Origin of the sequence: Streptomyces sp. NPDC093221, assembly GCF_044753885.1 — a bacterium.
Lineage (GTDB): Bacteria > Actinomycetota > Actinomycetes > Streptomycetales > Streptomycetaceae > Actinacidiphila.
Genome location: NZ_JBIVOA010000006.1, coordinates 56,301 through 113,971, shown reverse-complemented (window position 1 = coordinate 113,971; position 57,671 = coordinate 56,301). Strand labels below are relative to the sequence as shown.

Here is a 57,671-nt window from a genome sequence, read left to right as displayed (position 1 = left end):
TCGTCCCTCCGGTGGACCGGATCGGGCAGCGGACGGTGGGCGGAGGGCGCGCGGCGCCCGGAGACGAAGAGCCGGGTCGGCTCCACCCCATGGTTCCGTTTCAGCCGCAGGGCCACTTCGTAGGCGACGACCGCGCCCATACTGTGGCCGAAGAACGCGGTCCTCCGGTCGACCATGGGGGCCAGCGCCTCGGCGGCCAGGTCGGCCAGGTCGTGCAGGTCCTGGACCGGTTGCTCGGTCCTGCGTTCCTGCCGTCCCGGATACTGCACCCCGATGACTTCGACATCCGGTTGCAGCGCGCCGGAAACGGGGAGGTAAAAACTTGCCGAGCCTCCGGCGTGCGGAAAACAGACGAGTCTGCGGGGTTCACTTCCGGGCGGAGCTGGGTGATAGCGGCTGAACCATGCCTCGCGGTTCACACACATCTCCAATTCGTACAAATCCGCCCAACGTGCCCAAGGAGTGCCATGCATGCGGTTTCGAAACTAGTTCGGCTCCGCACTCGCCAGTAACCCCTAATCCGGCGAGCGCCACCCCTATGAACGGAAAATGGCGAGGCAGGGGTGGCCGAAACCGGCAATCCGCGAGGACCGCTCGACCGGCTGCCCGCCCGGCGGCGGTGGCGCGTCGGGCCCCGGCCGAATTTGCCGCGAGGGCGGAGGGCGGGACGGGGTAGGCGAGGGCCAGGCCGTGTCGGCAGGACACGCATGAGGTCTCGCGGAGGATCGATGGAAGCGAACACCGTTGACGGCGGCGCGAGTTGCCAGGTTCTGGTGGTCGGTGCGGGGCCCACCGGGCTGTTGGTCGCCGAGGAGCTGGTCCGGCGCGGTGTGCGGGTCCGGCTGATCGAGCGGTCCACCGAGGAGAACACGCAGAGCAGGGCGTTGGTGGTGGGAGCCCGCACCCTGGAGGTGCTCGACGACCTCGGGATCGCCGAGGAGGCGGTCGACCGCGGCCGGATCCTGCGCCGTATCGACGTCCATCCCGGCCCGGACGACGTCATCCCGCTCGAACTGGACGGCATCCGCTCGCCGTTCCCCTTCGCGCTCTCCCTCCCGCAGCCGGAGGTGGCGGATTTACTGGAGACGGCCGCGCGGCGGCAGGGCGCAGTCGCCGAGCGCGGCACCGAACTGACCACCTGCCGTCAGGACGCGGACGGCGTCACCGCGACCCTGCGGATGCCCGACGGCGCGGAGCGTACGGTTCGCGCCGACTGGCTGATCGCCTGCGACGGGGCGCACAGCACCGTACGGCGGACGGCCGGGATCGCCGGCGACCACCGTGATCTGCACCGCGCCTTCCTGCTCGCCGATGTCGCGGCCGACTGGGACCTTCCCCAGGACCGGCTGCATCCCTGGCTGGGCGGCCACGGCATCCTCGTCCTGCTTCCGCTCCCCAAGCCCGGCCACTGGCGTGTCATCGCCGATGTCCCGTCCGGCTCCGACGCGCCGGAACCGGACGAGGACATGCTCAACCGGCTGCTCGCCGAGCGCACCCCGCTCTGCGGTGCCGACGGCGGCAGCGCGATCTCCCGTGTGGACTGGCTGAGCGGTTTCGAGGTGCGCGAGTCGCTGGCCGAGCACTACCGGCAGGGGCGCATCCTGCTGGCGGGGGACGCGGCGCACACCCACAGCCCGGTCGGCGGACAGGGCATGAACGTCGGCCTCCAGGACGCGCACAATCTGGCCTGGAAGCTCGCGCTGGTCGTGCAGGGGCGGGCGGGCGCGGGGCTGCTGGACTCCTATGAGCAGGAGCGCCGTCCGGTGGCGGACCGGGTGCTGCACGCCACGACCCGCGCCACGAAGGTGGCCACGACGCACGCCCCGGTCGCCCGTACGCTGCGAGCGCAGGCACTGCGGCTGATCAGCAGGACCCCTCCCGTACGGCACCGGCTGGCCCTCGGCGTCACCGAGCTCTTCGTCGACTACGAGCACAGCCCGCAGGTCGACCGCGCCCGCAGGTCCGGCGCGGGCGGCCCCGGCCCCGGCGACCTCTCCCCCGACGCGTTCGTCCACGACGGCACGGGCTTCACCACGCTGCGGCACCGGCTGCGCGGCAGCGAACACGCCCTGCTGGTGTTCCTCGGGTACGAGGACGACGAGCGGCGGATCGCGGAGGTGACGCGGGCGGGCCGCGAGGCGCTCGGGGACTTCGGCACCGTCGTCGCGGTGAGCCGGACCCGCGGGAAGGGCGACCCCGACCGGTCGCTGCTCGGCGACCGGCACGGCGCCTGCCACCAGGCGTTCGCGGCCACCGGCCCCGGCCTGTGCCTGCTCCGGCCCGACCGCTTCATCTCCCACCGCTCCCAGGGCTGGGACATGTCCGGAGTACGGGACCGGCTGGCCGCGCTCGCGCGCTGACCGGGAGCGACGGCGCATCCGCCGTCCGGGGCCGCGCGGCCCCGGACGGCGGGCGGGCGAGGTCCCGCGCACGCCGAGGAGACGCCCTTGTGACGATCCCCACTCGAACACCCGTTTCCCCGGTCCTCCTCCGGGCACGCGCATACGTGACCCAAGAGGTGACTTCGTTGGACATATTCGATGACGAGACCGGCTCGCCGCCCACCGGCGCACTGCCGATCGCGGACTACAAACATCTGCCCAAGCTCACGATCGAGGGGATCGTCCCCTCACTCCAGCGCGAAGAACTGGAAACGGTGCTGCGCTACGAGAACAGCCACCGCAACCGCACGCCGCTGATCCGCCTGCTGATGTCCCAGCTCCGCGTCCTGCGGCACCGCGCGCGGTAGGACGTCGTCCACCCCGCGGTGGCGTCACGACGGTGCCGCGTAGCAGCGGACGGCGAAGAGCGCGGCGGGGGCGGCGCCGTGCGTGGACACCACCTCGACGGACAGCTCGTCCGTTTCGAGGGGGGTGTCGAAGGTGAGGACGTTGTGGGTCTGGTGGTTGTCGGCGCGTTCTGCGACCACGCGGTCCCCGGCGCGGACGACGTAATCGCGTACGCAGAACGGCACCGCGCGCTCCTGGTGGTCCCACAGGACGGACTCCATGGCGTGGTCGGCGTCGGTGTCGAAGGTCAGGTGGAGCCGGCCGATGCGTCGGGGTTCCGGCCAGCGCAGGCGGACAGTGGGACGGCGGTCCTCGTACGCGGCGGCCCACGCGTTGGGCCGCGCCGTGGGCCGGTGGTGGCCGTTGCGGACGCCCTCCACGCTCCACGCCCTGAGCGGAGGGTCGATCGTCAGGGCGAAGTTGTGTCCGCCGGGGCGCCGTTCGGGGGTCCAGAACTCCACGCGCGGCTTGCCGACGGCGTCGTCCGCCTCCTGGGTGCCCGTGTGCCGGACCGAGAGCAGGCCGGTGACGCGCCGGGTGGTGGTCCGCACCGACACGTCGTCGTTGCGGATCAGCGTCAGGAAGACGTACCGCGGCCGGTCGACCGCCGCCTCGACGTCGACCTCGATCCGCTGCCCGGCGCCGGCGTCGAGACTGAACTCCCGCGCGGCCAGCACCACATCGGGGGTGTAGTCCTCCGGCCGGTTGCCGGTACGGAGCTCCACCCGCAAGGTGGTGGGCGCGGCCACGTCGACGGTCAGCGTCATCCTAGGCAGCTCCCCCGCGTCCACCGGCAGCAGTTGGGCGCGCGAGTGGTCGAGCGGCACCGCGGGACCGTCGCCGGGGAGCGACCCCACGGTCAGCTCGCTCGACGCGGTGAGCGCGGCCTGCCCGGCGAGGTCGTCCGGATCGTCGAGCCGCAGGTCGGGGATGTGCTGCCCGGCACGCAGGAGTTCACGCTGAAGGGCGGCCATCCGGTCGGGTTTCGTCAGCTCCGCCGGGAGTACGCCGTCACGCGCGCACACGGCGGCGGCCATCCCGGCGGCCTGTCCGATCTGGGCGCAGGTGGCCATCACCCTGGTCGAGGCGAACGCGACGTGCGAGACGCTGATGATCCGGCCCGCCAGCAGCAGATTGCTCACGTCACGGCTGACCAGGCAGCGGTAGGGCACCTGGTAGACCCCGCGCGCGTGCAGGTGGTTGCTCCCGGCGTGCTCGCTGAACACGCCGTCGGCCGGGTGCAGGTCGAGGGACCATCCGCCGGAGGCGACGGCGTCGGCGTGGGGGCGCTGGTCGACGATGTCCTGCTGGCGGAGCATGTACAGGCCCTCGAACCGGCGGCTCTCCCGCTTGCCGGGAATCAGCCCGGCCCACTCCAGCGTCAGGTTCTTCGCCTCGGGGAAGTCACCGGAGTTCTTCAGGTGGTTCCAGACGCCGTAGACCACCTTCCAGAGCTCCCACTTGATCTCCTCCGTGTCGTGCACGGTGTCGAGACGGCCGCCGTACTCGATCCACCACAGCCGACAGCCCTGGACCGTGGTGTCGAAGCTGCGCCAGCGGGGGATCTCGGTGATGTCGTCGAGCGCGTAGCCGGGCGGCACGAAGGTCACCGGCCGTCCGACGTCCTTGCTGTAGAAGTATATCGACTGGCCGAGCAGGCCGCCGTACGACTCCTCGGGCGCGAACAGTTCGCCGAACTCCTCGGTGGACTCCGCGCCCATCCGGTAGGCGGCGCCGGCCAGGTAGCCGAGGACGCCGTCACCCGACGCGTCGCAGAACACCGGGGCCGTCAGCTCGTAGCGCGTGGAGTTCTGGGCGCAGAAGGCGCTCACCGAGGCGATCCGGTCGCCGTCCTTGGACACCGCCGTCGCCGCCGTGTTCAGCAGGAGAGTGATGCCCGGCTCGGCGACCGCCTTCTCCAGGAGCACGGTGTCGAACAGCACGGCGTTGCCCTCGGGGTTGCGGAACATGTTCTCCACGAGGATCTCGTCGAGCACGCCGCCCTCGCGCGACCAGCGGTTGTTGTTGAACATGTGCGCGGTGGCGCCCAGCACCCAGAGCCGTATCTCGCTGGAGGCGTTGCCGCCCAGCACGGGCCGGTCCTGGACCAGGACGACCCGCGCCCCGGCCCGCGCGGCGGTCACGGCCGCACACGTACCGGCCATTCCGCCGCCGACGATCACCAGGTCGGCGCTGAGCCGCTCGGTGCGGAAGTCCCGGCTGTCGCGGGCGGGTTCGGTGGTGAGGAGAGTGCGCGGTGCGGTCATGCCGTTTCAGCGCTCCTTAGGAATCTGCTGGTTGAGGTGGCGTCAGTTCGGGCCGTGCGATGGTCACTTCGCCGCGCCGGGGCGGCCCGCCGCTCATCGCGTGCGACGGGCCGCCCCGGCAGGTGGGGGCAGAGCGCTAACCGGCGTCGGCGCCGATGTTGGGGGTGCCGGGGATCGCGTTCTGGTAGTAGTCCACGCCCCCGTTGCCGGAGACGGCGACTCCCGAACCCGCGGCCGGGGAACCGGAGGCGAGCGTGTACGCCTGCGGGCACGGCTGCGGTCCCGCGCCGGAGGACGGCGTCCAGGCGCAGGTGCCGCCGGTGCCGGGCGAGGTGAACAGCGGGTCGCCGAAGACCGGTCCGGTCTCCACTCCCGCGGCCTGCCACGCGGCGAAGGTGCTGTAGGTGGTGCCGCCCCAGCGCCAGGCCGGGGAGCTGGCCGCGTAGTACAGGTTGTGCGACAGCGTCATGCCGGTCTGGCCGTAGACGTTGTAGTAGAACTGGCCGGGGTGACCGTACTGGTCCCTGTTGCCCATGTCGCAGATGTTGTCCGCGATCAGTGAGCCGCCGGCCCAGGTGCCCGCGCTGTAGCCGAAGTTGAAGCAGGCGCTGGCCGTGGACTTGGTGCTCTGGGCGACGTTGGTGAAGAAGGTGTTCCCGTAGACCGACAGTGCGTTCTTCGGCGCGTTGGGCACGACGGTCATCAGGCCGCCCTGGATCTTGGCCCAGTCGTCGTTCTCGGAGATGTTGTAGCGGTAGGTGTTGGGACCCCACACCTTGGAGTCGACGGTCGAGGTGTAGGCGAGCAGGCCGCTGCCGGCGTTGTGGTGGGTGTAGTTGTACTCGACCACCGAGTTCGTCGTGCCGCCGTCGAGGTCGATGCCGTCCCAGTCGCACCCGGCCGTGAACGCCGGGTACGGCTGCACGTTGTAGACCTCGTTGTACCTGATGGTGACGTTGTTCGAGGTGTACGTCTCGATGCCGCTCGCGCCGCCGCAGGAGGTCACGTTCGCGCCCACGTCGTGGATCACGTTGTGCTGGATCACCGCGCCGTCCCAGCCGTTGCCGGTGATGCCCGCACCCGTATCCTTCGCGGGCATGCCGAGGTTGTAGACCGTGTTGCCCTCGACCGTGACCTCGGTGATGTTCTCCCCGGAGCCCCAGCCGTAGATGCCGGGGCCGTCCGGTGAGGTCACGCTCGCGCCGTGCAGCTTGTTGTGACGGATCTGGACGTCGTTCAGAGGCCCGCTGTGCCCGTTGACCGCATAGCCGAGGATCATGATCTCCCCGCCGAACGAGCTGCTGCTTCCGGCGGGTGTGGAGAATCCGGAGATGTCGGAGCCGGACACCGCCAGCCCCTGGGTGGCGGCCGTGCCGTTCTGGTTCTCCAGCAGGACGCCGGCCGCGGTCGTGGAGCCGTTGACCACTTTCAGTCCGGTCAACTGGAAGCCGCTGACGTTGTCGGCCGTCACGGCCGCCGAGTAGTCGCCGGTGCAGTTCGAGGAGAGGGTGGCCTGCCCGGTGCCGTAGGAGTTCACCACGAACGGCGTGGACGCGGACGACGAGGGCACGTTGACGGAGTTGAAGACCAGGCAGCCGGTGAAGGTCTGCCCGCCTTCGAAGGAGACGGAGCTTCCCTGGGGGAAGGTGGAGCCGTTGACCTTCGCGACGGTCTTCCACGCCTGGGCGGGTGACAGTCCGGTGTTGCTGTCGCTGCCGCTCGGCGAGACGTAGTACGTCGCCGTCGCGGCGTGTGCCGCGACCGTTGTGGCGGGCAGACAGCCGAGGACGACAGGTACGATCGCGAGTGTGAGCGCCTTTGCTCTCATGGTTCTCCCTCACTGCGTGCGTATGTCGACGCACAGGCACGCAGTCGATGAATCGTGGTGGGGGCATGCCTCGGCCAACCGCGTCCGGCGTGTACCGGCGCGGTGCCGGGCAGTCCGTGTGCGCTTCCGGGCCGCGACGTTCACGGCGTCGCGGACCCCGGATCCGGCTCCACGGGACCTCGTGCGCGCTCCTTTCCGTGGGTCGAGGTGATGTGCCCGCGCGGGCGGTACGCCTCTGCGCGGAGGCTCTGGTCAGGTATCCCGATGGTCAGGCGGGCCGGAAGGCCAGGTATCGGGATGGTCGGGTATCGCTTTGGTCAGGTGATGCGGAAGGTCCGGCGCGCTTGGGTGCGCGAGCTGTTGCCGGTGTGGACGTGGATCTCGCCCGGCTCCACGGTGAAGACCCCGGCCGGGTCGTTCGTCCAGAAGCCGACGTCGTCGGCGCCGAGTGTGAAGCGGACCGTCCGCTCCTCCCCTGCGGCCAGCCGGACCCGGTCGAAACCCCGCAGGCGGCGGACCGGCTGGGCGATGGCGGCCACGGGGTCCTGGACGTAGAGCTGGACGACCTCCTCCCCTTCGCGCTCGCCGGTGTTGCGGACGCGGACGGTGACCTCGACCGTCTCGCCCGCCAGGAGTTCGCGCACCGTGATCCGCTCGCGGCTGAGCGTCGGCTCGTCGAGGGCGAAGTCGGTGTAGCTCAGGCCGTGGCCGAAGGGGAATCGCGGGCCGTCCTGGACGTCGAGGTACTTCGAGACGTACTTCTCCTCCGGCACGGCCGGGTCGTACGGGCGGCCGGTGCGCTCGTGGTTGTAGTACAGCGGGACCTGGCCCACCGTCCGCGGAAAGGTCACGGGGAGCTTGCCGCCCGGGACGACAGCCCCGGTGAGCACGTCGGCGATGGCCGGGCCCGCCTCGATACCGGGGTGCCAGGCCATGACGACCGCCTGCACCTGGTCCGCCCAGTCCCCGATCGTCAACGGCCGCCCGCCCACGAGCACCACCACGCACGGCGTGCCCGTCGCGGCGACCGCCCTGATCAACTCCTCCTGGCGGCCGGGAAGTCCCAGGTCGCTGCGGACCGCCGCCTCCCCGCTGATCTCGGAGGGCTCACCCACCACCAGGACGACGGCGTCGGCGGCCGCGGCCGTCGCGACGGCCTCCGGAAGGCCGGAGACGTCGGAGCCGTCCGCGGGAACGCCCGGGGCGTGGGTGACAACCGCGTCCGGCAGGGCTTCGCGCAGGCTCCGCAGGACCGGGACGGCCTCGGGCGCTCCGGGCAGCGCCCACGTCCCCAGCAGATCGCCGCTGTCCGCGAACGGGCCGAGGACGGCGAGCCTCCCGATGGCGGTCCCGTCCAGCGGCAGCGCTCCGCCGTCGTTCTTCAGCAGCACCACGCAGCGGCCCGCCACCTCGCGGGCGGCGGCCCGGGCGGCGGCGCTCGGGGCGGTGATCTCGGCGGACTCCTCGACGTACGGCCGCTCGAACAGACCGAGCCGCAGCTTCAGCCGCAGGACGCGGGCCACGGCGTCGTCCAGCCGCTCCTGGCTCAACGCGCCGCGCTCCAGCAGGGCCGGGCCGTGGTCGACGAAGGTGGTGGACACCATCTCCAGGTCCACACCCGCCGACAGCGCCAGCCGCCCGGCGTCGGCCTCGTCGGCCGCGCTCCCGTGCGCGATCAGCTCCTGGACCCCCGTCCAGTCGCTGACCACGACCCCGTCGAACCCCCAGCCGTCCTTCAGAACGCCGGTCAGCGTACGGGGGTCGGCGTGCGCGGGAACACCGCTGACGGTGTTGAAGGCGGCCATGACGGTGGCCGCTCCCGCCGCGACGGCGGCCTCGAACGGCGGCAGGTAGAGGTTGCGCAGCCGCTGCTCGGAGACGTCCACTGTGTTGTAGTCGCGCCCGCCCTCGGCGCCGCCGTACGCCACGAAGTGCTTGGCGCAGGCGGCCACCCGGTCCGGCGCGGACAGGTCGTCCCCCTGGTACCCGCGCACCTTGGCCACCGCGTAGCGCGCGGCCAGATACGGGTCCTCGCCGGGGCTCTCGGCGATCCTGCCCCACCGGGGCTCGTGGGTGACGTCCACCATCGGCGAGAACGTCCAGTGGACGCCGTTGGACCGGGCCTCGGCCGCCGAGACCTCGCCGTCGGTCCGCGTCACGGCCGGGTCGAAGGCCGCCGCCTGGGCCAGCGGAATGGGGAACGTGGTGTGGAATCCGTGGATCACGTCCAGGCCGAAGACCAGCGGAATGCCGAGCCGGGACTCCTCCACCGCGATGCGCTGAACGGCGTTGCTGTTCGCGGCGCCGACCACGTTGAGCACCGAGCCGAGCAGGCCCTTGCGCGCCGCGGCCTCGACCGCGCCGGTACCGCCCCCGCCGGGACCGGTGTTCCAGGCCCAGGCGAGCTGCTGCAACTGTCCGAACTTCTCCTCGACGGTCATCCGGCCGAGCAGGTCGGCGATACGGGTCTCGTGGTCGTCGGCGCGCGCCGGGTTCGGCATCGTGGGCTCTCCCTGGTTCATCGGTCCTCCGTCCGGGTCCTGACCGCCTCGGGCCAGGCCAGCGAAATGCCGAGGGTACGGCTCAGCAGCCTTTGGTAGTCGGCCAGTTGCGCCTGGTCGGACCGGACCTTGCGCGGCGGCAGCGCCCGGTCCAGGCAGAATCCGGCCAGAGCGCCGACGGCCTCGCCGATGGCCCACTCCACGGGGTGCAGGCGGTAGCAGCCGTTGGTGATGTGGGTAGTGCCGATGTTCTTGTTGGCGGGCAGCAGATTGTCGACCCGGACCGGGATCAGCGCGCCCAGCGGGATCTGGAACGGGTAGGAGTCGATGTCGATGTAGGTCCGGCCGGTGGTGGAGGGGTGCAGGTCGATGCGGTAGCTGCCGAGGCCGACGCTGTCGTGGAAGACCTCGCTGCCCGCGCCCTCGGGCCGCGCCTGGACTCCGACGTGCTGTTCGAGGACGGTGAACTCCGCCTTGATACGGCGGGATTCGCGGATGTACGGCGTCTTGGCCAGGCCGTCCGCGGTGCCGGTGACATCGGGGCGCGGGCGCAGGCCGGGGTAGCCGGTGCCGCCGTCGGGGCGCGGGGCCTCGGTCTGGAGCCAGTGCAGGAAGGACAGCGACAGGTCGCGGCTGGCGGCGAGGGCCGCCTGCCGGGCCTCGGCGCTCACACCGAGCAGCGGCGCCTCCCAGTAGTCGATCTGGGGCCAGTTGACGACGGTGAGGTCCGAGGCGAAGGCTCCGGGCGCGAACTGCTCGCGGGCCAGGACGCGCCGGAACTGCCACAGGTCGAAGTGCTCCCCCGCGCTCTGGTCGGCGCCCATCAGCGTCCAGGTGCGCTCTTCGAGAGTGATCGGAACGACGTCGGTGAGGGAGAGCTGCGGTCCCGGCCAGAAGGGCGCGGTGGTGGTGAGCCAGTGGTCGTAGGTATCCGGCCGGTCGATGACGTGGTCCTCGCCCGGCCGGTGTTCCAGGGCGAAGCACCAGGACACGGCCTGCTGGTCGAGGGGGTCGGCGGTGTCGGGCGCGTGGGGCTCGCCGGTCTCGTCGCGGCCCTCGGCGCCGATGACGTGTTCCACACCGGCCAGTTCCAGCAGGTCGCCGAGTTCGGTGGCGTCCGCGACGTAGGAGGCGTGGACGGTGATCCGGCGGTCGTCGTGCCGTCCGGCCAGTGTGACCGCCTCGACGCGGTCGCCCTCGGTGTGCGCGGCGACGGGCTCGTACCCGGTCAGCACGGTGATCGCGCCGGAGGCCCGCCAGGGGGCCAGCATCTCCTCGATGACGGCCGCGGCCACCCGCGGTTCGTGACACATCCGGCTGACGATGCCGAGACCCGGATCGAGTCGGGGGTCCCGCGCCGCCCCGGGCGTGAGCGGGTAGTTGCGGCGGTAGTAGTCGCGCACGCGTCTGCGCAGGTCGGCGTAGCCGGGTGGGCAGGCGGGGCCTTCGATCCAGGGGTGCTCGTCGGGTGGCACGGCCTGGGCGGTGAGCTGCCCGCCGAGCCAGTCGGTGGGCTCGGTGAGCACCACCGTACGGCCGAGCCGCGCCGCCGTGAGCGCGGCCGCGACGCCGCCCAGCCCACCGCCGACCACGAGGATCTCTGTTCGTATCTCTGCCATGTGCCCAAGAACTCCTTGTCACCGGTCTCTGCCGGTCGGAACGGTCGGTTCCGGCTCGGTGGTCGTGCCGGGTGTCTTCAGGGCAGCCGTGATCGACGGACGCCGCCCGCTGTCGTGAGATGCGTGCTGTGCGGCCGCTCCTGTCAGCTCACCGCCGCGATGGTGGCGCCGGGGACCAGCGGGCACGGCACGAGGACGCTCTCGGCCCGCTTGCCGGGGTCGTCGAGCATCGCGTGCAGCTGGTCCACGGCGATCCGGCCGATCTCCTTGCGGGGGATCTCCAGCGAGGCCCACTGACCTGCGAGGTCCGCGGAAGCCCCTTCCAGTACGGCGACCGAGACGTCCTCGGGGATCTTGCGGCCCCGGCTCGCGAGGCCGTCACGCAGCGCCTCCGCGAGCCGTACGCTCTCCACCACGACGGCGGTCGCGCCGCCGTCCGCCACCTCGTCCAGCCACGCCTGGTCGAGGTCGGCCGCGCCGAGGTGGCCCGGGGAGGTGTCCGTCAGCCCGAGCCGCGCGATGGCCTCGGCGTAGCCGGTGCGGCGGTCGGCGTACGGTTCCAGTTCCAGCCAGTCGCGCACGTAGCCGAACCGCCGGTGGCCGTGGTCCGCGAGGCGCTCGACGATCTGTCCGCTGGCCGACCGGTAGTCGGGGATGATCTGCGGGATCTCCGCGCCGGGCACCTCGCGGCGGCCGATGTGCACGAAGGTGTACCCCTCGTACCAGAGCCGGGCCAGCTCGCCGCGGTCGGTCGCCACACCGAGCAGGATGCTGCCGTCGGCCAGATTCAGCCGGTTCGTGCCGCCCCGGTAGATCTTGCGCTCGCCGTCGCCGCCGGCCCCGGTGGAGGTGAACAGCACCAGGTCGAAGCCGGTCTCCTCCGCGCGTTCCTCGATGCCGAGCAGGAACTCGAAGTAGAAGTCCTCGCGCGCGTGCGGGAAGACCCGCTCGAAGGTGTGCACGCCCAGCAGGTTGTTGCGCTGATTGCGCATCGCCCGGGCGGCGGGGTTGGCGACGTAACCCAACTCCTTCACGGCGTCGAAGACCCGCCGCCGGGTCTCCTCCGAGATCCGCGCGGTCGCCGCGTCACCGCTGATCACCCGGGACACCGCCGACTGGGACACTCCGGCGAGCCGTGCCACGTCCGCCTGGTTGGGCGCCCTGCCGCGTCGTTGTCCTGTCATCACTCCCCCTGGAGTGCTTCCCGCCGGGCGGTGGTCGCCGCGGCGTGTGTCGTGTCGGCCATCACCCCGGCCCGGCCCTTGGCGTGCAGCCAGCACTTCGCCCAGTGGCCGTCGCCGAGGTCGGTGACCGGTGGGGCCTGCTCGGCGCACTCCTTCATCGCGAACGGGCAGCGGGGGTGGAAGCGGCAGCCCGCGGGCGGGTCGATCAGGCTGGGCGGCTCGCCCAGTTCGTCGGCGCCCGCGAAGAACGCCTCGCGGTCGCCGACACCGCGCTCGGGGTCGGGCGAGGACTCGATGAGCAGCTTGGTGTACGGGTGCTGGGGGGACGCGATGACGTCCTCCTTCGGCCCCGACTCCACCATCTGCCCTGCGTACATCACGGCGATCTCGTCGCACAGGTAGCGGGCGCTGGCGATGTCGTGCGTGATGTACAGCAGCGCCAGGCCGTCCTCGGCGCGCAGCCGCTGGAGCAGATTGAGCATCTCCAGCCGGATGGACACGTCGAGCATGGAGATCGGCTCGTCCCCGAGCAGGACTTTGGGTTCCACGGCGAGCGCGCGGGCGATGACGACGCGCTGGCGCTGGCCCCCGGACAGCTCGTGCGGGAACTTCGCGGCGAATTCGGCGGCCGGGGTGAGGCTGACCTTCTCCAGCAGCAGCGTCATCCGCTGCTCGCGTTCGGCCGCGGACAGGTGCGGGTGGTGCAGCCGCAGCGCCCGGTCGAGGTTGTAGCGGACCCGGTGCATCGGGTTCAGGGAGCCGAAGGGGTCCTGGAAGATCATCTGGACCTCGGAGTGGTAGGCGCGCCGCCCTCGCCTGCTGCGGCTCACCGGCTCGCCGCGCAGCAGGATCTCGCCCCGCGTCGGTTCGTGGAAGCGGGCCAGCATCCGTGCGAGCGTGGTCTTCCCGCTGCCGCTCTCCCCCACCAGCGCCAGGATCTGACCGGGCTTCAGCCGGACCGTGGCGTCCTCGACCGCGCGGACGACGGAGGTACGGCCGAGCGCGCCGCGGGCGGTGAAGTGCTTGGAGACGTCGAGGGCCTCCAGTACATACGGCGGCGCTTCGTGCGCCGCGTCGGGCGTGCGGGCCTCTTCGTCCGGAGCGGACACGGCCTCGGTCATGTGCTTGCTCATCGGGTCTCGCCTCCGTTGTCGCCGTCGGTCTCGTTGAGCAGGCACGCCGCTTCGTGTCCCGGCCCGGGGCCCACCGGCAGCAGCAGCGGCAGCCGCTCGTCGCACCCGTCCGTCCGCCGCGCGCAGCGCGGGTGGAACGGGCAGCCCGACGGCAGTCGGCGCAGGTCGGAGGGTGTGCCGGGGATGCCGTGCAGATCGCGCAGCGGGGCGTGCAGCGGCGGGAAGGAGTCGCGCAGCCCCTGGGTGTAGGGGTGCTTGGGCGCCCCGTAGATGGCCGCGGCCTCGCCCACCTCGACGATGCGGCCCGCGTACATCACGGCGATACGGTCGGCCAGCTCCAGCAGCAGCGACAGGTCGTGGGTGACGAAGACGACGGCGAAGCCCAATTCCTTGCGCAGGCGCAGCACTTGGGCGAGGATCTGCCGCTGCATGACCACGTCGACGGCGGTCGTGGGCTCGTCCATCACCACCAACTCCGGCCCGCAGGCCAGGGCCAGGGCGATGGCGGCCCGCTGACGCATTCCGCCGGACAACTGGTGCGGGTAGTCGCGGATCCGGTCCGCGGAGATGCCGACCAGGCCGAGCAGTTCGGCCGCCCGCGCCCAGGCGGCCCGCTTGTTCAGCGCGCGGTCGTGAGCGCGCAGGACGTCGGCGAACTGGGCGCCGATGCGCATCACCGGGTTCAGCGCGTCCATCGCGGACTGGAGCACGATGGACAGGGCCGTCCACCGGTAGCGGCGCATCCGCTTGCCGTCGAGCGCGGCGAGGTCGACCGGCGGCGCGCCGTCCCTGCCGTGGAAGAGGATCTCGCCCGCGGTGGTGACGGCCGGCGGGCGCTGGAGCCGGGTCAGGGCGGTGATCAGCGTGGATTTCCCCGAGCCGGACTCTCCGGCGACGCCGAGGATCTCCCCTCGGCGCAGGGTGAAGGAGATGTCGGAGCAGGCGCGCACCGGATCGGCTCCGGTGGCGTATTCGACGGTCAGGCCGCGGACTTCGAGGACGGTCTGTCCCGCGGGGATCAGCGGCCGGTGCTTCGGCTCTGTGTGGACGGTCATCAGGCCGTGCCTCCCGTCCGCGCCAGTTGCCTGGTGCGCCGGGCGGACACCGGTCGGGCGACGCGCAGTTTGGGGTTGGCCAGTTCGTCGATGCCGAAGTTGACCAGCGCCGCCGCGGTGCCGATCAGGGCGATGCACAGGCCGGGCGGCACGAACCACCACCACAGGCCGCGCAGGACCGCGCTCTGCTGCTGCGCTCCTTGGATCATCGTCCCCCAACTGATCGACGAGGAGTCGGAGATGCCGAGGAAGGCCAGTCCCGCCTCGGCCATGACGGCGCCGATCATCGCGTGCAGGAACATCGACGCGATGAGGCCGGTCAGGTGCGGCAGCACTTCGGCGAAGACCAGTCGGCGACCGCGCTCGCCGAGCATCCGCATGGCGCGTACGAAGTCGCGGTTGGCGATGCTCATGGCCTGGGCGCGCAGCGTGCGCGCGCCGCCCGACCAGCCGAAGAAGCCGATGATCAGGGCGATCGTGGTGAGCCCTGTGCCCTGGAGGTAACCGGCCACGATCATGATGAGCGGCAGCGTCGGCATGACGAGGAAGAGATTCGTCAGGAAGTTCAGGGCGCCGTCGATCTTGCCGCCGTAGAACCCGGCCGGTACGCCGACCAGGATCGCGATCGCCGTGCCGACCACCGCGCCGAGCACGCCGACGTACATCGAGCCGCGGGCACCGGCCACGACCTGGGCGAGCATGTCCTGCCCGTACTGGTTGGTGCCCAGCGGATGTCCGCCGCCGGGCGACCGGGAGATGGCGGTGGTGTCGTTGGCGCGCGGGTCCAGGCCGAGCAGGCTGTGCGTCAGCCAGGGGCCGAACACGGCGAGCAGGAGGAAGAGGACGAGGATGCCCAGGCCGATGCGGACTTTCCAGCCGCGGAGGAAGAGGGTACGCACGGCCGGTCACCCCCCTTCTCTGATGCGCGGGTCGAGCAGCACGTACACGGAGTCCGCCAGGAGGTTGGCCAGCAGCACGGTGAGGGTGATGAGGAAGAACACGCCCTGCATCACCGGGTAGTCGCGCTGTTGGAGAGAGGTGTAGAGCAGATAGCCGATGCCCGGGTAGTTGAAGACGACCTCGGTGAGCAGGGCGCCGCCGACGACGTGGCCGAGTGCGAGGGTGAAGCCGGTGAAGTTCGGCAGGACCGCGTTGCGGGCGGCGTAGCGGAGCATCACCCGGCGGCCGGACAGGCCCTTGGCCTGGGCGAGCAGGACGTAGTCCTCACGGACCGTGGTGACCGTCATGTTGCGCATGCCCAGCAGCCAGCCGCCGAAGGCCGAGAAGACGATGGTCGCCGCCGGGAGCACTCCGTAGTGCAGCACGCTCAGGACGAACGACGGCGAGAAGCCGATCGTCAGGTCGGCGTCGTATCCGCCGGCCAGCGGGAACCAGTCCAGTTGGAAGGCGAAGAGCCACAGGCCGATCAGCGCCATCCAGAAGTAAGGGACCGCCGAGACGAAGGTGGTCAGCGGGCTGACGATCGTGTCGAACCGGCTGCCCGCCTTCCAGCCCGCCATCGCGCCGATGCCGGTGCCCAGGACGAACGCGATCACGGTGGTGACGCCGACCAGCAGCATCGTCCAGGGCAGGCCCTGCCGGAGCAGGCTGGTGACCGGGGTGGGGTAGTTGCTGATCGAGACGCCCAGATCGAGGTGCGCCAACTGGCTGAGGTAGTCCAGGTATTGGCGGCCGATACCGGCGTTCGGATTGCCGAACACCTTCTGGATGGACTCCATGGCGCTCGGCGACATCTGCTGACCGCTGACGGTCTGGAGCTTCTCGACGATCGCGGCCGACGGATCGCCGGGCATCATCCGGGGCAGGAAGAAGTTCAGGGTGATCGCCGACCAGGTGGCGGCCAGGTAGAAGCCCAGTCGGCGCAGCAGGAATCCCCAGCGGCGCGGAATCCGGAACCGGCCGGCCGCCGGTACGGCGGAGGCGGCGATCGCGGTCACGCGGTGGCCTGCTTCAAGTTGAGCAGGGTGAGGGTGGCGTCCGGACCGTTGCCGGGGAAGGGCACGTAGGAGAAGTGCTCGGGGGTGGGCCAGCCGCTCCAGCGCTTGGCGTTGATCAGGACGAACCAGTAGCTGTTGTAGATCGGGCTGTACGGCACCTGCTCGGCGACGATCCGTTGCAGCTTCTCGCCCGCGCTCTTGGTGACGGCCGGGTCGGCCGACGACAGCAGGTCGGTGATCGCGGCGTCGGTCGGCGCGTCCTTCCACCGGCCGAAGTTGGTGGCGGCCGTCTGCCCGAGCGGCCGCGACGCCCGGCTGCTCAGTGCGCTGTAGACACCGGCGACGCCCGCTCCGCCCGAGGTACTGATGGTGAGGTCGAACTCGCCGGTCTGCTGCTGCTCGTAGAGGTTGGCGCCGGGCGCGCCGACCGACTTGACCTTGATCCCCAGGTGCTCCTGCCAACCGCGGACCATCATGTTCGCGTAGGGGTCCCACCCGAAGTCCTGGTTGAACGAGAGCTTCGGAGCGTAGGACTTGCCGTCCTTGACGAGCTTGCCGCCCTTGACCTCGTAGCCGCTGAGGGCGAGTTCCCTCTTGGCCGCCTCGGCGTCGACCTGCTGCGCCTTGCCCCGGTACTCGGGCAGGATGACGTCCCCGTAGATCTGGTCCACCAGCCCCGTCGGGCCCGCCTCGGTGCCGGGGCGCTCAAGGGTGGTGACGATGTCCTTGCGGGGAATCGTCATCGCCAGCGCCCGCCGTACGTGGACGTTGTCGAAGGGCGCCTTCGCGGTGTTGTAGAAGAGGGAGTAGGCGCCGCCGGTCGCGTACTTCTGGTAGAGGTTGTGCCGGGGATCCTTGGCGGTGTACTCCTGCTCGCCGTTGCCCCAGGCCGCCAGCGCCCAGTCCACGTCGCCGCGCACCAACTGCGCGCGCAGGGCGTCTCCGTTGGTCGGAATGATCTTGATCTGCTTCACGGCGAACCGGCCGCCCCAGTAGTCGGTCCGCGCGCGCAGGGTGATCTGCTGGGGCGCGAACCTGTCCAGGGTGAAGGGGCCGGTGCCGACCGGGTCCGGGTTGGACCAGCTCTTGATGTTCTTGCCCTGCCAGATGTGCGCGGGCACCACCGGGACCTGGATGGAGGCGAGTTGGCTCAGCTCGCTGAAGGCGGCGTGCGGCCAGTGCACCGTGACGGTCGAGGAGTCCACCTTGGCGACGCGGTCGTACGTGGTGCCGCCGAGGTTGAAGCTGGGGTCCTTCAGCGGGAGGTTCAGCGAGAAGAGCACGTCGTCGGCGGTCATGGGCTTGCCGTCGGAGAAGGTCACGTCCTCGCGCAGCTTCACGGTGAGCGTGGTGCCCGTCGGGTCGAACTCCAGGCTCTTGGCCAGCCAGGGCTTGACCTTCGCGCCGTCGCTGTAGTCGACCCGCGCCAACGGCTCATAGATCATCTCGGCGTTGGGCGACTTCTGGATGGCGGGGCCGAAGACGTTGTAGTTGCGGATGAAGGTCGTCCCGCCGTCGGTCTTCCCGAAGACCAGCGCGCCCGAGCCCTTGCCCGCACCGCCCGTGGCGGCCGTACCGCTCTTGCAAGCGCTCGCCCCCAGCGGTATGGCGAGGGCCGCCCCGGCGGCGCGAGCAATAAAGGCTCTTCTGGTGGGCATGGCTGACTCCTGCTCCTCGTGAGTGGCGATACAGCGCACAAAAGGGGGTGCACATACGTATGAGCACGAGTGGCTGAGCTGTCATGGCCTCTGCTTCTACGTATGATCCGGAAACGTACGCACGTTGCCGGGAGGGGTCAAGACGGTGACGGGAAGATTTTCCAGCCACCTCAACGGCGCCTGGGACACGGCGGAACGGCTCCCCGGGACGTCACCCGGGGCTCTCCCGGCCACCGTCCCGTACGGCCGGCGGGCGCGCCGGGGATGACCGCCGACGGGCGTTGACACCCCTGGGTGATCGCTCTAAGTTGGCGCACCGGCCGACGCACTTCACCGGCGCCTGACGTCATGGCCAGGCAGCGCCGGCCGCGCGTTCACTCGCGTTCGGCGCCCGGACACGACGTGCGCCGCGCGTTTTCACGACGCTTTCCCCGGCGCCTTTCGCATTCCCTTCCAAGTGCCTCGTCCGCTCGCCGCCGAACGCATTCGCCGCTCAATGGTGAGGGACGGGACACCCGGTACGCCCCTGACCCGAGCGGGGCCGGACCGGTGCCTCCACCGGCCCCGCTCGCCCACCGAGCCCGCGCGCGCCGTCACGCGTCCTCGCTCTCGTCCCCGTTCTCGTCGTTTCTCTCGTCCTCACTCGCCTCGCATTCCCCACCCCTTTTCGTATTCCAGGATTCAGGAGCCCGCGCATGTCGCGACCCGACCGGCAGCATTCCGTCTGGGGCCGTGTTCCGCGCCCCGCGTACGGCGCCGACTACAACCCCGAGCAGTGGGACGCGGCGACGTGGAAGGACGACGTCCGCCTGATGCGCGAGGCGGGGGTCAATCTGGTCTCGCTCGGCGTCTTCGCCTGGTCCTGGATCGAGCCCCGGCGGGACGCCTTCGACTTCTCCGGCCTCGACGAGGCCGTCGAGCTGCTGCACGCGTCGGGCATCGCCGTCGACCTGGCCACGCCGACGGCCGCTCCGCCCCTGTGGTTCTCGCACGCCCACCCGGAGTCGCTGCCCGTGACCGCCGACGGACGGCGGCTGGCGCCCGGCTCGCGGCAGGCGTACTGCCCGTCGTCACCGCTCTACCGGGAGCGCGCCGCGATCGTCACCCGCCGCCTCGCCGAGCGCTACGGCGACCATCCCGCGGTGGTGATGTGGCACGTCAACAACGAGTACGCCAACGGCAACGCGCACTGCTGGTGCGAGACCTCCGCGACGGCGTTCCGCACCTGGCTGCGCACCACGTACGGCGACGACCTGGACGCCCTCAACGACCGCTGGGGCACCGGCGTCTGGGGCATGACCTACAGCGACTGGAGCCAGGTGACCCCGCCGCGTACCAGCACCAGCCGCCTCCCGCCCGCCCTGTGGCTGGACTTCTACCGGTTCAGCGACGCCGAACACCTGGCCTGCTTCCGGGCCGAGCGCGACATCGTGCGCGCCCACTCCCCCGGCCGTCCGGTCACCACAAACTTCATGGCGAGCGCGCTGCGTTGGAGCGACTACTGGCGCTGGGCGCGGGAGGTCGACATCGTCTCCAACGACCACTACCTCGGGTCCGAGGATCCGCACCGCGCCGCCGAGCTCGCGTTCGCCGCCGACCTCACCCGCGGGCTGGCCGGCGGGCGGCCCTGGCTGCTCATGGAGCACTCCACCTCCGGGGTGCAGTGGCAGCCCCGCAACATCGCCAAAGTCCCGGGCGAGATGGCCCGCAACACCCTGACGCACCTCGCCCGCGGCGCCGACGGAACGCTGTTCTTCCAGTGGCGGCAGTCCGCGTACGGCCCGGAGAAATGGCACTCGGCGATGCTCCCGCACGGCGGCGAGGACACCCGGGTCCGGCGGGAGGCCAGCGCCCTCGGCAACGCCGTGTCGCGTCTGGCCGACGTCGCCGAGAGCACCTGCCCGCAGGCCCCGGTCGCGCTGCTCCTGGACTACGAGGCGATGTGGGCCCTGGAGCTGCCCGACCGGCCGAGCTCGGACCTGACCTGCGGAGACGCGCTCCGCACCTGGCACCGCGCGCTGTGGACCGCCGGTCTGGGCTGCGACATCGTCCCCGCCCCCGGTGCGCACCGGCTTCTGCTCGTGCCCTCGCTGTACGCGCTGTCCGCTTCGACGGCGCGCGCCCTGGAGGCGTACGTCGAAGGCGGCGGCCACCTGGTCGTCGGTCCCTTCAGCGGCGTGGTGGACCCCGACGACCGTGTCCATCCCGGGCCGTACCCCGGAGCGCTCCGCGATCTGCTCGGCCTGACCGTGGACGAGTACCTGCCGCTCACGGCCGGAGCCACCGTCGCCCTGGACGACGGCTCGACCGGGAACGTATGGGCCGAGCGGGTCGTCCCTGACGCCGGGACCGAGGTGGAGTGCCGCTTCGCCGACGGGCCCGCGGCCGGTGGCCCGGCGGTCCTGCGCCGCGGAAACGTCCGCTATCTCGCCACCCGCCCCGACGTCCCGTCCCTCCTGCGCCTGCTTCCCCGGTGGGCCGCGCAGGCCGGTTGCGCGCCCGCGCCCCGGGGGTCCGGCGACGGCGTGGAGGTCATCCGCAGAAGCGGGCCTTCCGGGGAGCGGTCCTGGCTCTTCGTCGTCAACCACACCGAGGCGACCGCGCATGTGGCCGCCACGGGGACCGACCTCCTGTCCGGCGCTCGCGTGCCGGGAGTCGTCGCCGTTCCGGCGGGCGAGGCGGCGGTGGTGGAGGAAGGCGGTACGGGTCCTCGCTGACGTGTCCCCTTGCCACGAGGTGCCGCGAGGTGCGGCGAGTCGCCGCGAGGTGCCGCGGGGCAGGTCCGAGCAGTCCGCGGCGGTCGAGGCCCCGGCCTGCCGTGTCACCCTCTCGCGGCGGGCATGGGCTGAGGTCAGCGGACAGGGCTGAGGTCAGCGGACGGCGGGTGGCCCCACCTCACCGAGGTGTTCGTGCGCCAGGCGGACGGCCATGGCGCCCTCGCCGACGGCGGAGGCGACCCGTTTGACCGAGCCGCTGCGGACGTCACCGACGGCGAAGACGCCCGGCAGACCCGTCTCCAGGGCGAGCGGGGCGCGGGCCAGGGGATTCCAGAGGTCCGCTGTCAGGTGGACCACGTCCTGCCCGGTGGGAATGAAGCCGCGCCGGTCCAGGGTGACGGCGTCGGCGAGCCAGGACGTGGCGGGGCGCGCACCGATGAACACGAACAGGGCGCGGACCGCCAGCGTCTGCTGCTCGCGGGTGCGGTTGTTTTCGACGACGAGGGATTCGACCCGGTCCTCGCCGGTCACCTCCCGGACTTCGGTATGCGGCCGGACATGGATCCGCGAGTGCCGCTCGATCCGGTCGATCAGGTAGCGGGACATGCTGTGTTCCAGGTCGTCGCCGCGGACCAGAAGGTGGACGGCGGGCGACTCGCGTGCCATGAACAGGGCCGCCTGACCGGCGGAGTTGCCGCCGCCGACGACGGCCACCGGATCGAGACGACAGGTCCGTGCCTCCCAGACGGTGGCGGCGTAGTGCACCCCGAGTCCTCTGAACCGCTCGACGCCGGGGGCGGTCAGCCGCCGGTAGCGCGCGCCGGTGGCCACCACGATGTTGGCGGCGGTGACCGTGCCGCCGTCGGCGAGCCGCACCACGCTGTTCCCGTCGCGCTGTTCGAGGCCGGTGGCCTCGGCGGGGACGTCGATCCGGGCGCCGAACCGGTTGGCCTGTACGACGGCGCGTTCGGCGAGCTCCATGCCGGAGATCCCGGCGGGGAAACCGAGGTAGTTCTCGATCCGGGAGGAGGTGCCGGCCTGGCCGCCGGTCGCCACGGCGTCCAGCACGACGGTGGAGAGTCCCTCGGAGGCGCCGTACACCGCGGCGGCCAGGCCACCGGGTCCCGCACCGACCACCACCAGGTCGCAGACGGCCTTCGCGGCGGTCCCGGCGCGCAGCCCGATGACCCGGGCGAGCGCGGCGTTGGAGGGATTGCGCAGCACCCGGTGGTCGTTCCAGACGACGATCGGGGTCTCCTGCGGAGCGATCCCCAGGCGCGTGAGCAGCGCCTCGGCCTCGGTGTCCTTCTCCAGATCGAACCAGCGGTGCGGGAGGCGGTTGCGGGCGGCGAACTCCAGCAGCCGCCGGGTGTCGGAGGAGAAGGCGGAGCCGATGATGCGGAAGCCCGTGCCCGCGCCGGCCAGCATCGTACGGCGCAGCAGGTAGGCGCGGAGGATCACGTCGCCGAGCGCGGGTTCGCGGCTGAGCAGATCGCGCAGGGCCGCCGAGCCCACCGCCAGGACCTCGCCCGGTGTTCTCACCACCGCGCTGAGGAAGGCGGTCTGGCCCTCCAGCACGCCGAGTTCGCCGAGGAAGCTGTGCGGACCGTGCACCTGGACGACCTGCTCCTGGTCGCCTTGGCCTTCGACCACGGCCACCGTGCCGCTGAGGACGACGAAGAACTGTTCAGTGCGTTCGCCCGCCCGGAAGAGGTGTTCCCCCTCCCTGACCTGCCGCACCTGTCCGGCGGGGTCCAGGAGCGCGATCTGGTCGTCCGTCAGCCGCGGGTAGGCGTCGTGAACGTCGGCGGTCGGGGTCAGGGGCGGCATCACGACGGTTCGCTTCCTTCGTCAGGAACAGCGGTGGACGCGTACGGCAGAGGAGGGGAACAGCGGCGGACGCGGTGTCGGAGGCGCCGTGCGAGCCCGCCCGGCTCAGACCATCGACTCGTGGACGAAACACCACCGCCAGTCCTCGCCGGGCTGGAACGACCGCACGATCGGGTGCCCGTCGGCTGCCGCGTGGGCACGGGCGTGCCGCATCGGCGAGGAGTCGCAGCATCCGACGTGGCCGCAGGTCAGGCACAGCCGCAGGTGCACCCACGCAGTCCCCATGCGCAGGCAGTCCTCGCAGCCCTGCGGTGTCCTGGGCGTCACGGGCCGGACCATGGACAGGTGCGGGTCGGGAAGAGTGGTCATCACGGCCTCCTGGTCGCGGGATCGGCCGGTCCGGGGGACGTCGACAGCGACTCGTTCACCCACTGGCGGAGCGCGTTCGCGGGCGCGGCGCCGGTCTGGCGGGCGACGGGCCTGCCGTGGTCGAGGATCAGCAGGGTGGGGACGGCCTGGACCTCGAACCGTCTGGCCAGGGCCGGTGACGTGTCGATGTCGACCTTCACGAGCTTGATCCGGCCGGCGAGGTCCTCGGCGACCTGTTCCAGGGCTGGGCTCACCATCCGGCAGGGGCCGCACCAGGTGGCCCACAGGTCGACCAGCACGGGCAGGCTCGCCTGCTCGGCGACCTCACCGAAGTCGGCGTCGCCCGCTTCGGCGATCCACGGCAGCGGCGCCCGGCAGTTTCCGCAGCGCGGACTGCCGCCCGCCGCGGCGGGTACGCGGTTGGTCCGGCCGCAGTTGGCGCAGACGACGGTCCGTACCCGGGCCTGCGCGCCAGTGGTGCCGTCACGGGCCGGGCGGTCGTCGCGGCCTTCCTGAGAGGTGCTCATCACGGCTCCTGCGGCTGGTCCTGGAGAGAGACGGTCAGTTCGCCGCCTGCGGCGTCGACCACGATGGTCACGCCTTCGCGTGCCTCGCCGCTGAGCAACGCCCGGCCGATCCTGGTCTCGACCTCGTGCGAGATGAAGCGGCGCAGCGGCCTGGCTCCGTAGACCGGGTCGTAGCCCTCGGCCGCGATCAGGTGGCGGGCCGGCTCGGTGAGGACGAGCGTGACGCGCTGCTCGGAGAGGCGGTCGCGCAGTTCGTCGAGGAGCAGGTCGACGATGCGCTCGATCTGCGCGATGCCGAGCGGGTGGAAGAGGACGATGTCATCGACGCGGTTGAGGAACTCGGGGCGGAAATGACCGTTGAGTTCGGTCATCACCAGCGCCCGCGCCTCGGGCTTGATCTCGCCGGCCTGGGTGGCGTCCTGGAGCAGGTACTGCGACCCGAGGTTGGAGGTCATGATGATCACGGTGTTGCGGAAGTCGACGGTGCGTCCCTGCGCGTCGGTGATCCGGCCGTCGTCCAGCACCTGGAGCAGGGTGTTGAAGACGTCGGCGTGCGCCTTCTCGATCTCGTCGAACAGGACGACGGAGTACGGCTTGCGGCGCACCGCCTCGGTGAGCTGGCCGCCCTCCTCGTAACCCACGTATCCGGGGGGCGCGCCGACCAGGCGGCTGACGGTGTGGCGTTCCTGGTACTCGCTCATGTCGAGGCGGATCATGTTGCTCTCGCTGTCGAACAGCGCCGCGGCCAGCGTCTTGGCCAGCTCGGTCTTCCCGACACCGGTCGGGCCGAGGAAGATGAACGAGCCGATCGGCCGCCGCGGGTCGCGTACCCCGGAGCGGGCCCGTATCACCGCGTCGGCGACGAGCTGGACGGCCTCGTCCTGGCCCACGACCCGCTCGCGCAGGATCTCGTCCAGCTTGAGCAGCTTCTGCCGTTCGCCCTCCTGAAGGCGGGTGACGGGGATACCGGTCCACGCCGAGACGATCTCGGCGATCTCCTCGGCGGTCACCACCTCGCGCAGCAGTCGGCTCTCGCCCTGCTTGTTGGCGAGCTGTTCCTCCTCGGCGGTCAGCCGGCGCTCCAGTTCGCTGACGGTTCCGTAGCGCAGCTGGGCGGCCCGGTTGAGGTCGTAGGCGCGTTCGGCCTGCTCGGCCTCCTGCCGGGCGCGTTCCAATTCCTGGCGCAGTTCCTGGACCTTGCGGATGGCCTGGCGCTCGGCCTCCCACTGGGCGTGCTTGGCGTCCACCTCACCGCGCAGGTCGGCCAGTTCGCGCCGCAGGTCCTCCAGGCGGGCGCGGCTGGCCGGGTCGGTCTCCTGGTCCAGCGCGGCCTCCTCGATCTCCAGTCGGGTCGCCCGCCGGGTGAGTTCGTCGAGTTCGGCGGGCATGGAGTCGATCTCGGTCCGCAGCCGGGCGCATGCCTCGTCGACCAGGTCGATGGCCTTGTCCGGGAGGAAGCGGTCGCTGATGTAGCGGTGGCTGAGGGTGGCCGCGGCGACCAGGGCGTTGTCCTGGATCTTGACGCCGTGGAAGATCTCCAGGCGCTCGCGGATGCCGCGCAGGATGGAGATGGCGTCCTCGACGGTCGGCTCGTCCACCTGGACGGTCTGGAAGCGGCGCTCCAGGGCGGCGTCGGACTCGATGTGCTTGCGGTACTCGTCCAGCGTGGTGGCCCCGATCATGTGCAGCTCGCCGCGGGCCAGCATCGGCTTGAGCATGTTGCCCGCGTCCATCGCGCCCTCGGCGGCGCCGGCCCCGACGACGGTGTGCAGCTCGTCCACGAACAGCAGGATCCGGCCCTCGGCGCCTTTGACCTCCGACAGAACGGCCTTGAGGCGCTCCTCGAACTCGCCGCGGTATTTCGCCCCGGCCACCAGCGACCCCATGTCGAGCGAGAACACCGTCTTGTCCCGCAGCCCTTCCGGCACGTCGCCGCGCACGATGCGCTGGGCCAGACCCTCGACGATGGCGGTCTTGCCGACGCCCGGTTCGCCGATCAGGACGGGGTTGTTCTTGCTCTTGCGGCTGAGGATCTGGATCACCCGGCGGATCTCGGCGTCCCGGCCGATCACCGGGTCGAGGCGGCCGGTGCGGGCCTCCACGACGAGGTCGCGCCCGTACTTCTCCAGGGCCTCGTAGGCGTCTTCAGGAGTGGCGGAGGTGACCCGTTGGTTCCCGCGCACCGTGGTGAGGGCGGTGAGGAAGGAGTCCTTGGTGACGCCCTGTTCGCCGAGCCGCCGGCCGGCCGCGGTGGTCGCCCCCTCGTCCACCAGTGCCAGCACCATGTGCTCGGTGGAGACGTACTCGTCCTTGAGCCGCTTGGCCTCCTGCTCGGCGCTGTCGAGCAGCCGGGCCAGCCGCTGGGTCACCATCACCTGGCCGGGGGCGGCGCCCGGACCCGTCGTGCGGGGGCGTTTGACGAGATCGGCCTCGACCGCGGCCCGCAGAGCGGCCGGGTCGGCGCCGGCGTCGGCCAGCAGACGGGTGGTCAGGCCGTCGCGCTGATCGAGCAGGGCCAGCAGCAGGTGCTCCCCGTCGACCTCGGTGTGGCCCATACGGACCGCGGCGCTCTGTGCTTCCTGGAGCGCTTCCTGGGATTTCTGGGTGAGGCGATTCATGTCCATGGTGTGGGCTCCTTGGCGGCTCGTTCGCTGCGCCGCAGTGCGTTTTCCAGGCGTTCGATGCGGTCGAGCATGTCCAGGACGACGCCGATGGCCGCGTAGTTGAGACACAGTCCGTCCCGCAGCCGCTGCACTCGGGCGAGGGCCGAGGGCGCGCTCGCCAGGAACCACAGCCGGCCCCGGGCGTCACGCTCGGCGTCGACAAGACCGAGAGCCACGAAACGCCTGACGAGTTCGGGCGGCAGTCCACTGCGGCCGGCCACCACGGCCATGGAGAGCTGATAGGGGCTGGTACTGGTCCGGTAGACGCGCACCAGCGGATAGGCGGCCCTGGAGCCGGGCTGTCCGGCGCCTTCGGCGGGAGAACGGTGTTCGGCTCTCATGTCTGCTTCCTCGGGTCGAAGGAGGAGACCGCGGCCAGTTCCTCGAACAACTCACGTTCACGCGGGCTGGGCGAGGGCGGCACCATCACCTGGATTTCGGCGTAGAGGTGGCCCGGGGAACCTTTGGGGCGTGGCATCCCCTCGCCGCGCAGCCGCAACCGGCGGCCGGTGGAGGTACCGGGCGGCACATGCGCCTTGACCGTCCCGCCCGGACCGGAGACCGGCACCGTCGCCCCCAGCGCGGCCTCCCAGGCGGTGACCGGCAGATCGACGTGGACGTCGTGCCCGACGAGCCGGTAGCGGGGATGGCGGGCGATACGGACCACCAGATAGAGGTCCCCGGCGGAACCCGGGCCGCGGCCCCGGCCGCCCTCCCCCGCGAGCCGGATGCGCTGCCCGTCGACGACGCCCGCCGGGATGGTGACGTCGTAACTGCGCTCCCCGCCGGGCCCGCCGAGGGTGATCTTCCGTCGGCCGCCGCGGTACGCCTCCTCCACGCTGAGGGTGAGTTCGGCCTCCTGGTCCGCGCCGGGGATCGGGCTGCCCCGCCCGGCGCCGCGCGCCCGGCCGCCGAACACACCTCCGAAGAGATCCTCGAAGTCCACGCCAGAGGCGTCGAAGTCGGACTCGGTCCAGGTCCGGGCGCCTGCCCGGCCGTCGCCTCGGGTGCCGGCGAAGGGACTGCCGCGGTACGCGCCGGCTCCGCCGCCGAAGCCCTGGCCGGCCGCGACGCGCTCGTCGTAGTCCTCCGGGATCTGCCGGAAGTCCGGGCCGAAACGGTCGTAGCGCGACCGGGTGCCGGGGTCGGAGAGCACGCTGTACGCCTCGTTGATCTGCTTGAAGCGCTCCTCGGCGGCCGGATCGCGGTTGACGTCCGGGTGGTAGCGGCGAGCCAGGGTACGGAACGCCTGCTGGATCTCGGCCGCGTCGGCGCCGCGCGGGACGCCGAGCACCTCGTAGTAGTCCTCTGCCATGGCGGCCTCACTCCTGCTTGCGGCTGACCGCTACCGCGGCCGGCCGCAGCTGGTGACCGGGGTCGCCGTAACCGGGCCGCAGCACCTGGACGACGGTGCCCGCAGGTGTGTCGGGTTCATCCACCACGGACACCACCTCGTGCTGCTCGGGGTGGAAGGGGACGCCGGTCTCCTCGTAGCGGGGGTAGCCGAGGCTTCGCAGCACCTCGACGGCCTGGTCGCGTACCGCCCGGACTCCGCTGACGATCGCGCCGCGGTCGTCGGCGCCCGCGTGGGCGAGGGCCAGTTCCAGGTTGTCGACGACCGGGAGGAACGCCGCGGCCACCTTGGCCCGCTCGGCCTCCCGTTCCCGGGGAAGCTCACGGGCGTAGCGCTTGCGGAGATTGTCGAGGTCGGCGAGGGCTCGCCGCCACCGGTCCTCCAGCTCCTCCGCACCGGGGCCGCGGCGTGTGGATTCCGCCTCCCGCTCCCTGGCTTCCGGGGCCCGCGGGGGCGTCCGCGGTGCGGCACTCCGCTCGGGCGACGTCGGCTCGGGCGACGTCGGCTCGGGCGGCGTCCGCTCGGACTCGGGCGGCGTCGGCTCGGGCGACGTCGGCTCGGACTCGGGCGGGGAGCGGTCCTCGGCGGGACGCGTCTGTTCCTGGTCCGACATGTCGCCGCCTCAGCTCTTGTCGAATTCGGCGTCGATGACGTCGTCGTCGCCCCTCGGGGAGTCGCCCCCGGGCCCCTGGCCGGGCTCGGCTCCGCCGCCCCCGGCTCCGCCCGGTTCAGCGGCGTGGGCGGCCAGCGCCGCGTGGATCTGCTGGAGTTCGGAGGTCAGGCTCCGGGACCGTTCCGCCGGAGCCTCCTCCTTGACGGCGGTACGCGCCTCGTCGGTGAGCAGTTGGGCGCGGGCGCGCTCGTGCTCCGGTGCGGCGTCGCCGAGGTCGTCCAGCCGGCGCTCCACCTGGTAGGCGGCGGCGTCGAGCTCGTTGCGGGCGTCGATGGCCTCGCGCAGGGCCTGGTCGCTGGTGCGGTTGTTCTCGGCCTCGTTGATCATCCGCTCGACCTCGGACGGGTCGAGGTTGGAGCCCTCGCTGATGGTGATCGACTGCTCGGCGCCGGTGTCCCGGTCCTTGGCGCTGACCTTGAGGATGCCGTTGGCGTCGATGTCGAAGGTGACCTCGATCTGGGTCTCCCCACGCCGGGCCGGCCGCAGGTTCTCCAGCCGGAAGCGGCCCAGCACGCGGTTGTCGGCTGCCAGTTCGCGTTCGCCCTGAAGCACGACGATGTCCACGGCCGGCTGGTTGTCCTCGGCGGTGGAGAAGGTCTCGGACCGGCGGGCGGGGATGGTGGTGTTCCGGTCGATGATCTTGGTCATCACGCCGCCGGCCGTCTCGACGCCCAGCGACAGGGGGGTGACGTCCAGGAGCAGGACGTCCTTGACCTCGCCCTTGAGCACGCCTGCCTGGACGGCGGCGCCCAGCGCCACCACCTCGTCGGGGTTGACGCTCATGTTCGGGTCCCTGCCGCCGGTCAGCCGGCGGACCAGGTTCTGCACGGCCGGTATGCGGGTCGAGCCGCCGACGAGGATGACCTCGTCGATGTCGTTGTCGGTGACCTTGGCGTCGCTCATCGCCGTCCTGATCGGTTCCAGGCAGCGCTCCACCAGGTCCGAGGTGATCTGCTCGAAGGTGGAGCGGCGGACGGTCTCGGTGAGGTGCTTCGGCCCGGAGGCGTCCGCCGTGATGAAGGGCAGGCTCACCTGGGTCTGGGTGACCGAACTCAGCTCCGTCTTCGCCTTCTCGGCCGCCTCGAACAGGCGCTGCAATGCCTGCGGGTCCTTGCGCAGGTCGATGCCTTCGGACGCCTGGAAGCCGTCCGCCAAGTGGTCCACCAGTCGGCGGTCGAAGTCGTCGCCGCCCAGATGGGAGTCGCCCGCGGTGGCGCGGACCTCCACGACGCCGTCGCCGACGTCCAGCAGGCTCACGTCGAACGTGCCGCCGCCGAGGTCGAAGACCATGACCGTCTCGTGGCCCTGCTTGTCCAGCCCGTAGGCCAGCGCCGCGGCTGTCGGTTCGTTGATGATCCGCAGGACTTCGAGGCCGGCGATCTTCCCGGCGTCCTTGGTGGCCTGGCGCTGGGCGTCGTTGAAGTACGCCGGTACGGTGATGACCGCCTCCGTCACCTTCTCGCCGAGCGACTTCCCGGCGTCGTCGGCGAGCTTGCGCAGCACCTGCGCGCTGATCTCCTCCGGCGCGTACTGCTTTCCGCTCACCTCGAAGCGGGCCACCCCGCCGGGCCCCTCGACCACGTCGAAGGAGACCGCTTTGGCCTCGTCGGAGATCTCGTCGTAGCGACGTCCGATGAACCGCTTCGCGGAGGTGATGGTGCCTTTGGGGTTGAGGATCGACTGCCGCCGCGCGAGCTGTCCGACCAGCCGCTGGCCGTCATCGGAGAAGGCGACCACCGACGGGGTCGTCCTGGCCCCCTCCGCGTTCGGGACGACGGTGGGCTCACCGCCCTCCCAGACGGCGATGACCGAGTTGGTGGTACCGAGGTCGATGCCTACTGCCTTCGCCATAAGAATCTCCTCCGTCGCGAGGCGGAACCGGCCGGCGGGCCGCCGGGCGCACGGCGCCGGACCCGCACAGTCTGCGAGCCTTACGCAGTACGCGGTGGACTTCCTCGCCCCGGGATGACCAATCCGCGCCGCCTTTCCGGTCCCCGAGGACGGGGGGCGGCGACGGCTCGCAGGTGAGGGCCCGTGCCGAGCGGCGTACGTTGAGAGGGGGCTGATTCGAGCCGCGAATGGACCTGCGATGGACGCTCTTCCGTTTCCGACCGCCGACCCGCCTCACCCCGTGCCGCAGCCGGGGGCCGCGCGTCACGCGCTGCTACGGCTGGTGACGGTCATGCTCGACGGTGACGACGAGCGAGAGGTGCTGTGGGGTGCCATGGCGGCGATCGCCGCCGCCGGCCCCTTCGTCGCCGAAGCGGCGTACGCCGTGCACCATGGCGCGGCGCGGCGCTGCCCTCCACGCCCGGAGCCTGCCTCCGCCGACGCCCGACCGGGGAGCACCGTGGCGCGGGAGCCCGGTGCGGAGCCGAACGGCCGGGCCCCGGCCGAGGCAGCCGCGGAGATGGTGGCCGCCGATCGGCTCGACCGGCGGATCGACGCTCTCGACGGCCGCAGCCGGAATCTGCACCGGGCGGACGGACGGTGGGCGCGGGCCGTCGCGCTGCGATACGGGGACGACTGCCTCGGCTATCTCGTCGTCGGGGGCGCGACCACACCCTCGACCGACGAAACCGCGCTGACGGATCTGCTCGCGCAGCAGACCGGGATCGCCCTGGCACGCCTCAGCCGGCGCCGGGGAGAGCCGGTCGGGGCCCGCTCACACCATTGGCCGGGGATCGCAGGGCCGCCGCCGGCAGAGAGCCTCTCGCCGACTGCCGGCCCCGGCGCGAGCGTCTCCGCCCTGGCCGCACGGCTCGCCGCTGACCACGCGCTCTCCCGGGCCGCTGCCTCGGGCAGCGGTGAGTCGGGAGTCCTGGAGGCCCTGCGCGACCATACGGGATTCGCGGTCCTCACCGAGGACCGCTTCGGCAACCCGCGGGCCTGGGCGGATCACGGCGGGGGCGAACCCTCCGGGCGGCCCGGGAGTGGGCCGCGCCCGGCCCCGGGACACCGGGACCGGGAGGCCCTGATCCGTGACGCGCGCCACCGTCCCGGCGCCGTCCGCGACGGTGACCGGCTGCTCGTCCCCATCGAAATGGCCGGGGAAGTGCTCGGCGTGGCCGCGCTGGTCGATCCTGACCGGCGGGCGACGGAAACGGACTGCTCAGCGCTCGAACAGGCCGCCTTGGTGCTGGCCCCCGCGCTCTCGCACGAGCGCAGACTGGCCGAGTTGGAGCCCCTGCTGCGCCACGGCCTGGTCGACCGGCTGATTTCGGGCGAGACGACCGACGACGACTTCGCCCGGGCGGCGGTCCTCGGCCACGACCTGCACCGGCCGTACAGGGTCGCCGTACTGGAGTGGGCCGGGACGGTCGGCCGGGCCGCGCTCGGCGACGCGGCGGCGCGGGCGGCCCGGCGGCTGCGCCTGAACGTACTCGTCGGCTCCCGTGGCTCGGCCACGGTCGTCCTGGAGCCCCAGGGAGACCGGGGTGCCCCGGAAGGCGCGCTGTACAGGGCCGTCTCGGAGGAGCTCGGCACCGGGGCCGGAGCCATCGGCATCGGCGGCCGCTGCGAGGTCGTCGCCGATCTGCCGCGCTCCTACGACGAGGCCGTCCGCGCCCTCGCCGTCCGCCGCGGTTCCCAGGACCCGTACGGCAGCACCGGCTTCGAGGAGCTGGGCCTGTGCCGCATGCTGGGCACCGGCGAAGGCGAACGGGAAGCCGACCGATTCGTCCGCGAATGGCTGGGACGCCTGCTGGACTACGACTCCCGCCACCGCACCGGGCTGGTGACGACACTCTCGCGCTATCTGGAGAGCGGCGGCAGCTACGACGCGACCTCCGAGGCACTCCACATCCACCGCAGCACAGTCCGCTACCGCCTCCAGCGCATCTGCGAGATCACCGGCCACGACCTCGGTGACGTCGAGACGCGCCTCAACCTGCACATCGCCACCCGCATACGCAATGTGCTCGCACCCTCGCCGTGAGACGCGGACACCGGCGCCGTGATCCGGCCCTGGTGAGCCGGACCGGCGCTGCGGCGCGGCCCCGCATCGCCTGAGCCTGCCTTCTGCCGTGGGGGCGGCTGGCACCAGGCGGCACGGACGTGGCCGGGCAGGAAGGACCGACCGCCCGCCGTCAGCGGCGTCCGCGGTGGTGGTAGCGGGCGGCGACCAGGCTCATCGCGCCCAAGGGGTCGGCGACGACCTGCGAGGCGGAGAAGTAGATGTTGCCGCGGACCTGCGGGTAGCGGGCGCAGAAGTCGAGGTGGCGGGTCAATTCGGCCGGGTCCTGCCAGGCGTCGGGCTGGCCCGCGACCCCGACCTTGTACAGGGCCTCGCCGATGTAGAGGCGCACGTTGGTGCCACGGACGACGTCGGACCACCAGGGGACGAGGGCGGCGTAGTCGGCCGCCGCGAAGCCGATGTTCCAGTAGACCTGGGGAACGATGTAGTCGATCCACTGCTCCCTGACCCACTTGCGGGTGTCCGCGTGCAGGTCGTCGTAGGTCTGGACGCCCGCGGTGGTGGCCGAGCCGAGCGGGTCGGTGGCGGCGTTGCGCCAGACGCCGAAGGGGCTGATGCCGAACTGGGTGCTCGGCCGGATCCGCTTGATCCTGGCGGCGGTCTCGCGCACCAGGCGGTCGGTGTTGTCCCGCCGCCAGGCGTCGCGGTCGGGGAATCCGGCGCCGTACCGCGCGTAGGCGGCGTCGTCGTCGAAGACCTGGCCGGCGACCGGGTACGGGTAGAAGTAGTCGTCCCAGTGGACGGCGTCGATGGGGTAGCGGCGGACGGCGTCCAGCATCGCGTCCTGCACGAAACGTCGGACCTCGGGCAGTCCGGGGTTGTAGTAGAGCTTGCCGCCGAAGGGCACGATCCACTCGGGGTGGAGGCGGGCCGGGTGGGTGGGGGCCAGCTTGGTGACGTCGGTGTCCATCGAGACGCGGTACGGGTTGAACCAGGCGTGCAGTTCCAGGCCGCGGCGGTGCGCCTCGCGCACCGCGGTGCCCAGCGGGTCCCAGCCGGGGTCCTGCCCCTGAGTGCCCGTCAGGTACCGCGACCAGGGTTCGTACGCCGACGGCCAGAAGGCGTCGGCGGTCGGCCGGACCTGGAACACCACCGCGTTGAGCCCCCGTTCGACCGCGGTGTCCAACAGGTCGAGCAGTTCCTGACGTTGCTGGTCGGCGGGGAGTCCGGGGGCCGAGGGCCAGTCGGTGTTGGCGACCGAGGCGATCCACATGCCGCGCAGGTCGCGGCCGTGACCACCGGGTCCGCCGTGACCCGCGCGACCCGGTGCGCCCTGGGGGGCGCGGGAGGGTTCGGCCGCCCGCGCCGCCGAGCCGGGGATGACGGCGGCCAGCGCGCCCGCCGCCGCGACAGTGAAGGTCCTGCGGGTGAGCCGGTCCATCCGTGCCTCCTGATCATCCGTCATGATCCGCCGATGATGGGTGACTTCCGGCGCCGGGGCAACCCGCCGTTCGGTCCACTCCCTCGCGCGGCCCCCGCCGGGACGGAGCGTTGACGACCCCTTCTCGGGCGTCGGCGCGGGCGCTAACATCATGGGAGCGCTCCCACACCTCCTATGTATAGCGCCACCGTCCATCCCCCCACCACCCGCACGCGCGGGCCCGGCGCGGCCCGCGTCCGTACGGAGAGGACGCCTTTCCATGCTCCGCAGACCACTCGCCGCGCTCGTCGCGGCCCTGTCCCTGATAGGCGGCGCCTCCGCGGTCGCCGCGGTCACCGCCACGGCCACCGCGGCCCCGGCCACCGCCGCACCGGCCGCCGTCGCGGACACGTACTCCTGGAAGAACGTCAGGATCGACGGCGGCGGCTTCGTGCCCGGCATCGTCTTCAACCAGTCGGAGAAGAACCTCGCCTACGCGCGGACCGACATCGGCGGCGCCTACCGCTGGAACGAGGCCACCAAGTCCTGGACGCCGCTGCTGGATTCGGTGGGCTGGACCGACTGGAACAGGAACGGCGTGGTCAGCCTCGCCACCGACGCGCTCGCGCCCGACAAGGTCTACGCGGCCGTCGGCATGTACACCAACTCCTGGGACCCCGACAACGGCGCCATCCTGCGCTCTTCCGACCGCGGCGCGACCTGGGCGGCGACCGCGCTGCCGTTCAAGCTCGGCGGCAACATGCCCGGCCGCGGCATGGGCGAGCGGCTGGCCATCGACCCCAACAAGGACAGCGTCCTGTACTTCGCCGCGCCCAGCGGCAACGGGCTGTGGCGCAGTACCGACTCCGGTGTCACCTGGGCGAAGGTCACCGCCTTCCCCAACGTCGGGAACTACGTGGCCGATCCGTCCGACAGCAGCGGCTACCAGAGCGACAACCAGGGCGATGTGTGGGTGACCTTCGACCCGCGCACCGGCACCAAGGGCTCCGCCACGCAGACCGTCTACGTGGGTGTGGCCGACAAGGCCAACACCGTCTACCGCTCGACCGACGGCGGCGCCACCTGGTCCCGGCTGGCGGGCCAGCCCACCGGGTACATCGCGCACAAGGGCGTGCTGGACGCGGTGAACGGCTACCTCTACCTCGCCACCAGCGACACCGGCGGCCCGTACGACGGAGCCAAGGGCCAGGTGTGGCGGTACGCGACCGCGACCGGCGCGTGGACCAACATCAGCCCGATGTCGGACGCGGACACGTACTTCGGCTACAGCGGTATGACCGTCGACCGGCAGCACCCCGGCACGATCATGGTCACCGGCTACAGCTCGTGGTGGGCCGACACCCAGATCTTCCGCAGCACCGACAGCGGCGCGACCTGGACGCGGGCCTGGGACTTCACCAGTTACCCCAACCGCGCCGACCGCTACACCATGGACGTCTCCTCGTCACCGTGGCTGAGCTGGGGCGCCAACCCGTCGCCGCCGGAGGAGACCCCCAAGCTCGGCTGGATGACCGAGTCGCTGGAGATCGACCCGTTCAACTCCAACCGCATGTGGTACGGCACCGGGGCCACCGTCTACGGCACCGACAACCTCACCAACTGGGACACCGGGGCGAAGTTCACCGTCAAGCCCAACGCCAAGGGCCTGGAGGAGACGTCGGTCCAGGACCTGATCAGCCCGCCGACCGGCGCGCCGCTGATCAGCGCGCTCGGTGACATCGGCGGCTTCCGGCACACCGACCTCACCGCCGTGCCCCCGATGATGTTCACCCAGCCCAACTTCACCACCACCACGAGCCTGGACTTCGCGGCCACCAACGCCAACACCATGGTCAGGGTCGGCAACGCGGACAGCGGCGCGCACGTCGCCTTCTCCACCGACAACGGCGCCAACTGGTTCGCGGGCACCGACCCGTCCGGGGTCAGCGGCGGCGGTACGGTCGCCGCGGCGGCCGACGGCAGCCGCTTCCTGTGGGCCCCGTCCGGTACCGGCGTCAAGTACTCGGTCGGCTTCGGCGGTTCCTGGTCCGACTCCACCGGCATCCCGACCGGCGCGGCCATCGGCTCCGACCGGGTCAACCCGAAGAAGTTCTACGGCGTCTACGGCGGCAAGTTCTACGTGAGCACCGACGGCGGAGCGACCTTCGCCGCGACGGCGGCCACCGGGCTGCCCGCGGAGGCGGGCAAGCTCAAGGCGCTGCCCGGCGCCGAGGGCGACGTGTGGGTGGCGGGCGGCAGCACGGGCGGCGCGTACGGCCTGTGGCACTCCACCAACTCCGGCGCGAGCTTCACCAAGCTGGCCAACGTGCAGGAGGCCGACACCATCGGCTTCGGCAAGGCCGCCCCCGGCGCGGCCTACCAGGCGCTCTACACCAGCGCGAAGATCGGCGGCGTCCGCGGCATCTTCCGCTCCACCGACGCGGGCGCGAACTGGGTGCGGATCAACGACAACGCCCACCAGTACGGCGTGACCAACACCGCGATCACCGGCGACCCCCGGGTCTACGGCCGCGTCTACATCGCGACCAACGGCCGCGGCATCATCTATGGCGACACCTCGGACGGCTCCGGCGGTACGACTGCGCCGACCACTCCCCCGACGACCCCTCCCACGACTCCCCCGACCACACCTCCGACGACCCCGCCCACCACGCCTCCCACCACCCCGCCGACCACACCGCCCGGCTCCGGCGCCTGCTCGGTGGCGTACGACGTCACCAATTCCTGGCCCGGCGGCTTCCAGACGTCGGTCACGGTCAAGAACAACGGCTCGGCGGCGATCTCCAACTGGAAGCTGGCCTGGTCCTTCGGCGGCGGCCAGACCATCACGTCGCTGTGGAGCGCGAACTACACGCAAAGCGGCGCGGCCGTGACGGTCACCGCGCCGAGCTACGCGGCGGTGCTGCCCGCGGGCGGCTCCGCGACCTTCGGCTTCACCGGCAGCGCGCCGGGGACGAACACCTCCCCCGCCGCCTTCTCGCTCAACGGTTCCGCCTGCTCCGTGGGCTGACCCCGGCTCCTTCGGCTACGCGCGGGACCGGCACCCGGCCGGTCCCGCGCGTACCGGACACAGGTAACGTCTGTCCGGTACACGGAAGCGGTGCACGGAAGCGGCAGGGGCTGACGAGTGAGTGACATCCAGCGCGTCGGAGTGGTCGGCGCGGGCCAGATGGGGGCGGGCATCGCGGAGGTGTGCGCGAAGGCCGGGCTCGACGTCCGGGTCGCGGAGACCACCGGTGAGGCCCTGGAGCTGGGCCGCACCCGGCTGACGAACTCGCTCGGCAAGGCCGCGGAGCGCGGCAAGATCACCGAGGCTGAGCGCGACGAGACGCTGGGCCGGCTGACCTTCACCACCGACCTGGGCGAGTTCGCCGACCGCGACCTGGTCATCGAGGCCGTGGTGGAGAACGAGCAGGTCAAGATCGACATCTTCCGGGTGCTCGACCAGGTGGTGAGCAGGCAGGACGCGATCCTGGCCTCCAACACCTCCTCGATCCCGCTGGTCAAGCTGGCCGTGGCGACCTCGCGGCCCGACCAGGTCATCGGCATCCACTTCTTCAACCCCGCCCCGGTGCAGCGCCTGGTCGAGCTGATCCCGGCGCTCACCACCGGCAGTGACACCCTCAAGCGGACCGAGGCGCTGGTCACCGACGTGCTCGGCAAGCACGCCATCCGCGCCCAGGACCGCTCCGGCTTCGTCGTCAACGCGCTCCTGGTGCCGTATCTGCTCTCCGCGATCCGGATGTTCGAGTCGGGCATCGCGACCCGCGAGGACATCGACAACGGCATGGAGCTCGGCTGCGCGCACCCGATGGGCCCGCTCAAGCTGTCGGACCTGATCGGCCTCGACACCGTCGCCGCCATCGCCGACTCGATGTACTCGGAGTACAAGGAGCCGCTGTACGCGGCGCCGCCGATCCTTCAGCGGATGGTCGACGCGGGCCGCCTCGGCCGCAAGACGGGCGCGGGTTTCTACCAGTACTGACCGCCTGCCCGTGCTGACCGTCCGCCAGCACTGACCGCCTGCCCGTACTGACCGCCCGCGCCTCAGCGGTCCCGGTCCCCGTCCGGCCGGTCCCCGTCCCCGTCCGGCCAGTCGCGGTCCAGGGCCTGGACGACCCGTGAGGGGGACGGCCGGCCGAGGAGCGCGGTGACGCGGAGCCCCGCGCGCATCGCCGCGTCCAGGTCGACCCCGGTCTCGATGCCGAGACCGGTGAGCATCCAGAGCAGGTCCTCCGTCGCGAGGTTGCCGGTGGCGGAGCCCGCGTACGGGCAGCCGCCGATGCCGCCGACCGAGGCGTCGAAGGTCGTGACCCCGGCGAGCAGTCCCGCGTGCACGTTGGCCAGGGCCTGGCCGTAGGTGTCGTGGAAGTGCAGGGCGATCCGGTCGCGGGCCACACCCGCTTCGGCGACGGCTGCCAGGACCGCGCCCACATGGCCGGGTGTGCCGACGCCGATGGTGTCGCCGAGGCTCACCTCGTGGCACCCGGCGTCGGCCAGGGCCCGGGTGACCTCCGCGACCCGCTCCGGGCGGACCGGCCCCTCCCAGGGATCGCCGAAGACCATCGAGACGTACCCGCGGACCCGGACGCCCGCGGCCAGTGCCCGCTCGGTCACCTTTCCCGCGACCTCGACCGCCTCCGAGCGGCCCATCGCCAGATTGCGGCGCGCGAAGGTCTCGGTCGCGCTGACGAAGACCGCGACGGCCGACGCCCCGGCGTCCAGGGCGCGGTCAAGACCGCGGTCGTTCGGCACCAGGACGGGGTGTCTGCTCAGGTCCGCGCCCGCCTCCCGCAGCGCGGCGAGCACGTCGGCGGCGTCCGCCAACTGCGGGATCCAGCGCGGGGAGACGAAGCTGGTCGCCTCGACCACGGGCAGCCCGGCGGCCGTCAGGTCGCGGATCAGCCGGACCTTGGCCGCGGTGGGCACCCGCGCCTTCTCGGCCTGGAGCCCGTCGCGGGCCCCGACCTCGTAGACCGTCACCCGGTCCGGCAGTCCTGGCGACCGGTGGGCGACGGGCAGTCCGAGCGCGGCCGGTGACCGGGTCACGGCCGGTCCCGCAGTTCGGCCAGGATCCGCTCGGCGGCGTCCGCGCGTACGGACCTGTCCGCGACCATCCGCGCGACGACCGAGTCGATCTCGGCGGCGGTGGCCCCCGCGGTCACGGCCACATTGCGCGCGTGCAGCGACATGTGGCCGCGCTGGATGCCCTCGGTGGCCAGCGCCCGCACCGCCGCGGCGTTCTGGGCCAGGCCGACGGCCACGATGATCTCGGCCAGCTCGCTCGCCGTCTCCACCCCGAGCAGTGTGACGTTGGCCCGCGCCACGGGGTGCACCTTGGTGGCGCCGCCGACCAGTCCGACCGGCATGGGCAGCTCCAGCGTGCCGACCAGGTCGCCGTCGGCGTTCTTCTCGAAGCGCGACATCGCGGTGTAGCGGCCGTCAGGACCGACCGCGTGGGAGTGCGCGCCCGCCTCGACCGCGCGGGTGTCGTTGCCGGTCGCCAGGACGACGGCGGTGACGCCGTTCATGATGCCCTTGTTGTGGGTGGCGGCGCGGTAGGGGTCGGCGACGGCGAACTCGGCCGCGTCCAGCATGTTCTCCACGACGGCGGGGCCGCCGAGCAGGCCCGCGTCGAAGGTCGCCGAGACACGGGTGAGGCGCAGGTCGGCCTTGTTGGTGAGGATGCGCAGGAGGGTCCGCCCTCGGGCGATCTCGGCCGCGCGGGGGGCGATGGCCTCGGCCATGGTGTTGACCGCGTTCGCGCCCATGGCGTCGCGCACGTCGACCACGAGGTGCAGCACGACGTAGGTCTGCCGCCTGCTGGGCACCAGCCGCACGGAGATCTCGCGCGCCCCGCCGCCGAACCGGACCAGCGCGGGGTCCTGTTCGTTGGCGAGCGCGATCAGTTCCCCGGCCGCGGACAGCAGCCGCACCCGCGCGCCCGCCGGGTCGGCGACGTCGAGGATCTGCACCTGCGCCTGCATGAGCGGGACGCTGGACGAGGTTCGGAAACCGCCGTGGTCGCGGGTCATCCGGGCGAGGTTCGAGGCCGCCGCGACGACCGAGGGCTCCTCGGTCGCCATGGGGACGAGGATGTCGCGGCCGTTCACCACGAAGTTGGTCGCGATGCCGACCGGGAGGCCGAGGACGCCGACGACGTTCTCGACCATGTGGTCGGCCTGGCCGAGCGAGAGGCCCCGGTCCGGCGAGAGCGCGTCGAACAGGGCGGGGGGCACCTCCATGGCCTCGGCGGCGCGGGCACGGCGCTGGTCGACGGAGAGATTCCTGAAACCCGACAGACGGCTGGTCACGATGCCATGGCCTTCCTCCGGAAGCGGTCACGGGCGGGAGCGGTGGTGCCGAGGGACGCGCGGGGGCGCGTCCCTCGGGTGCTGGTCACGCTAATGACGGCGCGGAACCCCCCGCTATGGACCATCAGCACGCCGTACGGCACGCTGAGTGTGCGCAGCGCACAGCGGCCGACGGCAGAGGCCGGCGCGGCGCGCGGAGGGAGCGGTCGCGGTGGAGAGCGGAGCCGAGCGAGCGGACCGGAGTACGGCGGACGGCGGTACGGCGGACGGCGGTACGGCGGACGGCGGTACGGCGGACGGCGGTACGGCGGACGGCGGTACGGCGGACGGCGGTACGGCGGACGGCCGCGCGCGGGCGCTGGCGGTGGTCCTGGACGCGGCCGTCGGCGAACAGGCGGTGGACCCCTACCGGCTGGACGGCGCGCTCGCGGACCTCGGCGTGACCGGCGGCGCCGCGGCGGGCGCCGCGGAGCGGCTGTACCGGCTGCGGCGCGACCAACTGCGGCTGCGCCGCCGTGAGCACGAGCTGACCGCCCTGTTCTCCAGCGCCCGGGAGCTGGCCGAGGAGCGGGACGCCGACGCGCTGCTGGCCCGGCTGGTGGAGCGCGCGCACGACATGATGGACTCCGACGTCACGTATCTGTCGGAGTTCGACGCCGCCAGCCTGACGCTGCGGGTCCGCAAGACGGCGGGCTCGGTCAGCCCGCGCTTCCAGCGCCTGGTGGTGCCGCCCGGCCGCGGACTGGCCAGCCTCGTGGTCGAGACCCGCGCCGCGCAGTGGGTGACGCGCTACGAGGACGACTCCGCCGGGTGGCACGAGGACTCGCTGTCCGAGGCGGTCGCCGCCGAGGGCCTGGTCTCGCTCCTGGGCGTGCCGCTGCTCTCCGACGAGGACGTCCTGGGGGTGCTGTTCGTCGGGACCCGTGACGAGCACGCCTTCACCCCCGAGCAGGTCGCGCTGCTCTCGGCGCTCGCCAACCACGCCTCGGTGGTGCTCCAGACCGCGCAGCGGCTCCAGCGCCTCCAGCGCTCGCAGGAGGAGGCGCGCGACGCCCTGGAGCGGTTGAGGGAGCACCTGGTCGAGCGGGACCGCGCCAACGCGGTGCATCAGCAGCTCATCCGGTCCGTGCTGGAGGACAGCGACTTCTCGCCGATCGCCGAGAAGCTCGCCGAGGCCCTGGACCGCGCGGTGGCCGTCGTGGACGAGTACGGCGAGGTGATCGTGACGGCCGGGCGCGCCCTGTCCGCCGACGAACTGCGCCGCGCACCCGTCGCCGAGGCCGTCCGGGCCAGCCATGACTCGGGCCGCTGCGTCCTGGTCGAGGACGGCGGGGACATCGGGGCGGTCGCCGCCCTGACGACCGGCTCGTACTACTTCGGCGCCGTGCTGCTCGGTACGGGCGGTTTCCCGCTCAGCTCCGTCGACCTGCGGACCATCGAGCGGGGGGCGCAGGTCGGCACGCTCCTGGCCATGCAGCGGCAGGCCGTGTCCGACGCGGAGCACCGCAGGCAGGGCGAGTTGCTGGCCGATCTGCTGGACGGCTCGCCCGACCGCCGTCGCGACGCGGTGCGCCGGGCCAAGCGGTTGCGCGTCCCCGTCCAGGACCTCGACACCCTCGTGCTCTTCGCCGTGCCGGGCGAGCACCGGCCGCAGGCGACCCGTACGCTGCTCGGTCCGCTGCACAGCCGGGCGCTGGTGGGCGAGTACGGCGGCCATGTCGCCGTCGCCCTGTCGTCCCGGCAGCCCGGCGTCACGGTCCAGCGGCTCCACGACCAGCTGCGCGCGGCGCTGTCGGTCCCGGTCCTGTCGGTGAGCGCCGCCGCGTCCGGCGACCTGCCCACGGCGGTGGTGACAGCGCAGCGCACCGTCCGGCTGCTCCAGGCGCTGGGGGCGGGCGACCTCGCGGCGCGGGCCGAGGACTACCACCCCTACGCGGCCGTCTTCGAGCCCGACCCCGCCGCCCTGACCGCGTATCTCGACACGATGGTGGGGCCGGTACGGCGCTACGACGCCGAGCACGGTACGGATCTGCTCGCCACCCTGCGCGCCTTCGTGCGCAATCAGTCGAGCCCGACCAGGACCGGCCGGGAGCTGGGCTTCCACACCAACACGATCCTCCAGCGGATCGAACGGCTGACCCGGCTCCTGGGCGAGGGCTGGCGCGACGACGAGCTGTTCTTCCGACTGTCGCTCGCCGTCCGGCTCGACGAGATCGCCGAGCGGCTGCGCCGCCTCTAGGGCGTGTCCGTACGCACCCGGCCCCGGGCGAGTACGCGATGGTCGGCGTCCAGGGCGCGGACCCGTACGCCGTCGGCGTCCTCGCGTCCGACCAGGATCACCGGCCGGTCGACGAACGCGGGCGAGACCGAGCGCACCGAGAACTCGCGGACCGTGCGGCCGGGCAGTGAAAGCGTCGCGAAGTCGAGCAGGAGCATGCGCATCAGGGGGCCGTGCACCAGCAGGTCGGGCAGGCCCTCGACGTCCTGCGCCCAGGCCCGGTCGTAGTGCACCCGGTGGGTGTTGAAGGTCAGCGCCGAGTACCGGAAGAGCTGCCGGCTGTCCAGGGTCGCCCGCCGCGACCAGTCCCACTGCTCGGCCTCGCCCGCCGGTACGTCGGCGGGCGCGGCGGCGGGGTCGCTCGCAGGCAGGAACACGTCGTGCCAGGTGCTCGTGACCGCGACGGCGCCGTCCACCAGGTAGCTCCGCTCGATGTCGGCGAAGACCAGCTCCCCCGCCCGGCCGCGCTTGCGGGTCACGGCGCCGAGCGCGGTGCGCTGCTCGACCGTGTCGCCGTAGCGCAGGGGCCGCAGGAAGCGGGTGTCCTCACCGGCGTACATGCGCCGGGGCAGGCCGGGGTCGGGCACCGTGCCGTCGCCGCCGGGCGAGCCGTCGGGGCGCAGGTCGGCGAAGGCCGCGTCGAAGGGGAAGTAGATCCCCTCCCAGCCCGGGGGAAGCGGCTCGCCGGGGACCGGCTCAGGGGCGCAGGGCGCGAAGGTGGAGCGATACGCGGCGGCGGGCCCGGTCAGCAACGGCTCGCGGCGGACGGCCTCCTGACCCATCGTCAGATCACCTTCGCCGCGCGCAGCTCTTCGATCCGCGCCCGGTCGTAGCCCGCGAAGCGGCGCAGCACCTCATCGGTGTGCTCCCCCACCTTGTTGGCCGGTCGCCCCGGCACGGCGGGGGTGGCGCTGAGCTTGATGGGCGAGCCGAACATCCGCAGCGCGCCCAGCGGGCCGTAGTCGGCCTCGACGATCATGTCCCGCTCGGCGGTGCCCGGGTCCTCGACGACCTCCCCGATGTCGCGGACGGCCGTCAGCGGGATGACGTCGCCCGCGAGGTCCTCGAGTTCCTGCCGGGTCCGCCCGGCGAACCAGCCGGTGACCAGCGGCTTCACCCGGCGGTCGTACGTCTCCTTGTCGAAGCGTTTGCGCATCGTGTCGATCTCGGGGTCCGTGGCCGCCTCCGGTGTGCCGAACAGCGCGCAACTGGCCGCCCAGAGCCTGTCGGTGTAGCCGCCGAAGAACACCTGCCCGTCGGCGCACGGGAACAGCTCGTACGGCCTGACCCAGGCGTGCTCGTTCCCGGCCGGTGCCGCGACCTTCCGGTCGACGGTGTAGTCGACGACGGCCGTCTCGGTCATGGCGACGACGCTGTCGACCTGGGCGACGTCGACCAGTTGGCCGACGCCGGTGCTCTCGGCGTGCCGCAGGGCGGCCAGGGTGCCGATGACGGCGAACATCGTGGCCGACAGGTCCCCGATGGTGACGCCCACCCGCACCGGCGGGGTGTCGGGGTAGCCGTTCATCGACCACAGGCCGCCCGCGGCCTGCGCGGTGCTGTCGAAGGCCGGACGGCGGCGACGGCTGCCCGTCTGGCCGTAGCCGGAGATGGCCGTGTACACCAGGCGGGGGTTGATCCCGGCCAGCACCTCGTAGCCCAGGCCGAGCTTGTCCATGGTGCCGGGCCGGAAGTTCTCGACGAGGACGTCGGCGTGGGCGACCAGGTCCTTGAGGGCCTGCTTGCCTTCGTCACGGGCCAGGTCGAGGCAGACACCGAGCTTGCCGCGGTTGTACTGGCCGTAGTACCCGCTGAACTCCTCGTCGCCCGAGCGCAGGTACGGCGGGAAGCCGCGCGAGACATCGGGGTTCGCGGGGTTCTCGACCTTGATGACGGTCGCGCCGAGGTCGGCCAGCGTCTGCGCGGCGTACGGTCCCGCCAGGACGTGGGACAGGTCGACGACGACCACTCCGGTCAGTGCGGCCCTGCCGTCGGCGCCGGTCTCCGGCTGGTCCCTGTGCATCGCGCACCCCTGCCTCTTCGTTCTCGTCGGCTCCGCCGCGTGGACACGGCCCGCGTGCCGTATGTCTGTTTCCGCCTCTGCGCCGCACGATAGCCGTGGCGCCGACCGGCGGCGATGGGCCCACCGTCCATCACCACCGCCGGATCCTGGGCCCTCGTCACTGCCGTCCCGTGGACGGCGGAACCCGCTTACGCCAGTGCCCGCAGGACGTCGGCGAGCTGGGCGACGCCCCAGGACAGCTCGCTCGGCTCGATCACCAGGGGAGGCGAGAGCCGCACGGTGGAGCCGTGGGTGTCCTTCGCGAGGACACCGCGCCGGGCCAGTTCCTCGCAGACGGTACGGCCGGTGGCGAGCGCGGGGTCGACGTCGATCCCCGCCCACAGCCCGATGGTCCGGACCGAGACCAGCCCCTGGCCGACCAACGGCGTCAGCTCGTCCCGCAGTCGCGCCCCCAGGGTCCGGGCGCGCTCCTGGTACTCCCCGGTCCTCAGCAGGTCGACGACGGCGGTCCCGATCCGGCAGGCCAGCGGGTTGCCGCCGAAGGTCGAGCCGTGCTGCCCCGGGCGCAGGACACCGAGGATGTCGCTGTCGGCGACCACCGCGGACGCGGGGACGATGCCGCCGCCGAGCGCCTTGCCCAGGATGTAGACGTCGGGCGTCACTCCGACGTGGTCGCAGGCGAAGGTCTCCCCCGTGCGCCCCAGGCCCGACTGGATCTCGTCGGCGAGGAACAGGACGCCCCGCTCGTCACAGATCCGGCGCACCGCGGGCAGATAGCCCGCGTCGGGGATGATCACACCGGCCTCGCCCTGCACCGGCTCCAGCAGCACGGCGGCGGTGTCGGGGGTGATCGCCGCCTCCAGGGCCGCGGCGTCGTTGTAGGGCACCGTCACGAAGCCCGGGGTGAACGGTCCGAATCCGTTCCTGGCGTCGGGGTCGTCGGAGAAGCCGACCACGGTGGTCGTCCGGCCGTGGAAGTTGCCGGAGGCCACGATGATCTCGGCCCGGTTCTCGCGGACGCCCTTGACCTCGTAGGCCCACTTCCTGGCGACCTTGATGGCGGTCTCGACGGCCTCCCCGCCGGTGTTCATCGGCACCATCATGTCCTTGCCGGCCAGGTCGCAGAGGGCCGCGGCGAACCGCTCCATCTCGGTGTGGTCGTAGGCGCGGCTGATCAGGGTCATGGCCGCGAGCTGGTCGTGGGCCGCCGCGAGCAGGGTGGGGTTGCCGTGGCCGAAGTTCATCGCGGAGTAGGCGCTGAGCATGTCGAGGAAACGGCTGCCCGAGGCGTCCGTGACCCAGACGCCCCGCGCGGACTCGGCCCGCACCGGAAGGGGCGCGTAGTTGTTGGCGAGACGGCTCACCCGACGGCGCGGAACGGTGGTTTCTGCGTGCACAATGTCCTCCTTGAACGTTTGTTGCGAACGTGTCGGGGCGTGGAACGTGTCGGGGGACGCGGACGCCCTGGTCCGTGTCCTGGCGGGCTCCATCGCGGAGTCGGAGGACACCATCGAGCAGATCCGCCGCACCGACCGGCTCTACCGGACCCGGAGCGCGATCGTCCTCTCGCGCCTGTTCGAGCGCGCGCTCGGCTGAGCGGTCACCGCGGGCGCGGCGCCCCGCAGCCCGCGAGGCGGCGCCATGCCAGTTCCGCCAGGAGCGCCGCGTGTTCGTCGAGGCGGGAGTCGTCGAAGACCGCCCGATCGGAGTGCATCGGACCGCTCGTACCGTCCTCGGGCCGTACGCCGAGGAAGACCAGCGTGCCGGGCACCTTTTCGAGCACGTAGGCGAAGTCCTCCGAGGCCATGCCGGGGAACGGCAGGCGCACCACCCGGTCGCCGTAGCGCTCGTCGAGCACCGCGAGCACCCGCTCGGTCTCTGCCGGGTCGTTGACCGTCACCGGGTACGACTCGACGTACTCGGTGTCGACCGCGCAGCCGTGCGCCTCGCCGAGCGCGACGGCCAGCGCCGGGAGTTCGTCACGCACCAGCGCGAGCGTCGCGGGTGACAGGGCGCGGATGTTCGCCTCCAGGCTGACGGAGGCGGCGAGGACGTTGCCCGCGGCGGAGTCGGAGGAGACACGGGTCACCGAGACCACGGCCGGGTCGGCGACCGGTATCCGGCGCGCCACGAAGGACTGCGTCGCGAGGATGATCTCGGCCGCGACCGGGACCGGGTCGAACCCGTGGTGGGGGTAGGCGGCGTGGCCCCCGGTCCCGGTCACCCGGATGTGCAGCGCGCTGACGCTCGACATCATCGGACCCGGCCGGGTGACCGCCCGGCCCTTCGGCGTCACGCAGTCGACATGGACGGCGTACGCGGCGACCGGGCGCTCGCCCGCCGCGTCCAGGACGCCTTCCTCGATCATCAGCCGACCGCCCGCGTATCCCTCCTCGCCGGGCTGGAACATGAACACGACGGTGCCGGGCAGCTGCGCGCGGCGGGCCGCGAGGAGCCGGGCGGCGCCGACCAGGCCCGCCATGTGCAGGTCGTGGCCGCAGGCGTGCATGGCGCCGTTGGCCGCCGCGAACGGCAGGCCGGTGGCCTCCAGGACCGGCAGGGCGTCCATGTCGGAGCGCAGCAGGACGACGGGGCCCGGCCGGCCGCCGCGCAGCACGGCCGTCACCGACGTCAGACCGTGCCCGGTGGTGATCTCCAGGCCGAGGCCGTCCAGCGCGGTGAGGATCGCCGCCTGCGTCCGGGGCAGGTCGAGGCCGACCTCGGGGTGGGCGTGCAGTGCGCGGCGCAGCGCCACAAGGTCGGCGAGCGCCGCGTCACCCGCGGTGAACCCCGTCACCGCGCCGCGGCCCGTTCGCCGAGCCGCGCCAGCGGTCCCGCGGCCTTGACCGACACTTCCACGGTCGGCCGGTCGCTGTAGGGGACGGGGGTCTCCAGCACGTCGACGACGGCCACTTCCAGCGGGTCGGCGCCCGCCTGGATCGCCTTGGCGATCGCCGCCTCCGACGCCTGGGCGATGGCCGCCTCCCGGTCCTCCAGCGGGCTGATCTGGTCGGCGCGGCCTCCGGCGAGCGAGATCGCGGCGCCCACCGCGTTCGCCACGTCGCCGTGGTCGGGCCGCACGATGGGACCGGCGCCCGGCAGGTCGTCGGGTACGAGGAAGCCGCCGCCGCCGACCACCACGAGCGGCAGGTCGGCGCGGCCGAGGGAGAGCCGTTCCACGGCTTCCTCGATCAGCACGTGCGCGCGCTCCAGGGCGGCGCGCAGCGCCTGCTCGTTGGCTGCCGTCTGGGCGGGGAGGGTCCGTCCGGCGATCGAGGCCCCCGCGAGGGCCGCCGCGTCGGTCAGGGTCGGCGTCCGGCCGCCGAAGAGCAGGCCCTCCGTCGCGATCCGGTAGCCCACCGAGCCCGGTCCGACAGCGCCGGTCACCGGGTCGATGGTCGTACCGCCGCCCACGCCGAGGCTGAGGATGTCGGGCATCCGGAAGTTGGTCCGTACGCCGCCGATCTCGCGGGGCAGCGTGGACTCGCGGGGGAATCCGTTCACCACGACGCCCAGGTCCGAGGTGGTGCCGCCGACGTCGATGACGATCGCGTTGGTGGCGCCGGAGAGGTAGGCCGCGCCGCGGATGGAGTTCGCGGGGCCGGAGCCGATGGTGAGCACCGGGTACCGGGCGGCGTAGTCCAGCGACATCAGCGTGCCGTCGTTCTGCGCGAAGAAGGTGACGGCGTCGAGCCCTTCCTCGTCGACGACCGTCACCAGGGCCTCGGTGACCGAGCGGGCCACGCTGTGCAGCGCCGCGTTGAGGACGGTGGCGTTCTCCCGCTCCAGCAGACCGGTGGGACCGATGTCGTGACTGAGGAAGACGCGCGCGTCGGGGCCGAGGTGGGCGCGGAGCAGTTCGGCGACCTCGAGTTCCTGGTCCGGCATCGAGGGGCTGAAGATGCCGGTCACGGCGACGGCGTCGAAGTGGTCGAGGCCGTCGAGGAAGCGCAGGATGGCGTCCCGGTCCAGTGGCGCGATCGGCGTGCCGTCGACCATGTGGCCGCCGCCGACCATCGCGGACCCGGCCAGGATGAGCCCGGCGAGATCGCCCGGCCAGCCGAGCAGCGGCGGGTACTCGGTCGCCGCCGGGGCGCCGAGCCGGATGGTCGCCACCCGGTCGAGCTGCCGCCGGGCGACGATCGCGTTGGTGGCGTGCGTGGTGCCGAGCATGACCCGTGAGACCCGTGACCGGTCCTCGCCGAGCGCTGTGAGCACATGGGCGATTCCGGCCCTGATGCCGCCGGTGACGTCGTCGGTCGTCGCCTGCTTGGTGTGGGCGAGCACGGTGCCGGTGCTGTCGATGGCGACGGCGTCGGTGTTGGTGCCGCCGACGTCGACGCCGATGGAGAGATCGCGCGTGGCCGTCATCGGGTGCTTCCTTCGAAGGGGGTGTAGGTCAGCTCGTATCCGAACGCCCGCGGTCCGGCCAGTTCCAGGCCGCGCGGTGTCCGCCAGATCGGGTCGCAGGCCCAGGCGAGTACGGAGACGCGCTGGCCGTACCGCAGCATCTCGGTGGTGATCGCGTGGCCGGTCTCGGCGTCGATGATGGTGACGTTGTCGGGGACGCTCACGAGCACTTCGCCGTCCTCCAGGACGACCAGGTTCTCGTTCTGGATCTCCAGGCGCTGGAGCCTGCCGCGGTCGGTGCCCGTACCGGCGATCGTCACGGAGCCGCGGGAGAAACCGCCGACGGTGCGGCGGTCGAGGTCGGTGATCTTGCCGGTGAGCAGGATCGAGCCGCCGAGCTCCGCGGCCACGGCGGCGACCGGCTCGGGTGAGGAGAGCAGGGCGTGGCCGACGCGGATGGCGGCGCTGACCGTGCCCTCGACGACGGCGCCCTTGGCCGTCTCGGCCGTGAGGGGGTAGTGCACGCCGAGGCAGATGGAGCCGCTGGCGACGGTGAGGGCGCGCGCGTGCCGCTCCAGCCAGTGCAGGTCGACGGTCTTGAGCACCGAGACGTTGCCGACCACGTCGCTCAGGACGGAGAAGTCGCACGGGACTCCGGCGACGTTCATGGCGACCATCGCCGCGTCGGGGAAGGCCCGGCCCATGCCGTCGGCGTCGAGCAGCTTCAGCCCGAGGCGGGAGGCCCAGCCCACCGGCCCGACGCCGTTGCTGCCGCCGATCTCCGCGGCCATGAGGGCGGTGATGGGGCGGCCGGCGACGGCCTCTGCCTCGCGGACGAGGAGGTCGACCTGGCGGTTGGAGGAGAGCATCTCGATGCCCACGGTGGGGGCGCCGATGCCCGACATGAGGATCACCAGGTCGTCGGGGCCGAGATCGTCGACGGTGACCAGGGGCACCGGGCCGTTCGCGCGGAGCGCTTCCTCGGCGACGATCTGCGAGGTGTAGACCGCCCCGCCGCCCCCGGTGCCGAAGATCGCTGTGCCCGCGGCCAGCGCCGCGACGTCTGAGGCCGCGACGGCGGAGGCCCTGTGAGGGGCGGGCGCGTCGAGGGGTGTGTGAACCATGGGCCTCACGATATGGCGACGCCCTGACCGCACCTATGGCCCGAGAGTCCAGAGAATCGCGTCATACTGTGCTGATGGCACAACTGACCGTCTCCGACCTCGCCGCCCAGGGCGACCGCCTCGGCATCCGGCACCGCGCCGGGCCCGCGGACGGGCGCGCCGTCGTACGGGTGGACGTCTCGCCGCTCGACCTGCTGGGCACCGTGCCCGCCGGAACCCTCGTCATCGTGCCCGGCACCGAGCACCCGCCGCCGTACCGGCTGGACGTGGCGCTGCGTCAGGCGAGCGCGCGCGAGGTCGCGGGGCTCGTGTTCACGACCGAGCTGACCCTGCCCGACACCGCAAGGGTGCTCGCCGACCGCGGCGGTGTGCCGGTCTTCGCCGCTCCCGGCGCGCGGTCGGCCGATCTGGCCCTCGTGGTCGACCGGCTGCTGTCGGGCGGCGCGTCCGAGGCGATCATGCGGGCGACGCACGCCATCGAGAAGGCCACCGAGGCCGCGGCGGGACCGGACGGGACGCCCGAGCACATCCTCGCCGAGGCCAACCGCATGCTCGGCTCGGAGCTCGCCGTGGTGGAGGACGCCACCGTGACCTGGTCGGCGGCCGACGCGGTCTGCGTCGGCGAGGTGCCGATCGGGCGGCTCGTCGGGAACCGGTCGGACCCGGCGATGGCCATCGCCCTGCCCGTCGTCGCCTCGCTGCTGTCGCGGGCCGCACAGCGCCAGATCAGCGACCGTTTCGCGCCCACCCAGTCGCGGTCGGACCTCATCGTCGAGCTGGTGCTCGCCGAGTCCCACCGGGTCGAGGGCTTCGTCGGCCAGGCCGCGATGCTCGGGCTCCCCCTCCAGCTCTCGCACGTCGCGGCCTGGCTGATCCCGACCGGCCTCGACAACCCCGAGGCGCGGGCTCCGCGCAGCGTGCAGCCCGCGCTTGAGCTGTTCGCGCTCCAACTGGTCGACGGCCGGGACGAGATGTGGCACGTCGCGTTCGTCCAGGACGACCTGCTCCTGGTCAGCACCGAGGAGCACGGCGCGGGCGACCACCAGCGGCGGCTGCGGGAGGTGGCCGTCCGGCTCCAGGAGTACGCGCGCGGCCTGACCGGGCACGGGTGGGAGTACACGCTCGGCCTCGGCACCCCGCAGACGGGGGCGGCGGGGCTGCGTTCGTCCGCCGCGGAGGCGCGGATCGCCGCCGGTTCCGCGATCGCGGCCGGGCGCCTCGGCAGCGTCGAACTGACGGACGTGACGGGCCTGCGCCGGGTGCTGCTCGACGTGTACGCCTCCCCGACCAGCCGCAGCCTGCTGGCGGACATCCTGCTGCCGCTGGACGCGCTCGGACCCGAGCGGGCGCACATCTCGGTGCAGACGCTGCTCGCCTACCTGTCGCACCGCAACTCCCTGGCCCACGCGGGCCGCGAGCTGAATCTGCACCCCAACGCCGTCGGCTACCGGCTCAAGCGGGTCCGCGACACGCTCCAGCTCGACCTCGACGACCCGGACACGCGCTTCGCGGTCGAACTCGCCTGCCGGGTGCGGCTGCTCGGCGCCAGCCGCCGCTGAGCAGCGGCGCCGGGCACGGCGCGGTCAGTCGCGCACGGCGCGCATCCGCGCGGCAAGGCCGGGGTTCGCGTACGGGCCGTCCCCGTCGAGGGCCGCGAGGATGCGCGCGACGACCGGTTCCGGCTTGTCCTGGCTCATCTTCTCCTTGGTGACCGCGCGGGTGACCCGCATGCGGAAGCCGACCGTGCCGTGCACGATGCGCTGCGCGTAGGCGGCGTTCTCCGCCGTGCCGCGCATCAGGAACGGGTTGGGCACGGGCGCCTCGAAGTGGGCCACGAGCCGGTCGAGGACGGCCAGATTCTCCTCGTCGGAGAGGATGTCGGGCACGCCGTACAGGTGGGCGGTGGCGAAGTTCCAGGTGGGTACGGCGGTGGGCAGGTCGTACCAGCTCGGCGAGATGTAGCCGCTGGGGCCGTAGACGACCACGCACAGCTCCTGGGTGCCGAGCCGGTGCAGCGCCTCGTCGGGGCGGCCGACATGGCTGACCAGCACCAGTTCGCCGGGGGCCGTGGAGTCTTCTGGGGCCCCGGACTCCTCGGGCTCCTCGATCAGGAACGGGTAGTGCGAGACGACGGGCCCCGCGCCGTCGGCGCCGTTGGACACCATGGTCGCCCAGGGGTGTCCGCGCAGCAGGTCCGCGGCCCAGGCGAGGCCGCCGCCGGTGTACTCGGGGGTCTCACGCATGGTCGCTCCGCTCCGCTCGCGCCGCCGTGCGCGCGAACGCGCGGACGAAGTCGGGCCACAGCTCGCGCGGGATGTCGTGGCCCATCTCCTCGTAGAGGTGCACCTCGGCCCGCGGCATGATCTCCGCGAAGGCCAGCGCGGCCCGCCAGTGCAGGGACTGGTCGCCGCGCCCGTGGATGACCAGCGTCGGCACCGTGACCTCGCGCAGGTCGTCGCGGCGCTCCAACGGGCCGCGCAGCATGGCGTTCCACTGCCGCACCAGGCCGTCGGGCCGGTAGACCCGGTCGTAGTAGCGGGCGCCGAGGGCGGCCGACTCCTCGGCGTCGAAGGGGAAGCCCGGCGACTGGTAGTTCCGCTGGCCGCCGACGAACATCTCGATGTAGGCCGCGCGGTCCAGCCGTTCGGGCGCCCGCGACACCGGCCGACCGTCCCCGTGCGTCCCGACCAGGAACTCCGGCTCGCTCGACGGCGAGGTCGACATCAGGCCCAGGCTCGCGACCCGTCCGGGGTGCTCGATCGCGACCAACTGCGCGATGTAGCCGCCCATCGACATACCGGCCAGGTGAGCCCGGCCGATGCCGAGGTGGTCGAGGAGCGCGACGACGTCGTCGGCCATGTCGGAGAGGTCGTACGTGGCGGCGAACTCGTCGGGTCCGCCGGTCTGCTGGGAGAGCCCGACGTCCCGGTTGTCCGGGCGTACGACGTAGAAGCCCGCGTCGGCCAACATCGCCACGAACGCGTCGTGCCAGCCGATGAGTTGGGCGCCGCCGCCGTGCACGAGCACCAGCGGACGCCCGGCCGGGTCGCCGTCGGTCTCGTAATGGACCTCGATGCCGGCGGGTGTGATGAGGGTGGGCATCGGATCTCCTACAGGTTCGTCCAGGTGGGCCGGCCGCCCAGCACGGTGGCGGCGACCGGCAGGGTGCGCAGCGCTTCGGCGTCCAGCTCCAGCGGGTCCTCGTCGAGGACGACGAGGTCGGCCGGGTCACCGGCCGTCACGTCCATCCGGCCGCGGGCGCTCGCGGACAGGGCCGCCTCGCGGGTGATCCGCTCGTCCGGGTGCCAGGGCTCGCGGCCGTCGCGGCTGCGCGAGACGGCGGCGCTGATCGCCACCCACGGGTCGAGCGGCGAGACGGGCGCGTCGGAGCCGAGCGCGAGGGTCGCCCCCGCGTCCAGCAGCGAGCGGAACGCGAACGCCCGGTCGCTGCGGCCCGCCCAGTGCGTGTCGGCGACGTCGCGGTCGTCCATGGCGTGCTCGGGCTGCACGCTCGCGACCAGGCCGAGCCGGCCGAAGCGGGCGAAGTCGGCGGCGGACACGAGCTGGGCGTGCTCGACGGTGCCCGGTATGCCCAGGCGCTCGAAGGCGTCGATCACCTGGGTGTTGGCGCGGTCGCCGATGGCGTGGACGGCCGCCGCGATGCCCGCCGCGTCCGCGCGGGCGAGCAGTTCCCCGACGCGCTCGGGTGCGACGGACTGCACCCCGCACGGGTGCGGGTGGTCGGCGGGCAGCCCCGGATAGGGGTCCCAGCACAGCGCCGTACGGGTGTTGAGGGAGCCGTCGACCACGATCTTGAGCCGCCCCATGGTGATGAGCCCGCTCGGTTCGAGGAGGTCGCCGGTCCGCAGGCCGCGGCCGATCGCGTCGTCGAGCCGGTCGGGCCACACCGACGCCTCCACGCGCAGGGCGGTCACTCCGGCGGCGACCCGCTCGGGCCAGAAGCGGGTGATGTCGGCGTTCTCGAAGTCCACGATCCCGACGACGCCCCTGGCCGCTGCGGCCTGGGCCGCGGCCCGGTGGTCGGCGGCCTCGGGCCGGTGGTCGCGGTCGAGGACGTCGAGCGTTCCAATCCACTCGGTCTCGCGCAGCACGCCGTCCTCGGGCGGGCGCACGCCGAGGCGGCGCGCGGCGGCGGAGTTGAGCCAGCCGCAGTGCAGGTCGCCGGAGACGAGCACCAGGCCGCGGTCGGCCGATATCGCGTCGAGGGCGGCCAGGCTCGGGGCGTCGGGCCACAGCGCGTCCCGGAAGCCGTAGCCGACCAGGAGGTCGGACGCGGTGGCGGCCAGCGCGTCGCGCATGATCGTGGCCGCGTGCGCGGCGGACGTGGCGGGGGCGAGGTCGACCCGGCGGCTGCGGATGACCCACTGGTCGAAGTGGGTGTGCGCGTCCCACAGGCCGGGGCGCACGAAGCGCCCGTCGAGGTCGAGGGCCGCCGCCGACGGGAGGTCGCCGCCGGTCGGCGCGACGCTCTCGATCAGGCCGTCGCGCAGCACGAGGTCCCACTGCCCCGGGGTGCGCGGGATGCGCGCGCGGCGCAGGACGAGGTCGGGCACGGGGCTCATGGGCGACCGCATCTCAGGTGTTCCTCCGGAACTCAGGGGTCTTCAGGGTCGAGGGGTGCCGTCGAGGTCGAGGCTGGTGTCGAGGTCGGGAGCAGCGTCGAGGTCGGCAGCGTCGTCGAGGTCGGCGGTGTCGTCGAGGGAAGCGTCGTCGAGGTCGTCGAGATCGAGCGGCCTTCCCATCACGGGGATCGACCGCAGCAATTCGCGGGTGTAGGGATTGGCGGGGTCGGCGAGCACGGCGTCGGTGGGCCCGTGCTCGACGACGCGGCCGGCCCGCATGACGGTGACCTCGTCGCTCACGTAGCGCACCACGGCGAGGTTGTGCGAGATGAACAGCATGGTCAGATGGAGTTCGCTCTGGAGCTCGCGCAGCAGATTGAGGACCACGCCCTGGACGCTGACGTCGAGCGCCGAGGTGATCTCGTCGGCGACGAGTACGGCGGGTTCGGCCGCCAGCGCCCGCGCGATGGTGATCCGTTGCCGCTGGCCGCCGGAGAAGCGGGCCGGTCGGTCGCCCGCCCGGGACGGGTCGATGTGGACGAGGTCGAGCAGTTCGCGGACCCGTGTCTCCCGGTCGGTCCGGTTGAGCCGCCGCCCGGTGGCGAGCAGGCCCTCCGCGACGGAGACGCCCACGGGCATTCGCGGGTCGAGCGCAGCCAGCGGGTCCTGGAAGACCATCTGCACCCGGCGGCGGGCCAGTCTGGCCTCGCGCGAGCGGGCGGTGAGGTCGACGCCGTCGAGGCGTACGGTGCCCGCGTCGGCGCGCGCCAGCCCCACGGCGACCCGCGCCATGGTCGACTTGCCGGACCCCGACTCGCCGACGAGCCCGAGCGTCCGGCCGGAGCGGACGACGAGCGAGGCGTCGTCGACGGCCGTCTGGGCGGCCCGGCCGTGGCCGAAGCGCACCGTGACGTGGTCGAATTCGAGCGTGCTCACGCGGTCGCCTCCTCCTGTGTGGCGACGCCGACCACCGGCAGCGCGCGGGTCCTGTCGGTCGTCATGTCGGGCACGCAGGCGATCAGACCGCGCGTGTACGGGTGCCGTGCCTCGTCCAGCCGTCGCGCGTCCAGCCACTCGACCACCACGCCGTCCCGCATGACGGCGATGCGGTCGCAGAAGCCGCTCACCAGGGCGATGTCGTGGGAGATCAGCAGGATCGCGGCGCCGGTCCGCTCGCGGGCGTCGCGCAGCGCACGCATCACCTGCCGCTGCACCGTCACGTCCAGGGCGGTCGTGGGCTCGTCGGCGATGATCAGCCGGGGCGTCCCCATCAGGCCCATCGCGATCATGGCGCGCTGCCGCATGCCGCCGGAGAACTCGTGGGGCAGCTGCCGGATCCGCCGTTCCGGGTCGGGGATGCGCACCAGGGCGAGGGCGTCCAGGGCCCGCTTCGTCGCGGCGCCGCGCGCCACACCCGCGTGGATCTCGCTGGCCTCGGTGAGCTGCCGGCCGACGGTGAGGGCCGGGTTGAGCGAGGACAGCGGGTCCTGGAAGATCATCGCCTGTTCCAGGCCGAGCCTGCGCCGCTCGGCGGCCCTGGGCCGCCGTTCCATGTCGATGCCGCGGAAGACCAGGCGTTCGCTCTCCACCAGCGCCTCGGGGCCGAGCAGTCCGGCCAGGGCCATGGCGGTGACCGACTTGCCGGAGCCCGACTCGCCGACGATGCCGACGACCTCCCCCGGTCCGATCGTCAGGTCCACGCCGTGCACCCGCTGGACCAGGGAGCCGTCGTCGGCGCGGAAGGAGACCCGCAGGTTCTTCACCTCGGCGACGGCGTCGCCCTCGGCCGGGGTGACGCCCGCGCCGTCCGACCGGGGGCGTACGGCGTGCACGGTCCGGGCGCGGGACTGGCTGAGCACCTCGCCCAGCAGCGAGAACAGCACACCGGTGAGCACGATCGCGATGCCCGGCCCGATCGCCGCCATGGGCGCCGAGTAGATGCGCTTGGAGCCCTCGTTGAGCAGCCGTCCCCAGTCGTACTGCGTGGGTTGCACGCCCAGGCCGAGGAAGGACAGCGCGGCGAAGGAGAGCAGCGTGGCCGACGCGTGCGCGGCGATGTTGACGACCAGCGGCGGCAGGATGTTCGGCAGGACGTGCCGCCGCGCGGTGCGCAGCGGCGGGCTGCCGACCAGCCGCGCGGCGTGCACGTAGTCGGTGTTGGCGACCGACGAGGCGAGGGTGGAGACCAGGCGCGCGAAGACCGGGACGCCCGCGAAGCCGATCGCGAACATCGCGCCGCGCGCCGTCGCGCCCCAGATGACGGAGAAGAACAGCGCGAGCAGCAGCCACGGGAACGACAGCAGGATGTCGATGAAGGCGGTGACCAGGCGGCGCGGCGCGCGCGGCAGCACCGCGGCGACGATGCCGAGCACGACCCCGCCCGCGACGGAGATGCCCGCGGCGCCCAGGGTCAACAGCACCGACAGGCGGGTGGCGACGACGGTGCGGGCGAACAGGTCGCGGCCGAGTTCGTCGGTGCCGAAGGGGTGGGAGAGGCTGACCGGTGCCTGGCGGCCCGCGATGTTCCGGGTGGTGGCCGCGTGGTCGAACACGAAGGGGCCGACGACCGCGGCGAGCACGACGAGCGTGAGACCGGCGAGTACGGCGATGCCCTGCGGGGTGAGGAGGGTACGGCGCAGCATGGTCATGCCTCCGCGATCGTCGAGCGCGGGTCCAGGATCGCGATGGCGAGGTCCACGACGAGATTCGCCCCGAGGACGAGCAGCGCGTACACGAGCACGATCCCCTGGATCAGCGGGTAGTCCTTGGCCGTGATCGAGGAGACGATCGTGGACCCGATGCCGGGCACGGTGAACACCGTCTCCACGAGCACGGTGCCCGCGACGAGTCCGACCAGCACCACGCCGCCCGCGGTGAGGGTGGCGGTGACGATGTTGGGCAGCGCGTGCCGCAGGTACAGCAGCCGGCCGGGCAGCCGCTTGCTGCGCGCGGTGGTCAGGTACGGGGCGTCCAGCACGCGCAGCATCTCGATGTGCACGATCCGGGCCAGGTAGGCCAGCGGCCCGATGGCCAGCGCGAGCACGGGCAGCACCGCCTGGCCGGGCGTGCCCCATCCCGCGGGCGGGAAGAGCGGCAGGCCGACGCCGAGGGTCGCGATGAGCAGCACCGCGAGCAGGAAGTTCGGGATCGCGATGAGGATGCCGAGCAGTCCCGACACCCCGAGGTCGAGGAAGCGGCGGCGACCGCTCCGGGCCGAGACCGCCGTGGCGACGCCGATCGGGAACGCGCCGACGACGGCGACGAGGAAGGAGATCACGGCCAGCAGCAGCGTGGTGGGCAGCCGCTCGCCGAGGATCTGGGAGACCGGTCGCTGCGAGGTGATCGACGTACCGAGGTCGCCGTGCAGCAGCGCGGTGACGTAGTGGGTGAACTGGGCCCACAGCGACTGGTCGAGGCCGAGCTGCTGGCGCAGCGCGTTCACCGTCGACAGCGGGGCGGTGGGCCCCAGGGCCGCTCGTACCGGGTCGCCCGGCACGAGCTGGACCATGAAGAACGA

Annotated in this window: 43 protein-coding genes (2 of these 43 cut by a window edge); 9 read left to right on the top strand and 34 right to left on the bottom strand. The window is 72.3% G+C overall.

The window, feature by feature from the left end; genetic code table 11:
- On the bottom strand, positions 1-425 hold the 5' portion of the coding sequence (locus ACIQCJ_RS23545) for a thioesterase II family protein (RefSeq protein WP_402712426.1). It extends 337 nt beyond the left edge of the window; only the first 425 of its 762 coding nucleotides appear in the window; its start codon is at positions 423-425; its stop codon lies beyond the left edge, outside the window.
- Between the two features lie 303 nt (positions 426-728).
- On the opposite strand from ACIQCJ_RS23545, the gene ACIQCJ_RS23540 reads away from it, so the two are divergent.
- Together ACIQCJ_RS23540 and ACIQCJ_RS23535 are read left to right on the top strand one after the other, a co-directional pair.
- On the top strand, positions 729-2,360 hold the full coding sequence (locus ACIQCJ_RS23540; protein ID WP_355332747.1) for an FAD-dependent monooxygenase: 1,632 nt from the start codon (positions 729-731) through the stop codon (positions 2,358-2,360).
- A gap of 167 nt (positions 2,361-2,527) precedes the next feature.
- On the top strand, positions 2,528-2,749 hold the full coding sequence (locus ACIQCJ_RS23535; RefSeq protein ID WP_355332750.1) for a hypothetical protein: 222 nt from the start codon (positions 2,528-2,530) through the stop codon (positions 2,747-2,749).
- Between the two features lie 24 nt (positions 2,750-2,773).
- On the opposite strand, the gene ACIQCJ_RS23530 is transcribed toward ACIQCJ_RS23535, so the two are convergent.
- The 10 genes from ACIQCJ_RS23530 to ACIQCJ_RS23485 all read right to left on the bottom strand — a co-directional run bounded on the left by ACIQCJ_RS23530 (position 2,774) and on the right by ACIQCJ_RS23485 (position 17,992).
- Complete coding sequence (locus ACIQCJ_RS23530; protein ID WP_402712425.1) at positions 2,774-5,056, bottom strand: FAD-dependent oxidoreductase; 2,283 nt, start codon at positions 5,054-5,056, stop codon at positions 2,774-2,776.
- 136 nt (positions 5,057-5,192) lie between these two features.
- Complete coding sequence (locus ACIQCJ_RS23525; RefSeq protein WP_402712424.1) at positions 5,193-6,884, bottom strand: right-handed parallel beta-helix repeat-containing protein; 1,692 nt, start codon at positions 6,882-6,884, stop codon at positions 5,193-5,195.
- A 317-nt stretch (positions 6,885-7,201) separates the two neighbouring features.
- Positions 7,202-9,406, bottom strand: coding sequence for a glycoside hydrolase family 3 N-terminal domain-containing protein (locus ACIQCJ_RS23520; protein ID WP_402712423.1), 2,205 nt, complete (start codon positions 9,404-9,406; stop codon positions 7,202-7,204).
- Positions 9,403-11,004: an FAD-dependent oxidoreductase gene (locus tag ACIQCJ_RS23515; RefSeq protein WP_402712421.1), complete on the bottom strand. Its 1,602-nt coding sequence runs from the start codon at positions 11,002-11,004 to the stop codon at positions 9,403-9,405. Before ACIQCJ_RS23515 ends, ACIQCJ_RS23520 begins: the two co-directional genes overlap by 4 nt.
- A gap of 143 nt (positions 11,005-11,147) precedes the next feature.
- Positions 11,148-12,188 (bottom strand): LacI family DNA-binding transcriptional regulator, encoded by a 1,041-nt coding sequence (locus ACIQCJ_RS23510; protein WP_402712419.1) that lies wholly within the window; start codon positions 12,186-12,188, stop codon positions 11,148-11,150.
- Positions 12,188-13,321, bottom strand: a complete 1,134-nt coding sequence (locus ACIQCJ_RS23505; RefSeq protein WP_402712417.1) for an ABC transporter ATP-binding protein — start codon at positions 13,319-13,321, stop codon at positions 12,188-12,190. Before ACIQCJ_RS23505 ends, ACIQCJ_RS23510 begins: the two co-directional genes overlap by 1 nt.
- The gene (locus ACIQCJ_RS23500) at positions 13,318-14,376 is read right to left on the bottom strand and encodes an ABC transporter ATP-binding protein (RefSeq protein ID WP_402712415.1); all 1,059 of its coding nucleotides are present in this window, start codon (positions 14,374-14,376) and stop codon (positions 13,318-13,320) included. The genes ACIQCJ_RS23505 and ACIQCJ_RS23500 overlap by 4 nt, the downstream gene beginning before the upstream one ends.
- Complete coding sequence (locus ACIQCJ_RS23495; RefSeq protein WP_402712413.1) at positions 14,376-15,275, bottom strand: ABC transporter permease; 900 nt, start codon at positions 15,273-15,275, stop codon at positions 14,376-14,378. Before ACIQCJ_RS23495 ends, ACIQCJ_RS23500 begins: the two co-directional genes overlap by 1 nt.
- Before the next feature lie 6 nt (positions 15,276-15,281).
- A complete protein-coding gene (locus ACIQCJ_RS23490) occupies positions 15,282-16,325 on the bottom strand; it encodes an ABC transporter permease subunit (RefSeq protein WP_391161381.1) in 1,044 nt (347 codons plus the stop codon).
- A 5-nt stretch (positions 16,326-16,330) separates the two neighbouring features.
- A complete protein-coding gene (locus ACIQCJ_RS23485; protein ID WP_402712412.1) occupies positions 16,331-17,992 on the bottom strand; it encodes an ABC transporter substrate-binding protein in 1,662 nt (553 codons plus the stop codon).
- Positions 17,993-18,687: 695 nt separating this feature from the next.
- Between ACIQCJ_RS23485 and ACIQCJ_RS23480 the strand changes: the two genes are divergently transcribed.
- Positions 18,688-20,709, top strand: coding sequence for a beta-galactosidase (locus ACIQCJ_RS23480; protein ID WP_402712410.1), 2,022 nt, complete (start codon positions 18,688-18,690; stop codon positions 20,707-20,709).
- Between the two features lie 153 nt (positions 20,710-20,862).
- Here the strand turns inward: ACIQCJ_RS23480 and ACIQCJ_RS23475 are convergent, their stop codons facing one another.
- The 8 genes from ACIQCJ_RS23475 to dnaK all read right to left on the bottom strand — a co-directional run bounded on the left by ACIQCJ_RS23475 (position 20,863) and on the right by dnaK (position 29,976).
- On the bottom strand, positions 20,863-22,539 hold the full coding sequence (locus tag ACIQCJ_RS23475; RefSeq protein WP_402712544.1) for an FAD-dependent oxidoreductase: 1,677 nt from the start codon (positions 22,537-22,539) through the stop codon (positions 20,863-20,865).
- Positions 22,540-22,644: 105 nt separating this feature from the next.
- Positions 22,645-22,908, bottom strand: coding sequence for a UBP-type zinc finger domain-containing protein (locus ACIQCJ_RS23470; RefSeq protein WP_355332779.1), 264 nt, complete (start codon positions 22,906-22,908; stop codon positions 22,645-22,647).
- The gene (trxA, locus tag ACIQCJ_RS23465; RefSeq protein WP_355332781.1) at positions 22,908-23,435 is read right to left on the bottom strand and encodes a thioredoxin; all 528 of its coding nucleotides are present in this window, start codon (positions 23,433-23,435) and stop codon (positions 22,908-22,910) included. The genes ACIQCJ_RS23470 and trxA overlap by 1 nt, the downstream gene beginning before the upstream one ends.
- On the bottom strand, positions 23,435-26,059 hold the full coding sequence (gene clpB, locus ACIQCJ_RS23460; RefSeq protein ID WP_355332784.1) for an ATP-dependent chaperone ClpB: 2,625 nt from the start codon (positions 26,057-26,059) through the stop codon (positions 23,435-23,437). Before clpB ends, trxA begins: the two co-directional genes overlap by 1 nt.
- Positions 26,050-26,439: a chaperone modulator CbpM gene (locus ACIQCJ_RS23455; RefSeq protein ID WP_402712409.1), complete on the bottom strand. Its 390-nt coding sequence runs from the start codon at positions 26,437-26,439 to the stop codon at positions 26,050-26,052. The genes clpB and ACIQCJ_RS23455 overlap by 10 nt, the downstream gene beginning before the upstream one ends.
- Entirely contained in the window at positions 26,436-27,413 is a 978-nt protein-coding gene (locus ACIQCJ_RS23450) for a J domain-containing protein (RefSeq protein ID WP_355332789.1), read from the bottom strand. Before ACIQCJ_RS23450 ends, ACIQCJ_RS23455 begins: the two co-directional genes overlap by 4 nt.
- A 7-nt stretch (positions 27,414-27,420) precedes the next feature.
- Positions 27,421-28,065: a nucleotide exchange factor GrpE gene (locus ACIQCJ_RS23445; RefSeq protein WP_401721300.1), complete on the bottom strand. Its 645-nt coding sequence runs from the start codon at positions 28,063-28,065 to the stop codon at positions 27,421-27,423.
- A gap of 9 nt (positions 28,066-28,074) precedes the next feature.
- The gene (gene dnaK, locus ACIQCJ_RS23440) at positions 28,075-29,976 is read right to left on the bottom strand and encodes a molecular chaperone DnaK (RefSeq protein WP_402712408.1); all 1,902 of its coding nucleotides are present in this window, start codon (positions 29,974-29,976) and stop codon (positions 28,075-28,077) included.
- A gap of 238 nt (positions 29,977-30,214) precedes the next feature.
- On the opposite strand from dnaK, the gene ACIQCJ_RS23435 reads away from it, so the two are divergent.
- The gene (locus ACIQCJ_RS23435; RefSeq protein ID WP_402712407.1) at positions 30,215-32,062 is read left to right on the top strand and encodes a helix-turn-helix domain-containing protein; all 1,848 of its coding nucleotides are present in this window, start codon (positions 30,215-30,217) and stop codon (positions 32,060-32,062) included.
- 151 nt (positions 32,063-32,213) lie between these two features.
- Here ACIQCJ_RS23435 and ACIQCJ_RS23430 read toward each other — a convergent pair whose 3' ends face one another.
- Complete coding sequence (locus ACIQCJ_RS23430) at positions 32,214-33,482, bottom strand: glycoside hydrolase family 10 protein (RefSeq protein ID WP_402712543.1); 1,269 nt, start codon at positions 33,480-33,482, stop codon at positions 32,214-32,216.
- A 259-nt stretch (positions 33,483-33,741) separates the two neighbouring features.
- On the opposite strand from ACIQCJ_RS23430, the gene ACIQCJ_RS23425 reads away from it, so the two are divergent.
- Positions 33,742-36,492, top strand: a complete 2,751-nt coding sequence (locus ACIQCJ_RS23425) for a cellulose binding domain-containing protein (protein WP_402712406.1) — start codon at positions 33,742-33,744, stop codon at positions 36,490-36,492.
- A gap of 117 nt (positions 36,493-36,609) precedes the next feature.
- Positions 36,610-37,467: a 3-hydroxybutyryl-CoA dehydrogenase gene (locus tag ACIQCJ_RS23420; RefSeq protein ID WP_355332800.1), complete on the top strand. Its 858-nt coding sequence runs from the start codon at positions 36,610-36,612 to the stop codon at positions 37,465-37,467.
- A gap of 62 nt (positions 37,468-37,529) precedes the next feature.
- On the opposite strand, the gene ACIQCJ_RS23415 is transcribed toward ACIQCJ_RS23420, so the two are convergent.
- Together ACIQCJ_RS23415 and ACIQCJ_RS23410 are read right to left on the bottom strand one after the other, a co-directional pair.
- Positions 37,530-38,531 (bottom strand): hydroxymethylglutaryl-CoA lyase, encoded by a 1,002-nt coding sequence (locus tag ACIQCJ_RS23415; RefSeq protein WP_355332803.1) that lies wholly within the window; start codon positions 38,529-38,531, stop codon positions 37,530-37,532.
- A complete protein-coding gene (locus ACIQCJ_RS23410) occupies positions 38,528-39,796 on the bottom strand; it encodes a hydroxymethylglutaryl-CoA reductase, degradative (RefSeq protein WP_402712405.1) in 1,269 nt (422 codons plus the stop codon). The genes ACIQCJ_RS23415 and ACIQCJ_RS23410 overlap by 4 nt, the downstream gene beginning before the upstream one ends.
- Before the next feature lie 211 nt (positions 39,797-40,007).
- Between ACIQCJ_RS23410 and ACIQCJ_RS23405 the strand changes: the two genes are divergently transcribed.
- Complete coding sequence (locus tag ACIQCJ_RS23405; protein ID WP_402712404.1) at positions 40,008-42,035, top strand: helix-turn-helix domain-containing protein; 2,028 nt, start codon at positions 40,008-40,010, stop codon at positions 42,033-42,035.
- On the opposite strand, the gene ACIQCJ_RS23400 is transcribed toward ACIQCJ_RS23405, so the two are convergent.
- The 3 genes from ACIQCJ_RS23400 to rocD form a co-directional block, all read right to left on the bottom strand.
- Positions 42,032-42,856, bottom strand: coding sequence for a hypothetical protein (locus ACIQCJ_RS23400; RefSeq protein ID WP_402712403.1), 825 nt, complete (start codon positions 42,854-42,856; stop codon positions 42,032-42,034). The genes ACIQCJ_RS23405 and ACIQCJ_RS23400 overlap by 4 nt on opposite strands.
- Before the next feature lie 2 nt (positions 42,857-42,858).
- Positions 42,859-44,097, bottom strand: a complete 1,239-nt coding sequence (locus tag ACIQCJ_RS23395; protein ID WP_391046371.1) for a CoA transferase — start codon at positions 44,095-44,097, stop codon at positions 42,859-42,861.
- A 188-nt stretch (positions 44,098-44,285) separates the two neighbouring features.
- Positions 44,286-45,587: an ornithine--oxo-acid transaminase gene (gene rocD, locus ACIQCJ_RS23390; RefSeq protein WP_402712402.1), complete on the bottom strand. Its 1,302-nt coding sequence runs from the start codon at positions 45,585-45,587 to the stop codon at positions 44,286-44,288.
- Between rocD and ACIQCJ_RS23385 the strand changes: the two genes are divergently transcribed.
- Positions 45,505-45,693 (top strand): Lrp/AsnC ligand binding domain-containing protein, encoded by a 189-nt coding sequence (locus tag ACIQCJ_RS23385; protein WP_402712401.1) that lies wholly within the window; start codon positions 45,505-45,507, stop codon positions 45,691-45,693. The genes rocD and ACIQCJ_RS23385 overlap by 83 nt on opposite strands.
- Before the next feature lie 4 nt (positions 45,694-45,697).
- On the opposite strand, the gene ACIQCJ_RS23380 is transcribed toward ACIQCJ_RS23385, so the two are convergent.
- From ACIQCJ_RS23380 to ACIQCJ_RS23370, 3 genes are read right to left on the bottom strand one after another with little or no spacing between them, the layout of a single operon-like run.
- Positions 45,698-46,894: a M20 family metallopeptidase gene (locus tag ACIQCJ_RS23380; protein WP_402712400.1), complete on the bottom strand. Its 1,197-nt coding sequence runs from the start codon at positions 46,892-46,894 to the stop codon at positions 45,698-45,700.
- Positions 46,891-48,468 (bottom strand): hydantoinase/oxoprolinase N-terminal domain-containing protein, encoded by a 1,578-nt coding sequence (locus tag ACIQCJ_RS23375; protein ID WP_391160967.1) that lies wholly within the window; start codon positions 48,466-48,468, stop codon positions 46,891-46,893. The genes ACIQCJ_RS23380 and ACIQCJ_RS23375 overlap by 4 nt, the downstream gene beginning before the upstream one ends.
- Positions 48,465-49,571, bottom strand: coding sequence for a DUF917 family protein (locus ACIQCJ_RS23370; RefSeq protein WP_391046362.1), 1,107 nt, complete (start codon positions 49,569-49,571; stop codon positions 48,465-48,467). The genes ACIQCJ_RS23375 and ACIQCJ_RS23370 overlap by 4 nt, the downstream gene beginning before the upstream one ends.
- A gap of 74 nt (positions 49,572-49,645) precedes the next feature.
- Here ACIQCJ_RS23370 and ACIQCJ_RS23365 point away from each other — a divergent pair, with 74 nt between their 5' ends.
- Complete coding sequence (locus tag ACIQCJ_RS23365) at positions 49,646-51,130, top strand: helix-turn-helix domain-containing protein (RefSeq protein ID WP_355332829.1); 1,485 nt, start codon at positions 49,646-49,648, stop codon at positions 51,128-51,130.
- Between the two features lie 24 nt (positions 51,131-51,154).
- Here ACIQCJ_RS23365 and ACIQCJ_RS23360 read toward each other — a convergent pair whose 3' ends face one another.
- The 6 genes in view from ACIQCJ_RS23360 to ACIQCJ_RS23335 are tightly spaced (at most 30 nt apart) and all read right to left on the bottom strand, a layout consistent with a single transcriptional unit that may run on beyond the window.
- A complete protein-coding gene (locus ACIQCJ_RS23360) occupies positions 51,155-51,814 on the bottom strand; it encodes an FMN-binding negative transcriptional regulator (RefSeq protein WP_402712399.1) in 660 nt (219 codons plus the stop codon).
- Positions 51,807-52,673 (bottom strand): alpha/beta fold hydrolase, encoded by an 867-nt coding sequence (locus ACIQCJ_RS23355; protein ID WP_402712398.1) that lies wholly within the window; start codon positions 52,671-52,673, stop codon positions 51,807-51,809. The genes ACIQCJ_RS23360 and ACIQCJ_RS23355 overlap by 8 nt, the downstream gene beginning before the upstream one ends.
- An 8-nt stretch (positions 52,674-52,681) precedes the next feature.
- On the bottom strand, positions 52,682-54,166 hold the full coding sequence (locus ACIQCJ_RS23350; protein WP_391046354.1) for an amidohydrolase family protein: 1,485 nt from the start codon (positions 54,164-54,166) through the stop codon (positions 52,682-52,684).
- A gap of 30 nt (positions 54,167-54,196) precedes the next feature.
- Complete coding sequence (locus ACIQCJ_RS23345) at positions 54,197-55,090, bottom strand: ABC transporter ATP-binding protein (RefSeq protein WP_402712397.1); 894 nt, start codon at positions 55,088-55,090, stop codon at positions 54,197-54,199.
- The gene (locus tag ACIQCJ_RS23340) at positions 55,087-56,802 is read right to left on the bottom strand and encodes a dipeptide/oligopeptide/nickel ABC transporter permease/ATP-binding protein (protein ID WP_402712396.1); all 1,716 of its coding nucleotides are present in this window, start codon (positions 56,800-56,802) and stop codon (positions 55,087-55,089) included. The genes ACIQCJ_RS23345 and ACIQCJ_RS23340 overlap by 4 nt, the downstream gene beginning before the upstream one ends.
- On the bottom strand, positions 56,799-57,671 hold the 3' portion of the coding sequence (locus ACIQCJ_RS23335; protein ID WP_402712395.1) for an ABC transporter permease. Its footprint extends 168 nt past the window's final position; 873 of the gene's 1,041 nt are visible here — the last part of the coding sequence; the start codon falls outside the window, past its right edge — the gene reads right to left on this strand; the stop codon is at positions 56,799-56,801. The genes ACIQCJ_RS23340 and ACIQCJ_RS23335 overlap by 4 nt, the downstream gene beginning before the upstream one ends.

Coding starts and splice junctions, on each gene's coding strand:
- ACIQCJ_RS23540 (WP_355332747.1), top strand. CDS start 729: ATGGAAGCGAACACCGTTGACGGCGGCGCGAGTTGCCAGGTTCTGGTG.
- ACIQCJ_RS23530 (WP_402712425.1), bottom strand. CDS start 5,056: ATGACCGCACCGCGCACTCTCCTCACCACCGAACCCGCCCGCGACAGC.
- ACIQCJ_RS23525 (WP_402712424.1), bottom strand. CDS start 6,884: ATGAGAGCAAAGGCGCTCACACTCGCGATCGTACCTGTCGTCCTCGGC.
- ACIQCJ_RS23520 (WP_402712423.1), bottom strand. CDS start 9,406: ATGAACCAGGGAGAGCCCACGATGCCGAACCCGGCGCGCGCCGACGAC.
- ACIQCJ_RS23515 (WP_402712421.1), bottom strand. CDS start 11,004: ATGGCAGAGATACGAACAGAGATCCTCGTGGTCGGCGGTGGGCTGGGC.
- ACIQCJ_RS23510 (WP_402712419.1), bottom strand. CDS start 12,188: ATGACAGGACAACGACGCGGCAGGGCGCCCAACCAGGCGGACGTGGCA.
- ACIQCJ_RS23505 (WP_402712417.1), bottom strand. CDS start 13,321: ATGAGCAAGCACATGACCGAGGCCGTGTCCGCTCCGGACGAAGAGGCC.
- ACIQCJ_RS23500 (WP_402712415.1), bottom strand. CDS start 14,376: ATGACCGTCCACACAGAGCCGAAGCACCGGCCGCTGATCCCCGCGGGA.
- ACIQCJ_RS23485 (WP_402712412.1), bottom strand. CDS start 17,992: ATGCCCACCAGAAGAGCCTTTATTGCTCGCGCCGCCGGGGCGGCCCTC.
- ACIQCJ_RS23480 (WP_402712410.1), top strand. CDS start 18,688: ATGTCGCGACCCGACCGGCAGCATTCCGTCTGGGGCCGTGTTCCGCGC.
- ACIQCJ_RS23475 (WP_402712544.1), bottom strand. CDS start 22,539: ATGCCGCCCCTGACCCCGACCGCCGACGTTCACGACGCCTACCCGCGG.
- ACIQCJ_RS23470 (WP_355332779.1), bottom strand. CDS start 22,908: ATGACCACTCTTCCCGACCCGCACCTGTCCATGGTCCGGCCCGTGACG.
- trxA (WP_355332781.1), bottom strand. CDS start 23,435: ATGAGCACCTCTCAGGAAGGCCGCGACGACCGCCCGGCCCGTGACGGC.
- clpB (WP_355332784.1), bottom strand. CDS start 26,059: ATGGACATGAATCGCCTCACCCAGAAATCCCAGGAAGCGCTCCAGGAA.
- ACIQCJ_RS23455 (WP_402712409.1), bottom strand. CDS start 26,439: ATGAGAGCCGAACACCGTTCTCCCGCCGAAGGCGCCGGACAGCCCGGC.
- ACIQCJ_RS23450 (WP_355332789.1), bottom strand. CDS start 27,413: ATGGCAGAGGACTACTACGAGGTGCTCGGCGTCCCGCGCGGCGCCGAC.
- ACIQCJ_RS23445 (WP_401721300.1), bottom strand. CDS start 28,065: ATGTCGGACCAGGAACAGACGCGTCCCGCCGAGGACCGCTCCCCGCCC.
- dnaK (WP_402712408.1), bottom strand. CDS start 29,976: ATGGCGAAGGCAGTAGGCATCGACCTCGGTACCACCAACTCGGTCATC.
- ACIQCJ_RS23435 (WP_402712407.1), top strand. CDS start 30,215: ATGGACGCTCTTCCGTTTCCGACCGCCGACCCGCCTCACCCCGTGCCG.
- ACIQCJ_RS23430 (WP_402712543.1), bottom strand. CDS start 33,482: ATGGACCGGCTCACCCGCAGGACCTTCACTGTCGCGGCGGCGGGCGCG.
- ACIQCJ_RS23425 (WP_402712406.1), top strand. CDS start 33,742: ATGCTCCGCAGACCACTCGCCGCGCTCGTCGCGGCCCTGTCCCTGATA.
- ACIQCJ_RS23400 (WP_402712403.1), bottom strand. CDS start 42,856: ATGGGTCAGGAGGCCGTCCGCCGCGAGCCGTTGCTGACCGGGCCCGCC.
- ACIQCJ_RS23395 (WP_391046371.1), bottom strand. CDS start 44,097: ATGCACAGGGACCAGCCGGAGACCGGCGCCGACGGCAGGGCCGCACTG.
- rocD (WP_402712402.1), bottom strand. CDS start 45,587: ATGGAGCCCGCCAGGACACGGACCAGGGCGTCCGCGTCCCCCGACACG.
- ACIQCJ_RS23375 (WP_391160967.1), bottom strand. CDS start 48,468: ATGACGGCCACGCGCGATCTCTCCATCGGCGTCGACGTCGGCGGCACC.
- ACIQCJ_RS23370 (WP_391046362.1), bottom strand. CDS start 49,571: ATGGTTCACACACCCCTCGACGCGCCCGCCCCTCACAGGGCCTCCGCC.
- ACIQCJ_RS23365 (WP_355332829.1), top strand. CDS start 49,646: ATGGCACAACTGACCGTCTCCGACCTCGCCGCCCAGGGCGACCGCCTC.
- ACIQCJ_RS23360 (WP_402712399.1), bottom strand. CDS start 51,814: ATGCGTGAGACCCCCGAGTACACCGGCGGCGGCCTCGCCTGGGCCGCG.
- ACIQCJ_RS23355 (WP_402712398.1), bottom strand. CDS start 52,673: ATGCCCACCCTCATCACACCCGCCGGCATCGAGGTCCATTACGAGACC.
- ACIQCJ_RS23350 (WP_391046354.1), bottom strand. CDS start 54,166: ATGCGGTCGCCCATGAGCCCCGTGCCCGACCTCGTCCTGCGCCGCGCG.
- ACIQCJ_RS23340 (WP_402712396.1), bottom strand. CDS start 56,802: ATGACCATGCTGCGCCGTACCCTCCTCACCCCGCAGGGCATCGCCGTA.